This window comes from Anabaena sp. AL09 (assembly GCF_001672255.1).
GTDB lineage: Bacteria > Cyanobacteriota > Cyanobacteriia > Cyanobacteriales > Nostocaceae > Dolichospermum > Dolichospermum lemmermannii.
The window spans coordinates 27,019-84,689 of record NZ_LJOQ01000038.1 but is presented as its reverse complement, the minus strand read 5'-3'; the positions used below and the strand labels follow the sequence as shown (position 1 = coordinate 84,689).

Annotated in this window: 50 protein-coding genes and 1 pseudogene (1 of these 51 running past the window's edge); 30 read left to right on the top strand and 21 right to left on the bottom strand. The window is 37.8% G+C overall.

Annotated features, from left to right (window positions below; translation table 11 throughout):
- The 4 genes from AN490_RS06715 to AN490_RS06700 all read right to left on the bottom strand — a co-directional run.
- Positions 1-2,075 carry the 5' portion of a TIM-barrel domain-containing protein gene (locus tag AN490_RS06715; protein WP_300001109.1) on the bottom strand. Its footprint begins 934 nt before the window's first position, so the window shows 2,075 of its 3,009 coding nt (coding positions 1-2,075); it begins with the start codon at positions 2,073-2,075; the stop codon falls past the left edge of the window.
- 39 nt (positions 2,076-2,114) lie between these two features.
- Positions 2,115-2,846, bottom strand: a complete 732-nt coding sequence (locus AN490_RS06710) for a hypothetical protein (RefSeq protein ID WP_300001107.1) — start codon at positions 2,844-2,846, stop codon at positions 2,115-2,117.
- Positions 2,847-2,923: 77 nt separating this feature from the next.
- Entirely contained in the window at positions 2,924-3,376 is a 453-nt protein-coding gene (locus tag AN490_RS06705) for a nuclear transport factor 2 family protein (RefSeq protein WP_300001105.1), read from the bottom strand.
- 75 nt (positions 3,377-3,451) lie between these two features.
- Positions 3,452-4,768 carry a VCBS repeat-containing protein gene (locus AN490_RS06700; protein ID WP_300001103.1) on the bottom strand — a complete coding sequence of 439 codons (1,317 nt, stop codon included), beginning with the start codon at positions 4,766-4,768 and terminating at the stop codon, positions 3,452-3,454.
- 396 nt (positions 4,769-5,164) lie between these two features.
- Here AN490_RS06700 and AN490_RS06695 point away from each other — a divergent pair, with 396 nt between their 5' ends.
- The 3 genes from AN490_RS06695 (at position 5,165) to AN490_RS06685 (ending at position 7,755) form a co-directional block, all read left to right on the top strand.
- Positions 5,165-6,097, top strand: coding sequence for an NB-ARC domain-containing protein (locus tag AN490_RS06695; RefSeq protein ID WP_300001101.1), 933 nt, complete (start codon positions 5,165-5,167; stop codon positions 6,095-6,097).
- Entirely contained in the window at positions 6,091-6,432 is a 342-nt protein-coding gene (locus AN490_RS06690) for a hypothetical protein (RefSeq protein WP_300001099.1), read from the top strand. The genes AN490_RS06695 and AN490_RS06690 overlap by 7 nt, the downstream gene beginning before the upstream one ends.
- Before the next feature lie 171 nt (positions 6,433-6,603).
- Positions 6,604-7,755, top strand: coding sequence for an alanine--glyoxylate aminotransferase family protein (locus AN490_RS06685; protein WP_300001097.1), 1,152 nt, complete (start codon positions 6,604-6,606; stop codon positions 7,753-7,755).
- A 56-nt stretch (positions 7,756-7,811) separates the two neighbouring features.
- On the opposite strand, the gene AN490_RS06680 is transcribed toward AN490_RS06685, so the two are convergent.
- Entirely contained in the window at positions 7,812-8,714 is a 903-nt protein-coding gene (locus AN490_RS06680; protein WP_300001095.1) for a DUF4351 domain-containing protein, read from the bottom strand.
- 329 nt (positions 8,715-9,043) lie between these two features.
- On the opposite strand from AN490_RS06680, the gene AN490_RS06675 reads away from it, so the two are divergent.
- Positions 9,044-9,232 (top strand): hypothetical protein, encoded by a 189-nt coding sequence (locus AN490_RS06675; RefSeq protein ID WP_015078494.1) that lies wholly within the window; start codon positions 9,044-9,046, stop codon positions 9,230-9,232.
- Positions 9,233-9,574: 342 nt separating this feature from the next.
- Here the strand turns inward: AN490_RS06675 and AN490_RS06670 are convergent, their stop codons facing one another.
- Entirely contained in the window at positions 9,575-9,760 is a 186-nt protein-coding gene (locus tag AN490_RS06670) for a hypothetical protein (RefSeq protein ID WP_213712512.1), read from the bottom strand.
- Positions 9,761-9,849: 89 nt separating this feature from the next.
- On the opposite strand from AN490_RS06670, the gene AN490_RS06665 reads away from it, so the two are divergent.
- From AN490_RS06665 to AN490_RS06645, 5 genes are all read left to right on the top strand, one after another.
- Positions 9,850-11,469, top strand: coding sequence for an RluA family pseudouridine synthase (locus AN490_RS06665; RefSeq protein ID WP_300001092.1), 1,620 nt, complete (start codon positions 9,850-9,852; stop codon positions 11,467-11,469).
- A 119-nt stretch (positions 11,470-11,588) separates the two neighbouring features.
- Positions 11,589-12,182 carry a TetR/AcrR family transcriptional regulator gene (locus AN490_RS06660; RefSeq protein ID WP_300001090.1) on the top strand — a complete coding sequence of 198 codons (594 nt, stop codon included), beginning with the start codon at positions 11,589-11,591 and terminating at the stop codon, positions 12,180-12,182.
- 46 nt (positions 12,183-12,228) lie between these two features.
- Positions 12,229-13,518: an ABC exporter membrane fusion protein gene (locus AN490_RS06655; protein ID WP_300001088.1), complete on the top strand. Its 1,290-nt coding sequence runs from the start codon at positions 12,229-12,231 to the stop codon at positions 13,516-13,518.
- A 33-nt stretch (positions 13,519-13,551) separates the two neighbouring features.
- Complete coding sequence (gene devC, locus AN490_RS06650) at positions 13,552-14,733, top strand: ABC transporter permease DevC (RefSeq protein ID WP_300001086.1); 1,182 nt, start codon at positions 13,552-13,554, stop codon at positions 14,731-14,733.
- A gap of 38 nt (positions 14,734-14,771) precedes the next feature.
- Positions 14,772-15,521 (top strand): DevA family ABC transporter ATP-binding protein, encoded by a 750-nt coding sequence (locus AN490_RS06645; RefSeq protein WP_300001084.1) that lies wholly within the window; start codon positions 14,772-14,774, stop codon positions 15,519-15,521.
- Between the two features lie 81 nt (positions 15,522-15,602).
- On the opposite strand, the gene AN490_RS06640 is transcribed toward AN490_RS06645, so the two are convergent.
- Positions 15,603-16,154 carry a hypothetical protein gene (locus tag AN490_RS06640; protein WP_300001083.1) on the bottom strand — a complete coding sequence of 184 codons (552 nt, stop codon included), beginning with the start codon at positions 16,152-16,154 and terminating at the stop codon, positions 15,603-15,605.
- Positions 16,141-17,256 (bottom strand): AAA family ATPase, encoded by a 1,116-nt coding sequence (locus tag AN490_RS06635; protein ID WP_300001081.1) that lies wholly within the window; start codon positions 17,254-17,256, stop codon positions 16,141-16,143. Before AN490_RS06635 ends, AN490_RS06640 begins: the two co-directional genes overlap by 14 nt.
- Positions 17,257-17,516: 260 nt before the next feature.
- Between AN490_RS06635 and AN490_RS06630 the strand changes: the two genes are divergently transcribed.
- Positions 17,517-18,044: a single-stranded DNA-binding protein gene (locus tag AN490_RS06630; protein WP_300001079.1), complete on the top strand. Its 528-nt coding sequence runs from the start codon at positions 17,517-17,519 to the stop codon at positions 18,042-18,044.
- Between the two features lie 47 nt (positions 18,045-18,091).
- Here the strand turns inward: AN490_RS06630 and AN490_RS06625 are convergent, their stop codons facing one another.
- From AN490_RS06625 to AN490_RS06610, 4 genes are all read right to left on the bottom strand, one after another.
- Positions 18,092-18,970, bottom strand: a complete 879-nt coding sequence (locus AN490_RS06625) for an NAD(P)-dependent oxidoreductase (protein ID WP_213712491.1) — start codon at positions 18,968-18,970, stop codon at positions 18,092-18,094.
- Positions 18,971-19,368: 398 nt separating this feature from the next.
- On the bottom strand, positions 19,369-20,556 hold the full coding sequence (locus AN490_RS06620) for a class I SAM-dependent methyltransferase (RefSeq protein WP_300001075.1): 1,188 nt from the start codon (positions 20,554-20,556) through the stop codon (positions 19,369-19,371).
- A 61-nt stretch (positions 20,557-20,617) separates the two neighbouring features.
- On the bottom strand, positions 20,618-21,181 hold the full coding sequence (locus AN490_RS06615; RefSeq protein WP_300001073.1) for a Uma2 family endonuclease: 564 nt from the start codon (positions 21,179-21,181) through the stop codon (positions 20,618-20,620).
- Positions 21,182-21,460: 279 nt separating this feature from the next.
- Positions 21,461-21,760, bottom strand: coding sequence for a hypothetical protein (locus AN490_RS06610; protein ID WP_300001071.1), 300 nt, complete (start codon positions 21,758-21,760; stop codon positions 21,461-21,463).
- A gap of 213 nt (positions 21,761-21,973) precedes the next feature.
- Here AN490_RS06610 and topA point away from each other — a divergent pair, with 213 nt between their 5' ends.
- Entirely contained in the window at positions 21,974-24,160 is a 2,187-nt protein-coding gene (gene topA, locus AN490_RS06605; protein ID WP_300001069.1) for a type I DNA topoisomerase, read from the top strand.
- 27 nt (positions 24,161-24,187) lie between these two features.
- On the opposite strand, the gene AN490_RS06600 is transcribed toward topA, so the two are convergent.
- On the bottom strand, positions 24,188-24,751 hold the full coding sequence (locus AN490_RS06600; RefSeq protein ID WP_300001067.1) for a GAF domain-containing protein: 564 nt from the start codon (positions 24,749-24,751) through the stop codon (positions 24,188-24,190).
- Between the two features lie 163 nt (positions 24,752-24,914).
- On the bottom strand, positions 24,915-25,730 hold the full coding sequence (locus AN490_RS06595) for a type 1 glutamine amidotransferase (RefSeq protein ID WP_300001065.1): 816 nt from the start codon (positions 25,728-25,730) through the stop codon (positions 24,915-24,917).
- Between the two features lie 570 nt (positions 25,731-26,300).
- Between AN490_RS06595 and AN490_RS06590 the strand changes: the two genes are divergently transcribed.
- The 4 genes from AN490_RS06590 (at position 26,301) to AN490_RS06575 (ending at position 33,273) form a co-directional block, all read left to right on the top strand.
- Positions 26,301-27,065, top strand: a complete 765-nt coding sequence (locus AN490_RS06590; RefSeq protein ID WP_300001063.1) for a COP23 domain-containing protein — start codon at positions 26,301-26,303, stop codon at positions 27,063-27,065.
- Positions 27,066-27,784: 719 nt separating this feature from the next.
- The gene (locus tag AN490_RS06585; protein ID WP_300001061.1) at positions 27,785-28,489 is read left to right on the top strand and encodes a peptidylprolyl isomerase; all 705 of its coding nucleotides are present in this window, start codon (positions 27,785-27,787) and stop codon (positions 28,487-28,489) included.
- Positions 28,490-28,545: 56 nt separating this feature from the next.
- Positions 28,546-31,539: a peptidase domain-containing ABC transporter gene (locus tag AN490_RS06580; protein WP_300001059.1), complete on the top strand. Its 2,994-nt coding sequence runs from the start codon at positions 28,546-28,548 to the stop codon at positions 31,537-31,539.
- 138 nt (positions 31,540-31,677) lie between these two features.
- Entirely contained in the window at positions 31,678-33,273 is a 1,596-nt protein-coding gene (locus AN490_RS06575; protein ID WP_300001057.1) for an HlyD family efflux transporter periplasmic adaptor subunit, read from the top strand.
- Positions 33,274-33,384: 111 nt separating this feature from the next.
- Here the strand turns inward: AN490_RS06575 and AN490_RS06570 are convergent, their stop codons facing one another.
- The 5 genes from AN490_RS06570 to murC form a co-directional block, all read right to left on the bottom strand.
- Entirely contained in the window at positions 33,385-34,776 is a 1,392-nt protein-coding gene (locus AN490_RS06570; RefSeq protein WP_300001055.1) for an OB-fold nucleic acid binding domain-containing protein, read from the bottom strand.
- A gap of 35 nt (positions 34,777-34,811) precedes the next feature.
- Positions 34,812-34,976 carry a hypothetical protein gene (locus AN490_RS06565; RefSeq protein ID WP_213718581.1) on the bottom strand — a complete coding sequence of 55 codons (165 nt, stop codon included), beginning with the start codon at positions 34,974-34,976 and terminating at the stop codon, positions 34,812-34,814.
- A gap of 114 nt (positions 34,977-35,090) precedes the next feature.
- On the bottom strand, positions 35,091-35,438 hold the full coding sequence (locus AN490_RS06560; protein WP_015080378.1) for a YbaB/EbfC family nucleoid-associated protein: 348 nt from the start codon (positions 35,436-35,438) through the stop codon (positions 35,091-35,093).
- 142 nt (positions 35,439-35,580) lie between these two features.
- The gene (gene murB / locus AN490_RS06555; RefSeq protein ID WP_168632811.1) at positions 35,581-36,579 is read right to left on the bottom strand and encodes a UDP-N-acetylmuramate dehydrogenase; all 999 of its coding nucleotides are present in this window, start codon (positions 36,577-36,579) and stop codon (positions 35,581-35,583) included.
- Between the two features lie 101 nt (positions 36,580-36,680).
- Complete coding sequence (murC, locus tag AN490_RS06550) at positions 36,681-38,141, bottom strand: UDP-N-acetylmuramate--L-alanine ligase (RefSeq protein ID WP_213712456.1); 1,461 nt, start codon at positions 38,139-38,141, stop codon at positions 36,681-36,683.
- A gap of 621 nt (positions 38,142-38,762) precedes the next feature.
- Here murC and AN490_RS06545 point away from each other — a divergent pair.
- Positions 38,763-39,776 (top strand): type I glyceraldehyde-3-phosphate dehydrogenase, encoded by a 1,014-nt coding sequence (locus tag AN490_RS06545; RefSeq protein ID WP_015080375.1) that lies wholly within the window; start codon positions 38,763-38,765, stop codon positions 39,774-39,776.
- Here the strand turns inward: AN490_RS06545 and AN490_RS06540 are convergent.
- Positions 39,773-39,940 (bottom strand): hypothetical protein, encoded by a 168-nt coding sequence (locus AN490_RS06540; protein ID WP_300001046.1) that lies wholly within the window; start codon positions 39,938-39,940, stop codon positions 39,773-39,775. The two genes, AN490_RS06545 and AN490_RS06540, sit on opposite strands and share 4 nt — an antisense overlap.
- A 91-nt stretch (positions 39,941-40,031) precedes the next feature.
- Complete coding sequence (gene thiL / locus AN490_RS06535; RefSeq protein WP_300001044.1) at positions 40,032-41,075, bottom strand: thiamine-phosphate kinase; 1,044 nt, start codon at positions 41,073-41,075, stop codon at positions 40,032-40,034.
- A 319-nt stretch (positions 41,076-41,394) separates the two neighbouring features.
- Between thiL and AN490_RS06530 the strand changes: the two genes are divergently transcribed.
- The 14 genes and pseudogenes from AN490_RS06530 (at position 41,395) to AN490_RS06465 (ending at position 57,626) form a co-directional block, all read left to right on the top strand.
- A complete protein-coding gene (locus tag AN490_RS06530) occupies positions 41,395-42,201 on the top strand; it encodes an ABC transporter permease (RefSeq protein ID WP_168696711.1) in 807 nt (268 codons plus the stop codon).
- Between the two features lie 84 nt (positions 42,202-42,285).
- Entirely contained in the window at positions 42,286-43,011 is a 726-nt protein-coding gene (locus AN490_RS06525) for a Uma2 family endonuclease (protein ID WP_300001042.1), read from the top strand.
- 91 nt (positions 43,012-43,102) lie between these two features.
- Positions 43,103-43,834, top strand: coding sequence for an ABC transporter ATP-binding protein (locus AN490_RS06520; protein WP_300001040.1), 732 nt, complete (start codon positions 43,103-43,105; stop codon positions 43,832-43,834).
- A 26-nt stretch (positions 43,835-43,860) separates the two neighbouring features.
- Positions 43,861-45,240, top strand: a complete 1,380-nt coding sequence (locus tag AN490_RS06515; RefSeq protein ID WP_300001038.1) for a methyltransferase domain-containing protein — start codon at positions 43,861-43,863, stop codon at positions 45,238-45,240.
- Complete coding sequence (locus tag AN490_RS06510; RefSeq protein WP_300001036.1) at positions 45,233-46,258, top strand: glycosyltransferase family 4 protein; 1,026 nt, start codon at positions 45,233-45,235, stop codon at positions 46,256-46,258. The genes AN490_RS06515 and AN490_RS06510 overlap by 8 nt, the downstream gene beginning before the upstream one ends.
- Before the next feature lie 11 nt (positions 46,259-46,269).
- Entirely contained in the window at positions 46,270-49,272 is a 3,003-nt protein-coding gene (locus AN490_RS06505) for a glycosyltransferase (RefSeq protein WP_366925023.1), read from the top strand.
- A pseudogene (locus AN490_RS06500) lies at positions 49,263-49,400 on the top strand (IS4 family transposase); the annotation flags it as partial. The gene AN490_RS06505 and the pseudogene AN490_RS06500, both read left to right, overlap by 10 nt.
- Before the next feature lie 783 nt (positions 49,401-50,183).
- On the top strand, positions 50,184-53,597 hold the full coding sequence (locus AN490_RS06495; RefSeq protein ID WP_300001034.1) for a DUF4214 domain-containing protein: 3,414 nt from the start codon (positions 50,184-50,186) through the stop codon (positions 53,595-53,597).
- Positions 53,598-53,784: 187 nt separating this feature from the next.
- On the top strand, positions 53,785-54,945 hold the full coding sequence (locus AN490_RS06490) for a glycosyltransferase family 1 protein (RefSeq protein ID WP_300001032.1): 1,161 nt from the start codon (positions 53,785-53,787) through the stop codon (positions 54,943-54,945).
- A 5-nt stretch (positions 54,946-54,950) separates the two neighbouring features.
- Positions 54,951-56,030 carry a glycosyltransferase family 1 protein gene (locus tag AN490_RS06485; RefSeq protein WP_300001030.1) on the top strand — a complete coding sequence of 360 codons (1,080 nt, stop codon included), beginning with the start codon at positions 54,951-54,953 and terminating at the stop codon, positions 56,028-56,030.
- Positions 56,031-56,185: 155 nt separating this feature from the next.
- On the top strand, positions 56,186-56,587 hold the full coding sequence (locus AN490_RS06480; RefSeq protein ID WP_148765759.1) for a hypothetical protein: 402 nt from the start codon (positions 56,186-56,188) through the stop codon (positions 56,585-56,587).
- Entirely contained in the window at positions 56,584-57,051 is a 468-nt protein-coding gene (locus tag AN490_RS06475; RefSeq protein WP_300001028.1) for a type II toxin-antitoxin system VapC family toxin, read from the top strand. Before AN490_RS06480 ends, AN490_RS06475 begins: the two co-directional genes overlap by 4 nt.
- Positions 57,052-57,102: 51 nt before the next feature.
- The gene (locus AN490_RS06470; RefSeq protein ID WP_168632822.1) at positions 57,103-57,330 is read left to right on the top strand and encodes an AbrB/MazE/SpoVT family DNA-binding domain-containing protein; all 228 of its coding nucleotides are present in this window, start codon (positions 57,103-57,105) and stop codon (positions 57,328-57,330) included.
- Positions 57,330-57,626, top strand: coding sequence for a hypothetical protein (locus tag AN490_RS06465; protein WP_300001025.1), 297 nt, complete (start codon positions 57,330-57,332; stop codon positions 57,624-57,626). The genes AN490_RS06470 and AN490_RS06465 overlap by 1 nt, the downstream gene beginning before the upstream one ends.
- Positions 57,627-57,671 lie beyond the last annotated feature (45 nt).

The following is a 57,671-nucleotide window of genomic DNA, read 5'->3' as shown; positions in this document are numbered from 1 at the left end:
GGCAATACCATTGCATACAAATCTTGCGGTTGAGGTATAGGCAGTTTCCGTTCTGTGAAGTATTCCACATACATAAAAGGTTCTTGGAATTCTTTGCGCCCTTTTCGGACATAATGATTTCTGAACCAAGGTAAGAAAGCACCCGCCACTGTCCAACGAATTAAGAGTTCGGGACTTGCCCATTTCTCCTCATCTTTTCTTGATTCAAAACCACCTATATCTTGACCGCAGATAGCAAGTCCACACATTCCAAGGGAAAGAACCTGAGAAACATTCATCCGGAGAAAATCCCAATCCGAAGCATTATCTCCCGTCCATAATCCTGAAAAGCGATGAGAACCAGTAAAACTACCTCGCCCAATGATAAAGTTGCGTTTATTATCCCGTCCAGGTAGATAATTTAGTCCATGATAAGTCGCTTTATGGAGATTGTAAGCATAAAAGTTCCAGACTTTGATTGCAGGGGTTAATTGAGGCGTAACACCAGAAATAAGATCACTGGTCACATAGAGTCGAAAAGGAAACCCTTTCATGTCACCTCGGTTATCCCGAATAGCTGGGGTTGTCATATCTTGCCAGACCATTTCTAACCCCATATCAAAGAGATATTGATATTGCCTTCCCCACCAATCTCGCACTTCTCTTCGTCCCAAATCAGGATAATTACCAGGGGTTCCTAATGTACCCCCATAATAAACTTCTCCAATATAGGGTTTACCACTATTAAATCCTTCTATCTCATTGGGGTCATTGGGACGATATTCACCACGCCACGCGTCGTAACACTGGTATGAGCGACTAGCAAGATTATCGGGTTCATAACGTTTATCTATGACAAAATAACTCTCGTCTTCTCCTTCCTGATAAGTCTGATAATTCGGATCTCTGTTGCTGATAACAGGAGTTATATTTGTACTACACTTAACCCCTTTTTCTCGCAAATTACGAAACATTGATGAAGGGTCAGGAAACTTATTAGTATCAATCGTAAAGGTTTGGTAGTTATGTTGAATATCTACGTCAACATGAAGACCATCCAAGGGAATTTGATAATCCCGATATTTTCCGACAGCCCATTCTACACTACCTCGACTATCATAACCATAACATCCCTGATGATAGCCCAAAATATAGCGAGGTTTTAAACGGGGACGACCGACAATTGCCGTAAAATCGTCTAAGATATGACGGGGTTCACTATTTAAAAAGAAATAGTAATCTAAGTCACCAAAGCGAGTCCCAAACATATAGCGACCAGAATTCATGTAACCCACATCAACCAAGATTTGACCGGGGTTATCAATAAAAATGGCATTAACACTTTTTTGTTGGGGAACACCATTAAATTCAAAAAAGAAGGGATCTGAATGGTAAAGGGGTTCTCGGCTATCTAAAGGACCTTGATTATAAACCTGCCGATAGCGCATATTATCAAAGTTGAAATAATTCAACTGGGCTGTATTTTTGGTTAAACCCTGTCCTCCTTGTTCCCCAAATCCAATATATTTGGCAGTAGCTGGTTTATTTACCGCTTGGATAATGGCATAATCTTCTGACCCATTAGAAGTATAGTAGATTCCGGGATTAGCGGTTTGCCAAACTCTGAAATAGTCATTAGTTTCGGTAGAGAAGCCAAACACTTCAATCACAAAAGGATTAAACTTGACAACCATTTTTAAGCTAGGATGGTCATCTGTCCCTTGGGTTGTCAGTTCAATTTGTTCATTATTTTCCTGAATACTTACTTGGAAATTCTCACTAGCGTTGAGAACTGTTCTAAGTTCTTCAATGCTATCCATAACAACCGAGCGAGTATTTTCTGTAGGATATTGTTCACCAGATTCGTAACTGGGATTGAATCGCACACGAAAAGTATCTTTTTGGATAAATTGAATTAACAGACAGCAACTTTGCCCGTCGGCTTTGGTAAATTGAAGACTGAGACGCTCGCTATCTTGGTCAAAAGAATGAGAAGTGACTCTTTCTAATTTTTCCCATTCTTTATAACGAGAAAAATAGTCTTCTACTTTCAGGAATTTATAGGCATCATTAGCCGCAAAAATTTCATTTAACATGATTGACTCCAATTAAGTTACAAAGATTAAATTGAGTATTTAGCTGATGGGATGAAATTCATTCGCCATCCAAATACAGTCAGTATCGGCGTAATACTGATGCCAAGGATAGAAAAATCGTCCTTGTTCATCGACACATGCAAAGGGAATATGGGTATCCCCCGGACTCATTAATACATCTTCGTAAAGGGTATTAAAATCCTTAGCATGAAATTTTTGCATTCTCCCTGTGCCGTAAATCTGCGTATGAACTTCTAGAAATTCCCGAACTGCGTGTTTATTATGAATTGCGGCATTTGTAACAGCAGGTGAGAACCACAAATTGACTTTAACCTGATACTTTGTGAAATTATTTTGCGCTGGTTGCTCGGTTAAACCTGTGGCAAAATAAGGGTCGAATTCTACAATTCCTAAGTCATACTGAGGAGATTTCCACAAGGGAATATCTTTAGGAAAGTCAATAATTTCTCCTAATTGATGCCATCCCGCATCCAAGATAATACCACCAATGTTAGTGGGACCATATATTTCAATCAGTAGCAAAGAATCACCACTTTTTAAACTAACTTCCTTAAGAATAGTTGAAGCTCTTGGCAACAGGTACTTCTCAGGTAAAGCACCTATATAAGCTTTTTGCTCACCTAAGTTAACAACAATGGTTCGATTTTCGATGTAATAGTCCTTTGCATTCTTTAACCAAAATGTTTTGAGATATTTGCTAGAAAAATTTATTGGCTCTATAAGATTTGGCTCTGTGAGATTCGTTGACATACAAGACTACTCCTAAATTTTAAGAAACCACAAAATTACACTACTAACACTACTAATTTCCAAAAACAAAGTAGGGGTTAGAAACCTGTAGCCTCAAAGTTTTGCCGAATCAAAGCATGGAAAAATTCGCGGAATAATACAATTTTTCCTTCAACTACATGAGCTAAACCGCAGTAATGATTAGTATATTTGATGCCCAAATCCAGTTGCTCAATATCGCAGAAAAATTCAACATAAGCATATTCGTGATCTCTCATGGGGAAAAGCTTAATGTCTTTGCATTCAATATTTTTATCAACAGCTACTTTTTGAAATAGCTCATAAATTCGTTGTCTTCCTCGAAACTTAGGGTACTCTAAACCAGGTATTCCTTTATGGGAGAAAGGCAGTTCAAAGAGGCAATTTTCTGCCCAAATAGTTAATAAATTATCAACCTCCTTGGTTTCTAGAACAGATAGAAACTCAACGACTGCTTTACAAGCGGGATCTGTTGTTATTTTGGTTCTACCGTTCCCCTTATGATCAAACATCCTTTTAATTTTTGAAAATATTAAAACCTCAAATCCAATCGGTGTAGGGGTTTCAGGGATATTTTACCGAAAATATCATAAAGGGAGCGGTAGAGCCGTTATTTTTGCAAGTTCGGTAGCATTCATGTTAATCTCCTTATTGGTCAATTCACTAACGGGTGCAAATCGATTGTAGAAAATAGCGATAAGTGGATTGTCAGCAGTATAGTATCCTGCAACTGAATATCCAATTGTTGCAAAATCAAGTCTGCCATCTCCATCGAAGTCAGCAACAGCAATACGAGCCGCAGAATCAGAAGAAACACGCCATTTGACAAATGCTCCTTTTTCTAGATCAATAACTTTGTAATAATAGACTCCTTGCCAAGGTTCAGGACCTCTGAGAGCTACTAAAAACTCATCATCTCCATCTTGGTCGAAATCAGCACAAATGACAAAATGTCCTGGTCCTTCTCCTAAAGGATTAGGATTGTCATAGACATCCAAAACTAATCGTTGCCATGAATAGTCCCATCCGGGGGAAGGTTGAGATTTCTTGTCCTTATAGTAAACAGCTACGGTGTTACCATGAAAAGGCTCAACTGTTGGAATATAGGCAGACTTATCATCCCCAATTTTACCTAAATCAACGTTACCACTCCCTTTAAAACCTGTTTTAGAAGCCTGTGTCACTTCACCTGTTCCAATCAGTTTTCTGTGCCATTGTTTTTCTTGGGGATCATAATAAAGCCATGTAATTCCTTCTTCTGAAGCAATCAGCGCAGAATCCAGATTGATGTTTGGTTTAACACCAAACAATTGATGATATTTTTTGATTGATACATCATGAATAACATGATAATTGCCCTGATCAATGATTTTTTCATGCCACTGAGGCGCATTTTCAAGGTCGTCTGGTTGAGTAAATAGCTTAACGGGTACGATTGAATGAACATCGTTAGGTCGTCCCACAATAGGTAATGCTAAAACCTCAAGTTTCTCTTCTTGAGTAAAATACCCGACTTTAAGGCGGTGCATTGAAGTCGCTCTACCAATATAGTGACGTTTCCATTCACCATCAGGGTCACCTGGGTTTTTTAGCCAATCAATCTTGCCACCAGTGGGATCGGCATTCACCATTGTTTGACCATATTGATAACAGATAATAATGTCTAAATTACCATCTTGGTTAATATCGCCATGATGCATTCCCACCGGTCCTAAATACTTGGCGATGGTTCTTTTATACCAGCTAGGGTTTTGATACCAATTGACTTCGCCTACACCAAGTCCATAGCCTACTATGTCTATTTTCGAGTCTTTATCAATATCAAAGGCTTCAATCCAGTAGCCATCCTCTCTTTTATCTTCTACAAGCTGTCGCTCAAAATAAGGTTTTAGAAATTTGTTCATAGCTTTCTAAAGTGGGAGGGTGGCGGTAATTCTCATTTAAAATATACTTTCCAATCCCCCCCAAAGCAATGGAAGTTTGCCAACTTAAGCAAGGGAACTTAAAAATCCTGACAAACGATCGCTCTCACCCCTCTACCACAATCCTTTCAAGCGTTGAGATTGTAAGCAAATTAGACCGCAGAATTATTTCAAATTGTTAAAACTTCCCCTTTTTGCAAAATGTTATATTGATAAACACATCAAACAACCGCTATACTCTGTTCAATCTCTTAGCTGTATCTTCATACTCTTATCAGATTAATACCGTTTTCCCGGAAATCAGTTATTTTTCCGGCGATTAAAGCTAATCCTTTAGCCCAATTCGGCTTTGCTTAAAACAATTTATATTTATCACTTATGGATCTACCAAGAAAACGTAAACGTGGGTCAATCCTCACGATTCAAGGTTTAAATAAACTTGAGAACGCCATAAAAACAAAGGAATATGCTGAAAATAACGGCAAGCGATTTACCCTTGATAATCTCAGTATTCAGACTGAATTAGACTCTCATACCTTATGCAAAATTTTTAACTGCAATGTCAGAGTTGATAAAAAGTCTCTAGTCAAATGTTTCAAAGCATTTAATCTGGTGCTAGAGGCTGATGATTATCAATCACCTCTACAGCCTCCAATTCAGCCTTATGGGGATTATAGTTTAGCCCCCGATGTCTCCGTTTTCTATGGACGCACCGCAGAACTGGCAACATTGAACCAGTGGATTCAGGTCAATCGCTGTCAATTAATCATGGTCTTAGGTATGGGTGGTATGGGCAAAACCAGCCTCATAGCCAAGTTAATGGCAGGTTTTACCAACAGCACAGACTCGTCATCATCAGAATTTCAGTATGTCATTTGGCGATCTCTTCATCATACCCCAACAGTAGAAGAAACCTTAACTGATCTAATTCACATCCTCTCTGACCAGAAAGCCATTAATTTACCAAAATCTCCAGATCAATTAATATCAAAGTTAATGCAGTATCTCCATCAAACTCGTTGTTTGCTGGTTTTGGATAATCTAGAATCCATTCTGCAATGGGGAGAACGAGGGGGATCATATCGAGAAGGGTTTGAAGGTTATGGACAACTGATTAGCACAATTGGGGAGTCTACCCACAAAAGTTGTTTAATTATCATCAGTCGAGAACCAGCGATCGCATTTAGTCTACTAGAGAAAAAAGCCAATTCGATTAAATCACTGATCTTGAAAGGGCTGCTTCCTGAAGACGGACTCAAGCAGAATGGCAAATATTACATAATCACTATGGCGGAAACCCCCTCATGCTGAAAATTGTTGCCACTACTATTCATTTTCTATTTTCTAGCAAAATTGATCTTTTTTTAGCCCACGGTCTCACCGTCTTTGACCATATTTACGATTTATTAGATCAACAATTTCAACGCTTATCAGATTTAGAAAAAACCGTGATCTATTCCTTAGCAATTCACCGCAAACCCATATTAATGCCAGAATTAATAAACGAGATTATTCCCCCTGTCACTTCCCAGAAACTATTGGGAATACTAGAGAGTTTGAAATTGCTATCTTTGATTGAATTCAATGGAAACGGATTCACAATGCAAAACGATGTGATGGAATATGTTACCAATCAATTTGGATAACAGGGAACAAAACAAGATTATAGAGATTTCTATTTTTAACAAAACGTATAATTGAATAGCGCGAGAGAAAATATGGAACTTAATTAATTAGTCGCACTTCGGCATACTCATTGACCACATACCGCTATATGATGCGATTAATTACAATTTCATCTCACATAAATTAAGTTTATGACATCCACCATTTCCGTTAATGACAGTCAGCGTCTAGGACTTGAACCCCTCGAAGTCCCCCACCGTCTCCTATTGGGTCCAGGTCCCTCCAATGCCCATCCAGCGGTATTACAGGCGATGAATACCACACCAGTGGGACATTTAGATCCGGCTTTTTTAACCCTCATGGATGAAATTCAATCCCTGTTGCGTTACACATGGCAAACAGAAAACTCCCATACTATCGCCGTCAGTGGCACGGGTACAGCCGCAATGGAAGCCACTTTAGCTAATTCTGTCGAACCGGGTGAGGTGGTATTAATTTGTGTAGCTGGTTATTTCGGTAATCGCTTGGTAGATATGGCGGGCAGATATGGCGCAGATGTCAGAACTATTACTAAGCCCTGGGGACAAGTTTTCAATTTAGAGGAAATCAGCGCCGCAGTAGCCACCCATAAACCAGCAATTTTGGCTTTAGTTCATGCAGAAACTTCCACCGGCGCTCGTCAACCCTTAGACGGGGTGGGTGAGTTGTGTCGTCAACATGGAACTTTGTTGTTAGTGGATACCGTTACCAGTTTGGGTGGTGTTCCCATCTTTTTGGATGAGTGGGGCGTTGATTTGGCTTATAGCTGTAGTCAAAAGGGTTTGGGTTGTTCTCCAGGTGCGTCACCGTTTACAATGAGTGGGCGGGCAATGGAGAAGTTGCAGAAGCGTCAATCTAAAGTGGCAAATTGGTATTTAGATATGACATTGTTGGGGAAATATTGGGGGACTGAACGCACATATCACCACACTGCACCGATTAATTTATATTATGGTTTACGGGAAGCTTTGCGTTTAGTGGCTGAGGAAGGTTTAGCTAGTTGTTGGCAACGTCATCAAAAGAATGTCGAGTATCTGTGGGAAGGATTGGAAGATATGGGTTTAAAGATGCACGTTGAAAAGGAATACAGGCTACCAACTTTAACTACTGTTTGTATTCCTGAAGGGGTAAATGGTAAATCTGTGGCCAGGCAGTTGTTAGTTGAGCATAATATTGAGATTGGCGGCGGTTTGGGTGAACTTGCTGGCAAGGTTTGGCGTGTAGGTTTAATGGGTTTTAATAGTCGTCCTGAAAGCGTGGATAAGTTGATAGCTGCCCTGGGAACAATGATCTCTAATAATTAGTTAGTTTGTAGTTGGGCTAAAGCCTAAGATAATTTTAGAACTCAAGCCCAACTACATTATTCTTGATTTTGATTTAACCAACTTTCTAAATTATCAAGTTTGGTGAAATCTAATAATTCTTCTCCCAACATTTCTAATTTCTCAAGTGATAATTTTTGAATCTTGGCAATTAATTCTGAATTAATTTCTCCAATGCGACGATTTAATTGCCGGATAATTAACAAAGTTTCTCCCTCAATTTTCCCCTCAATTTTCCCTTCCTGAACCGCCAACTCTCTATCCTGTTGATACAATGGTGCTAATCTCATAATTATCTCCCTATCTTCGGTTTCTTGATTGACTCCCAGGTGTTTTTGCAGGTTGTACAATAATTCTAACGTGATTCTCCTAAATGGGTGGTTGGCTGTTAATTCTGCTAATTCCTCAATAGCTTGTTTTTGAACATTTCCTTTTCCTAACATTCTAATCCAGAGAGTTTCTTCCATCCGTGGTAGTTGATGAATAACTACTATGGCTGTACGTAACGCTGCCCCTAAATAGTATATTCCTGGTAAAGAGTCGGTTTTTAAGGTAGTGTTAAAGCTAGATAATATCTCTGGTGATGCTGTCGGAGTAAGTATCCACAGCTTTGGAGTTTCTGATTCTTGAAGATTAGTTTTATTGCGTTTCGCTTCTCTTTTTAAGACTCCCTTTACTTCTAATAATTTTAACAAACAATCACAAATCTCATCAGATGATGCCGGATTGCGATAAGGTTCAAAAATCGCGGGAGTAGATGCAAATTTACCTAATAAACCTAAAAGTTGTAAATTAGGATTTGCTTGGGGATAGGGAGAAAAGTAAACATCAATTTCTCTAACTTCTCCCGCTACACGACTCGGCGCTTGAACTTCTCCATAGTTTTTGAGAAGTTCTTCTAAATAGTCTTTAGCAAATTGATCATGAATGAATCTTGTCATGTAATAATTATATCAGTATATTGTGTTTTAAGTATCAAAGGGTATTTGTAAAGTATAAAATTCTATAAATCACGAAATCCCAGCTTAGTACAGCATCTCACAATTTTAGGTAAAATAGAGATTCTTAACTCACTCCAAAAAGTAGATTACAACTCTACTTCCTGCAAATGTAGAGAATCAAGAAGAAGTGGAAATTCTTCAACTGATGAGGTAGATAATAGAAGAGTCACAACTAATTGACGAGAATTTATACTTCTTGTATTGATTTTGAACTCAGGAAGTTTAAAAAATTCCCTCAGTTTCCAGTAGAAATTAAAGGGGTATCTGTCATGAAAGAATACATGAGTGCTTTAGAGGGGTTAGTCGAGCAATTAACACTAGCTGCAATTTTAGAGATGCTAGAACGGATATGTCATAAAAAAGCGGAAAATCTGAGAACTCACTGGAATGATGAAGAAACCGCAAAGCTTTGGGAGAAAGCAGCTAGACAGATAGAGAATATCAATGTTGATATTTAAATATTGCGAAAACAAATTACTCTTAGTTTATGGTTATTTTCAGTCAATGGAAATAACCAATTTTTAATTTTGTGGATAGCTAATTACCCCAAAAAACCAGCGAGTAATAGTGGTAATAGTATCAAAGCAGACCCGATTAAAACCAGGGTAGCCGGATCAATTTTAATGTGGTTCTTTTGTGGATCACGCATTTTGTAAATTCTGAAAAATAACTATTTTAACACAAGCTAAATTCAATATAACCATTTATTTTTTATTCTGAGTGTTGACAATTATCTATGGGAACAAATACTTTGTGATAACAACCTACAGATTGTCCAAATCAAAGCCTATCTAAACTTCCTACACAGGATTTTCCCAAAGATGTTCCCACAGGTTTCGGGAAAGTTTCATATCCTCATCTACAAAAAAATATATGAGAAAAAATGGTAAAAACAAAAATACCAAAATAATGATAAAATTGCCGACGGGATTATTGATAATTTCTGGTGTGAGAATAATCAAAGGTATTGTAAAATATACTAACATCCATACTAAAAAAAGCTTCCCAATCAAAACAAACAACTTAAACAAAAATTTGTTAACTATCAAATAATTTATCATACTATATACATTTTATGATTCTTCTACATCCGCTTTCAGACTTTATCGAATCCAATTTTATCATCTATTCCGCACAGCCTAACTATTACTATGAAGGAAAATGTCCTCAAACTGGTGAAATATTGAGATTACCCCGCACACCTTTAGCAGAAGCTATAGCTGATAGTCTCATGCAGCAACTTGAACAAGATCATCTTTATTCCCATGAGGGAAAAATGTATGGTATTTTGTTAGTTGAATTACCCAATGGTGAACAAAGAGTTATTAAAGCATTTTCCGGTTTATTAAATGGTAATAGTATGGTTACAGGTTGGGTGTTACCAATTCCTGGTAGAGAGGAAGTGGCTTTATTAGAAACTCAGATTTTAGCAAAGTTAGCAGCAATTAAACAAGAAATTATTACCCTTGAACAAATTCCCGAAAAAGCAGAATATAAAACTCTGTCCGTTGAATATACCCAACAGTTACAAACTATGAGCTTACATCATGATCATAGCAAACAGCAACGACACAAACAACGTCAAGAATTTTATCAAACTCTCACAGATGAATCTCTCACAACTGCTTTGGAAAAACTAGAAGCAGAAAGCCGTCAGCAGGGAATTGATCGCCGAAATCTTAAACGCCATCAAAATGAAATTTTACAGCCTTTACAGCAAATTATAACGTCCGCAGATAGGAAGATTACAGAACTAAAACAACAGCGGAAACAACTATCTCGGCAATTACAAACAGAAATGCACGCTGCTTATAGCTTAACTAATTTTCAAGGACAATCTCTATCTTTACAGCAATTATTACCAGAAGGAACACCAACCGGAACAGGAGAATGTTGCGCTCCTAAATTATTAAATTATGCAGCTACTCATCAATTAAAACCTTTAGCAATGGCTGAATTTTGGTGGGGTGATTCTGCGGTCGAGAATAAAGTTTCAGGAGAATTTTATGGTGCTTGTTTAGAAAGATGTCAGCCATTAATGGGATTTTTGCTATCAGGATTAAAGCCAAATCAAGTAGAAATAATTCATGAAGATGAATGGCTAATTGCTGTGAATAAATCATCAGGACTGTTATCTGTTCCCGGTCGTTATTTTCATAATCAAGATAGTGTAATTAGTCGTTTATGTCATCTATATAATCAAGAAATAATCGCGGTACATCGTTTAGATCAAGATACTTCCGGAATTCTCTTAATAGCTAAAGATCCAATTACTCATTCTCAATTAAGTCAACAATTTCAACAAAGACAAATTCATAAAGTTTATGAAGCTTTGCTTACAGGTTCTCTAGCTATTAATGAAGGTGAAATTAATTTACCTTTATGGGGAAATCCTGATCATCGTCCTTATCAAGAAGTGGATTTATCACGAGGTAAACCTAGTTTAACTCACTTCCGCGTTATGAACAGAGAAGGAGATTATACCCGTGTTGAATTTGTGCCTTTGACTGGACGGACTCATCAATTACGGGTTCATGCTGCTGATACAAGAGGACTGGGAATGGCAATTTTGGGGGATAAACTCTATGGTTATCATAGTGATACTGATAGATTATATCTGCACGCAAGAGAGTTGAGGTTTCAGCATCCTCATGTAGAAAAAATCTTCCACTTACAGGTAAAAACACCATTTTAATCAGGACATCTAATTTGTAAAGATATATTGACAAATACTTCATACTTATTTTATTATTTAATATAACAAGCGTTCGATATAAAAACAGATAGCCCCCATAGTGAGGAACAAGCCATGTTATGCCGAAAATTGTTAATCACGAACAATACCGGAAAGAATTACTCGGTAAATGTTTTAATTTGTTCGCTACAAAAGGCTATTCAGCTATTACTATGCGGCAGATTTCTGCGAGTTTAAAGGTTTCCACAGGTACGCTATATCATTATTTTCCCAACAAACAAGCTTTGTTTGAGCAATTGGTGGAAGAAATTAGTCAGCAGGATATCATTACAGCTTTAACAGAATTTGGAGGAAAAAATAACTTATTAGAATTGATGGCAGCTTTGGGTCAATACCTTGTTAAAAATGAGGATTATTTAATTAAATGGACTTATGTATGGGTTGATTTTTGTCAACATCAAGACTCAAAAATAATGCTAACTAATAGCACTGTTTTTAAGCGTGCAAATCAACGATGTCAGCAAGTAGCCTGTGATTTATTAGGTGTTAGAGATGTGGTATTAGCATCTTTTGTTTTAAGTTTCGTGAATGGTGTTGTTTTGGAGAAATTATGGGGTAATGAGAACATTGATTTCCCTGAACAGTGTAAGCTGTTAGGAGAAATGATTACAGCATATTTACAGCAAAAAGCTGAGGTTAAAATTAATAATTAACCACCAATAAATACCGATAAATTTATTTTGTAATGAGGTAGTGAAAATGAGTTACAAACTGTCGTTTAAATCCCCAAGTCCAGGTTTGATTGGTTTAATGCTTGCGGCTACTGCGATTCCATTAGGAATTGTTATTTATGGAGTTTCTCATTTCGGACAAATGGGTAAAACTTCTGTAAATGAATCAAAACCAATTGTTCCTATCGCTGAAATAGTTACTGCTTTAGGAAGATTAGAACCAGAAACAGAAGTAATTAAATTATCTGCACCTTTAGCATTAGATGGCGATCGCATTGTGGAAGTATTAGTTAAAGAAGGTGCTAATGTTAAAGTCGGTCAAGTAATTGCCATTTTACAATCTCGTGATCTTTTAAAAAATGCTGTTATTCAAAGCATGAAACAAGTCGAAGTTGCTAAAGCTAAACTTGCACAAATTAAAGCCGGGGCTAAATCAGGAGAAATTCAAGAACAGTCCGCAATTGTTGATAGAGTCAAGGCACAATATACAGGAGATAAACAAGCCCAGGCGGAAAATATTGCTCGCATATCAGCCCAATGGGAAGGGGATAGAATTGCCCAAACAGCAACTATTAATAAACTAACCGCAGAACTCAAAAATGCAGAATCAGAATATCAACGCTATCAACAGTTATTTTCTGAAGGGGCAATTTCTAATTCTGTAATTGATAGTAAACGTTTAAATGTAGAAACCGCAAAACAGACATTAAGTGAATCCCAAGCTATTCTCAACCGGATTAATACTACAGCCAATAAACAATTAGCAGAAGCTAAAATTGCCCTGAATCGTATTAATAATACTAGCAATAAACAAATTAGTGAAACTCAAGGTAAACTCAATAGTATTGCCGAAATTCGTCCCGTTGATGTGGCATTAGCGAGAACAGAAGTAGAAAGTGCGATCGCTAATTTAAATCGAGCAAAAACTGAACTAGAAGCAGCTTATATTCGCGCCCCTATGACGGGACAAATTATTAAAATTCATGCCCGTGTCGGTGAAAAAATTGATAACCCAGGGGTTGCTGACTTTGCCCAAACTAACACAATGATGGCAGTAGCAGAAGTTTATCAAACTGATATTAGTAAGATAAAATTAGGACAAAAAGCCATCATTACCAGTCAAGGATTTACAGGAGAATTAAAAGGTGTAGTCCAACAAATTGGGTTACAAGTCAAGCGTCAAAACGTCTTTGGTGATCAACCCGGAGAAAATTTAGACAGTCGCATTGTCGAAGTAAAAATTCGCCTAACTCCTGAAGATAGCAAAAAAGTTTCTGGCTTAACTAATTTACAAGTGCAAACAGCAATTAAATTGTAATTAATTTCTCATCAAGATGCATAAAAAAAACTCATGATTAATAAAATCTTTCGGAAAACGCCCCTAGCTTGGCGACAATTAATGAAGGAAAAAACGCGACTATTGGTTGCAGTTGCGGGAATTACTTTCGCGGATATGCTGATATTTATTCAGATGGGTTTTGAAAGTGCATTATTTGATGCTGCTATTCAACCTCACCGCAATTTACAAGCAGATTTAGTCTTAATAAATCCTCAATTTCAAACCCTACTTTCAGTCAAAAGCTTTTCTAGAGAAAGACTTTATCAAGCATTAAGTTACAACGGTGTAAAATCAGTCAGTTCTATTTACATTAGTACCGGACAATGGCGCAATCCTCAAACTGAAATAGATCGATCTATCTTAGTTTGGGGTGTAGATCCATCTGCACCTGGTTTAAAGTTTCCTGAACTGCAAGCAAAGAAAGATGATCTTAAACAATTGAATCAAGTTGTATTTGATGAAGCCAGTCGTCCAGAATATGGAGAGATTGGCAAGATATTTCGAGAAACTGGCAAGTTTAACGCCGAATTAAGCGGAAAGAATGTCAGTGTTAAGGGTTTATTTCAAAATGGTGCTTCCTTTGCTGCGGATGGAAATGTAGTAGTTAGTGATTCTACTTTTTTACAATTATTTCCTACTCGCAAAGCTGATCAAATTGAAGTTGGGTTAATTACTCTTCAACCCGATGCTGATCTTGAAAAAATCAAAGCACAACTACAAATAGGACTAAATCCAGATCCTAAAAATCCCTTTGTTGAAGTTGGTACTCCCGAAACATTTGCCCAAAAGGAAAAAACTTATTGGGCTAATGGGACAGGGATTGGTTTCATTTTTAGTTTGGGTGTAATAGTCGGTTTTATTGTTGGTATTGTTATTGTTTATCAAGTGCTTTATTCTGATGTTTCTGATCATTTACCAGAATATGCCACTCTCAAAGCAATGGGTTATACTGATAATTATCTATTGCGAGTTTTATTGCAAGAGGCATTATTCTTAGCTGCATTAGGTTATTTACCTGCATTTTTCCTATCTTTTGGGTTATATCAAGTTACATTTGCCGCAACTCTTTTACCAATATATATGAAGGTAGATCGGGCAATTAATGTTTTTTTCTTAACAGTAATTATGTGTACTGTTTCTGGCACAATAGCGATGCGAAAACTCCGTTCTGCTGATCCGGCGGATATTTTTTAACCTAACAATTTTTATATCTCACGCAAAGGTAAGGAACTATGTCATTGGAAGTTACAACTATTCCTTCTGAAGTTATTTCTAGTTCAGAAACAGTTATTTCTGTTAGTAATCTCAATCATTATTTTGGGAAAGGGACGCTGCAAAAACAAGTCTTATTTGATATTAATTTAGAGATTAAGACAGGAGAAATTGTCATTATGACCGGTCCTTCGGGTTCAGGTAAAACTACCCTATTATCATTAATGGGCGGTTTACGTTCTGCCCAAAATGGCAGTTTACAAATATTAGGACAGGAAATGTCTGGTGCAAAAAAAGGGCAATTAACTAAATTACGTTGCCAAATTGGTTATATTTTTCAAGCACATAATTTGATGAGTTTTCTAACAGCTAAAGAAAATGTGCGGATGTCTTTGGAGTTACATGAAAATCATCTCAATGGTGATATTAATGCTAAAGCTACAGCAATGTTAGAACACGTTGGTTTAGCACAACATATTAATTCCTATCCAGAGAATTTATCCGGTGGACAAAAACAACGGGTAGCTATAGCCCGCGCTTTAGTCAGTCATCCCAAAATAGTATTAGCAGATGAACCGACAGCTTCCTTAGATAAACAATCTGGACGCGATGTGGTGGAATTAATGCAAGTTCTAGCAAGGGAACAAAACTGTACTATCTTATTAGTCACCCATGATAACCGTATTCTCGATATAGCTGATCGGATTATTTACATGGAAGATGGACAATTGAAAAGTGATGGTGTAGAAATGGGAGTTAAAATAAATTGACACTTTTTTTATGATGAATAATAACACAGTTTTAATTTCAATATTGAAGCAATAAATTCGCAAGAAATGAGAATTGATAACTTATCCAATTAATGGCAAAATTCTTTGCAGTTCTCCACAAGCAGCTTTTAAAGAAGGTGGTGCATTCTCATCCAAATTACCTTGAGAACACTGGTTGACTAATTGCTCAACATAGGGTTTGCAAATAGACTCATTTTTGTCGAATTTTGGATATGGCTTTTCAGCTTGTTCATCAACATTTGTACCTTGTAAATAATGTATCCAAGTTTCAATATTTCTTTTCGGAACAAATATTGCGATTTTTTCATGAGGTTGACGCAGTTCTTGTGCATTTTTTATAAGTGCATCATCTAATTGCTTTAGTCTTTCTTCGACTGTTTTTTTATCTGCATCAATTAAAACAATGAGCATTCCTGAAAGATAATTTTTGCTACGATATGCTTTGACTTCTTTAGGATAATTATCTCTAACGAACTGCTCACCTGCTCCTTCTAGACAGATTTTAGGTTTAATATTTCCAGTAAATCCTCTTTTTTTTAGGAAATGACGAGCAAAAATCTCCTGTTGTTTATCCTCACATAATATAGTAATCTGTAATCTACGCTGGGTCATATAGCCATCCCCTTTCAATCAATTCTGAAATGGCTAATCCAGAGTTGTCAGCCTCTTTATTACTAATTTTTTTGACTCTTACAGGTGTATTACTTTGGCGCTCAAACCAATATCCTATAGGTGAAGCTAGTAAATAATTAATTAATACAGGATGATGTGAAATTAATAAAGTTTGTAGTTTTCCTTCATCACAAAAATCATACAGTTGAAGTAGCCAAGGTTGAATTTCTGGAAGTGCTAAAAAGTTTTCTGGTTCATCAATACATAATGTATAGTCTTCTGATTTCATGCCGTACATTAATGTATATAATATTATTAGTGCTTTTTGTCCATCTGATAATGCACCAAAATGATAATCAATAGTATTTTTATCTTCTGAATTTGATGTGAATTTTAATTTCAAACCAACATATTTTTCTCCTATTTGCTCAAACTTAAAACTAATAAAACCATCTAAAACTTCTTTTAAAACATTTATTAATTCAGCAACTTTCCCTTGATCTTGTGAAATGTATTTATACCAAGAAACGAAATTTTCAGCTTTAGAACCTAGATATTTTGTTTCTGCACCACCACTCTTTATTAAAATAGGAACAATTTGTACAATAATTATTTTCTCTATCCGTTTTGTAAACCAGAATAGTTTTTTGTTGTCATTTCTTGGTAATAAAGAGGATAATATAGATTGAGATGAAAGAAATGAATATTTTGATGCTTCTGAATAATCATCTCGAAAAAGTTGTACATCGCCATTTTCATATTTTAGTAAAGGATGTCCATTGAACCATAATCTTTCATACGAAACAGAGACTTGATCTCGATTAGCTTCAACTACAAGTTCATATTTATAGTTACCATCATTACCATCTATTTCTAACTCGAAACGTTGAATTGGTAAAGTTTGCCAGCAAGTAAAATCAAAATAATCAAAAATAGAATCTAATTTTGATTCACCTAATATAAAACTTTGAATTTTCCGCAAGGCTTCAAAAACAGTTGATTTACCTGCTCCGTTACCACCAAGAAATAAGTTAATTGAGTCAACATTAAGCTCAAAATTTACCAAGCAGCGAAAATTATCAATATAAATACGCTTTAACATAAAACTTTTTCCCCTAACCAAACACTATCATACAGCGCCAATTACTATAATCACATAAATCATATTAATCATATAAATCACAGTCCAGACCGTAATATAGTACAATTGCTCTATACAGACAAAACATAATGCTCGTTCTAGTCAAGTGTAATATAGAAAAACAATGATCCGTGTGATGATTGCCCTAACTAATTATGCTTGACTTTTCTCGTGAGGTGAAATTCACCGCGAGAAAAAGTATTAAAAATCAGGAGAAGACAATGAACAGTTGTATTTTGATGGCAGAAATTTACGATAATCCCCAACTGCGTCACACACCAGATGGGTTAGAAGTTACAGAAATGATCGTTCATGTCGCGGGAGCAAAACCAGAAGATCCAACGCATCCTTTAAAAGTTGTAGGGTGGGGAAATATGGCAAAAGAGATTCACCAAAGTTATCATCAGGGCGATCGCGTTATTATTGAAGGGCGCTTAGGCATGAATACAATTGATCGCCCCGAAGGATTTAAGGAAAAACGCGCAGAATTAACAGTCCAAAGGATTCACGCCATCGGACAAGGTACTTATACCAGTTCACCACCAGCAGCCACGAGAACCACACCAGCCTATGAAACCCCTGTAGCGCCACCAACCTACAGCCAGACTAATTATGAATCAAACTATCCGACATCAGCCCCAATGCCCCAGGTAGCGCCATCTCAGCCGACATACCAACCCGCCCCTGTGCAGTCTCCATCCCCTGTAGGAGTTACGCCAGAACCCGATCCAGATGACATCCCGTTTTAGTCATAATCCTTGTAGAGACGTTCCATGGAATGTCTCTACATTCTTTTTCAACCTCCACTGACTTCACCCCATTCCCGAATTGCTGGAAATACGGATGAATAATCATCTTCTGGATAGGACATTTTCATAGTTGCGTGTAAGATTTGCCTTACACCCTCAATGCTGTTGAGATTCAAACCCAAGGATTTTGCTTCCGAGATAAATAAATCTATTTCTTTGATCAGTTGTTTTGTCGGTAAGTTAGCGTTAGTATAATTGCCATCTAACATCCGCCGCAAATTTTGATCAAAAGTGGGAGCATAAAGTTTACTTTCGCGCAGAACCTGCATAAACAAATCAACATCAATGCCTTGCAACTGGATATATGCCAGACTCAGAGCAAAGCTAGTTGTGAGAGAAGCAATCAGTTGATTGAGCGCCAGGGTGAGGTTTGATGCCGAACCCACAGCGCCTATATATACAGGATTTTCGCCAAAATGTTGGAGTAACTTTAAATGACGCTGATATTGTTCTTCCTCTCCACCCACCATGACAATTAACTTGCCAGTTTGAGCTTCGGGAATACTACCGAGGACAGGTGCTTCTATATATTCGCCACCAGCCGCAACTACTGTATCTCTGATTTCTTGGCTTTCTAAGGGATTAATTGTCCCCATTTGAATGATGCTGCGTCCTGATAAAGTATGCCAAGAAGTATCTGTCAGAAGTACATGATAAATAGCTGCGGCGTTAGAAAGCATTAGCACTATACAGTCAGCAGCACGGATGGCTTCGCGGGGTTTTGTCACAATTTGCGCCCCTGCTTTCCGTAACGGTTCTAATTTTTCTGGGGTGCGATTATAGGCAATTAGTTCTATATCGGTAGCTAATAACCTTTGAGCCATCGGTAGTCCCATCAATCCAGTTCCCAGAAATGCCACCTTCATGTTTTACGTTCCTTTGTCAGTGGTCAGTTGTTAGTAGAAGAAGTCAGGAGTCAGGAGTCAGGAGTCAGGAGTCAGGAGAAAGAAAAGTGAAAGAATAAATAAAAAAAGTCCTTTCCGTTTCCTCCTCCTTTTTCTTTCTCTTTCCTCTTATGACTTTTATGACTTTTGACTTTTGACTTCCGCGAAGCGGTACTAGCCTCCAGCGGCAAAAGTCACCATAATGATGACGGAAAGTAAGAGTCCGGGGGACAGTAGAGTTACTAGCACTAACAGATCATGAGCATTCATAATTATTTCTCTTGGGTAGATTTTTGACTTAAATGTCATCTCTGTTATGCTAGTGCAATCAGGACTAATACAGGATTGTTAAAGAGATTTTTAACCTTTCTCTTTGATCTCTACTCTGGTACGATTAATCCCTGGAGTGGTTGTGATGCTTCTTGTTCAGTTAGTCCCTGGCTTTGGACTAAAACGCCAAAGTTGCCTAATCCCCCCGGGTTAATTAGTTGGTGTAATCCTTCTCGGCGTTGTAGCAACTGTGATATTGGTTGCTGTTGAGAGGAGAGTGCAGCTAACCTTTCACCTATTCCCAATGCCATCAAAAATAGCCCTTGCTGAGTCCAACCCATGTTTTTGAGTCCGCACCGTTCACCCCAAGATGATAAGGCTGTAAAGTCAACATGGGCAGTGATATCTTGTTGCCCAATATTGATATAAGGATTATCATGATGACGATGCTGGTAGTAGCACTGGAGAGTTCCCTGCGATCGCCTGGGGTTATAATAACGATGAGCGGGGTAGCCATAATCAATTGTTAACACATACCCGCGTTCCAAGCAGTCTGCCACTATACCCAACCAGTTCAAAGCTGCTAAATTAATTTCACTACGATAGCCATTTTCATAAGTATTTTGGCTTAAATCAATTTCCACTAACTTAAAATATTCTCCTAATTGTGGTGTTGATGGTTCTCCTATTATTTCCATAAATAGAGGTAAAGCAGAATTTTCTTCCTCCGATTGTTGCCCAATCGTGACATAAATTTCCCGCAATTCTCCTGCTGCTAAAGTAAATTGGTGGACTGGAAAAGCATCTACTAATTCATTGGAAAAAAAGCAGCCGTTAATAGATTTGGAGGGAATTTCTTCCAAGTTACACCAATCTACAGCAAAATCTTGTAACCGTTGTTGTTGTTCTTGTTTTAAACTTTGTGATTTCTCAACAATAATATATTTGACTGCTGCAAAAAAATCTGGGTATTGTTGCTGTATATAATTGAGTATATGGGATGCTAATATACCTTGTCCTGCTCCCATTTCTACCAAATCAAAATGGATAGGTTTATCTAGAATCTCCCACATTTGATAAAATTGCTTTGCTAGTAATTCCCCAAAGTCAGCGCCTAAACTGGCAGATGTGAAAAAATCACTACCGCGAAATCCGATTTTGATAGCATCACTAGAATAATAACCATATTCTGGGTGATATAACACCATATCCATGTATTCCGCAAAGGTAATTCTTTTTTGAGGACTGGTGATAATCCGATGGGCTATTATTTGACATAACGGGGAATGAGAATCCATAAAATTTGTAGTTGATTGTTAACTAATACTTCTAACTCAAATAAAAGAATATGTCGAATATTTATTCATTTAGCCAACCGAAAAGTTGACCTACTGTAAGATTAAAGGACTCCGCAAAAGATGGAGCAGGTAAGCTATCTGTTTCTAGTTCAAATAATAGAATACGTTGATCAGCAAAATACACAAAAACTAATTTTTCTGCGGGGTCAATTAGCCAACCCATTTGAGTACCATGACTAAGACAATGGAGGATATTCCGCACAACTTTAGTTTGACTTTGTTCAGGAGAAAGTATTTCAATTGTCCAGTCAGGAGGGATAGCAAAAGTATTAGCAACTTCACCATTTTCATCGCGGGGAATGCGTTCCCAAGTGAAGACGGCAATATCAGGTACAATGGATCTACCGCCAAAGGTACAGCGTAATTCAGAGTATGCACGGGCTATACGCTGGGGTTTGAGAACCGTATTAGCCGCAGAAATAAAATCGCTTTGAACTGTGCTATGTTTTCCTTGAGGCATGGGTTTTTGAATGATTTCACCGTTAATAAATTCCCTTGCCGGTTTTGTTTCTGGCAATTTGAGAAATTCATCAAGGGTTAAGGTTTTGATAGGGTTTTGAACCATTACCGTTTTGGGTTTGTGGATTATTAATATTGTACCATTTTTTAATTGTTTGAATCAGGATATCCAGGATTTAAGGATTTACGAGGATTTACAGGATTTTGATTTTATTTGTGGTGTACTAATATTTTAATTTGTCAGAATCAGGATGTCCAGGATTATAGGATTTTCAGGATATTTTTTGATGATGGTGTGTGGGTATTTTGGGATTTTCAGGATATTTTTTAATAATTGTCTTTAAGTGATTATAAACAATCTAAAAATTACCATCCTGTACATCCTTTAAGCCTGGTTATCCTGATATGGTAAATTATCCTCCTCAAAAAAGTCTATAATTCTGACAATATTCGGATGATGATTTTGAGATATTTTGGCTAATGTTCTTCCTTCCTTGCGAAAACCTTCCACAAATCTAGGATAATTAGCATCTCTACACAACCGACTATTAGGAGTTTTAATAACAACGGGAAAATTCAAATCTTGATGTTTAGCTTTATAAGTAACACCAAACCCTCCTTCTCCAATTTCTGTTTCTACGACATATTGGGGACGTTGTTTTAATGGCTTTCCTGGTTTCAGCATAGACAGATAGATGATTGAGTATATCCGTAATTATAACATTTCCTAGTTTAATCAAGTACAAAATTAGTATTTCTCATCTGTGTTCATCTGCGTTTATCTGCGTTCAATTAATTATCCTGAACATCCTCAAATCCTGAAAATCCTGATTCAGACAACTTGTAAAAATATTACCATTTATTTTATCCTAGATAAAGCATCTAAAAAACAAGTTCCATGCCCAAACGCCTCCTAGTTGTTGAATCTCCCGGAAAAGTCAAAAAACTGAGTCAAATTCTCGGTGCAGATTGGATTGTCCGCGCTAGTTGTGGACATATCCGCGAACTCAGTAACGAGGGTGATGATTCGCTAGGATTTACAATGGATGGTAATACTGTTCGCTGCAATTATATCCCCCGTGACCAACGCGCAAAAGAAACAATTCAGCAATTAAAAGCCGCTGTTAGACAGGTTGATGAAGTTGTTTTAGCTACAGACCCAGACAGAGAAGGAGAAACCATTGCTTGGCATCTTAAAGAAACGTTAGGATTAAGAGACCCCAAACGAGTAGTTTATACTGAGATTACACCATCAGCGGTGCGGAATGCGATCGCACACCCCCGAAAACTTGACACTAATTTAATCGGTGCCGGATTATGTCGAGATTGTCTTGATAAACTGGTAGGTTACAAAGGTAGTCCCCTGGTTTGGGCATTAAATAACGGGGCAAAAAGTGTAGGTAGAGTTCAAAGCGCCACATTACACCTCATTTGTCAGCGCGAAAGAGAAATTCTGGCTTTTGTCCCCCAAGATTACTGGAGTGTGTGGGTAGATTATCAAGAAGGATTTCGGGCTTTTTATAAAGGTACGGACAATACTGAGAAAGAAACATCAGAACCAGAAACAGAAACTCATGATGATGCAGCTAGTAACAACCCAGAAAAACCCGAATCTCAGCGCGTTCTCTCAGAAGCAGAAGCCACAAGATTAGTTGAGGAAGCAAAACGTCATCCACATCAAATTATTCACTTAGAAGGAAAACTGGTTTATCGTCAACCCCCTCCACCATTTACCACCTCCACCCTCCAACAAGCTGCCGGTTCAAAGTTGAAATTTTCCCCTGACAAAACCATGCAGGTGGCACAAAAACTATATGAAGCAGGATTAATTACATATATGCGAACCGATTCAGTGATGTTGAGTCCTGAATTTTGTGCTAGTGCGCGTCAATGGTTGGAACAAAATGATCCTGAGAATGTGCCTCAGCAAGTAGCCAAGCAGCGTAGTAGTAAAACGGCTCAGGAGGCACATGAAGCCATTCGTCCCACAGATGTCTTTCGTCCTTCAGTGCAATTACGGGCAGAATTACCTGAAGATGAGTTTAACCTATATGTGATGATTTGGAAAAGAGCGATCGCTTCCCAATGTCGTCCCGCTCAACTTCGTAAAACTTTGGTAATTACGAAATCAGGTAATATCTTATGGCAAGCTAGAGGGCAGGTAATTGAATTTTACGGTTATGCAAAATATTGGCTGAATCTTAGCAAAGATGCCGTTTTACCCTTATTGCAACAGGGACAAAAACTGAATTTAGCCAAAGCTGGACATGATCAAAAACAAACCCAACCACCACCAAGATATAGCGAACCCAAACTTGTCCAATTAATGGAACGTAAAGGCATTGGTCGTCCTAGCACTTATGCTCCCACAATTGCTACTTTAAAGAAACGCAATTATGTGGAGTTGAAAAAAGATAATCTTCAACCCACAGCTTTGGGTTTAGAAGTAGATGAATTTTTACAAAAGGCTTTACCAGATTTATTAGAAGCAGAATTTACTGCTAAAATGGAAGATGCCCTAGATGCAATTTCTGAAGGAAAAAACTCTTGGCAACATTACTTAACTACTTGGAATCAAAGTTATTTTGTTCCTGCACTTTCCAAAGCTAAAACTGTGGTTGTTAATTCATCAACTACAGGTAAAAATAATAATTTTGTTGAGCGTAAATATGAAACTTCAAAAACTCGTTGTCCTAATTGTAAGAACTGTTTAGCTAAAATTCCCAGCAGTAAAGTTAAAAAGAAATACTTTCTTAAATGTGTGAGTGGCTGTGAAAACATTGTGCTATTTTGGAGTGATTTTAACAAAAAGTGGGAAGCACCGAAAACTAAAACATCTGCAGATGAAAATGCTCCCAAACCTTCAGCAAAAATCACTGCATATCCCTGTCCTGTATGCAAGAAACCTTTGGAGGAATACAGTTACCTCAAAGATGGGCAAAATAAAACTATGCTGCGGTGTTCTGGTCAGGATTCATGGAAGGATACGAAACATAAGGATGTGGCTTATTTTCATACTGCTAAAGGATGGTGGAGTCCTAAATTTGGGAATTTAAATGATTTGAACGCAGATGAACGCAGATAAACGCGGATGAATTAATGGATTTGATTTTTAACTCTTTAAAATGTTAGAGTCTGTGGCTAAAGTTCGCGCTGCTGTTTGCATTAGTTCAATATCTGTTAATGTCCAATCACGGGAACTTTGACAATGATGTGCTACTAATAGTCCCCATAATCCTCTTGGTATCAAAATTGGTACTACCAAATTAGCGCGAACTTGCATACTGCGAAGGAAATCACGGTGACAATCCTGAATTGGTTCTAATTCTATATCAGCGATCGCTCTAACCCGTCCTTCTAAGTACAAAGCAGCATATTCATGGTTAAAACAACCGCTTGGTCCGGTAAAACCAAGAATCGAATATTCATCAGCACTCAATGATTCAAATGTTACCTGTCCTTGCCATTGTTCATAGAAATAATACAATACTACACGATTAGCCTGGAGTGATTCTCGCAGTTGATTTGTCGTTTGTCTGATCAATTCATCCCGTTGCATTTTGATGACAAGACGATTGAGTAATTTTCGCAAACCCTGATTGGGGTGGTAACTTGAGCGATTTTCAAATTCTGGGAAAGAAGGTTTACCTTGAGCGGAGTCGAAAGGAAGTTGCACAGATTTAAAATAATGACTAACTAAACAATTTCGGATTTCTATAGTAACTTATCAGACATTTTACCGAAAATCGTTCTTATTTTATAAAAAAATAATGTAGTTTATTAGGCTGGTAATTGGTGATTGGTAATGGATGATTGGTAATTACCCATTACCCATGTTTCTAACTAACTCCAGCTACACTGGGTGAATTCACTTTTAAGCGTTTAAACATTGCTTCCCGTCCCTGTATTGCCAAGGTATCATCTAACGGGGAAAGTTTGATTTCTTGCTGATATTTTAACCTTAACGCGGTTTGAATTAACCAATCAGCAACGAAAGGATTTTTGGGTAATAATGGCCCGTGGGAATAGGTAGCGATCGCATTTTGATAAAACGCTCCTTCTGTGCCATCTTCTCCATTATTCCCCAAACCATACACCACACGCCCCAAAGCTTCCACCTGCCCTAATGTCGTCCGGCCACCGTGATTTTCAAACCCGATTAAATAAGGTTTTGTCCCTGTCATTGCTTCTATTTCCTGTGCCAATCGTGAAGCTGTAACTTCTATCACTAAATTACCAATACACCTTTTCGTATTTTCACCAGGATGAATAGAAACTAAATCTAAAATTCCCAAACCTTCGATTCTTTTTCCAAAGGCTGGTTCATAATAATTTCCTAGCAATTGGGGAGAACCACAGGTAAAAACTCCCGGCGTTCCATGTTCGATTTTATCACGCATTGCCTCCGCTTTTGCCCCTTGTAAATCCCGCATGACAATTTCTTGCTGACGATCCTGTGCGCCCCCACCAACAATCACATCTACTGATTTTATATCCTCAGCGGTAGAGTCTTGATCCAAGGGTAATACGATCACATTATACCCCCGCCATTGAGCGCGGCGTTGAATAGTGATCACATTTCCGCGATCGCCGTAGGTACTCATCAACTTAGGATATAGCCAACCAATAATAATTTCCATCGGTGCAGAACTCATAAAACCTCTAATATAGCAGGAGTCACCAAAGTAGGAGCGCAGGGCGTGCGCCCAGTCAGAATTGTTGCAATATATTAATGAATTTCAAGTTTAGTAAACAGATAACATAAATCAAAAAACTCGTGCTAGATTAAGGGCATGGTACAAAAAGGTTAAAAGTCAAACCTTAAATCCAAACTTTTTCATTAGAGTTTGTGCCTCCTGCTCTAGTGTCCCGGCAATCAATTTTTTCTTGTAGCTTCCTATCAAAGTTTTTTCGCCTAAATCTCACCAAATTGTTATTGGAGGTGTGGAACTCGCAGCCAAAATTGCCTAACCATTGAAAATAAGGGAAGCGTGATTTAAATCGAATTTAATTGATTGCTTGTCCAGTCCACTTCTATATTTTTGTATTGAACTACAACCTAATCAAGAAACCGCTGTAAGCTGCTGATAATCCTTCGTAGCTTGTAGCGGTTTCTGCTATGTATGCTAAAAATAAAAAAACAGGCTTTTCAATGAATCAAAAAAATATATTCTCCGTCAATAGAGATATCAGCTATTTACCTGTTTCTAACAGAGGTTATATTTATGTCATTACAATCACTTCGGTTTTTATTGTTGAGTAGTCTTGGTTGTTCTGTCTTTTTTGGTAATACTGTAGCTTTTGCTCAAGTTGTTGTGCCTACAGTTCCATCAGGTTCTACTACAGTTCCATCAGGCTCATCAACCACCATACCAACTTCCACCACAGTTGACAGTAGTAAAAGGTTTAGTTGTCAATATAATAATGGACAACCTACGGTCATGTATCAGCCCCAAAGTCAACCTGGACAATATTTTGCTTGGGCTGCACCTCAAACTTTAGGCGGGAATTGGGATGCTCAAAGACGTTGTGAAACGATCGCCAGCCGTTTAGAATTATATCGCCCCGATGGATTACAAGAATTACAAATAGCTGTAGAAAATAGCGAAAATATTATCTGTGTAACCACTGAATCTCAGCCCAATTGTCGAATTGTCTTGACAGTACCCCGTGGTAAAGATCCCTATACTATTCGCAATAGTGTATTCCAAAACCTAACTACCGCTGATAGTGGACAACAGACTATTGCCGTTAATACCTACACCAATCGTAACAGAGGTAATGGAGATAGCTTATATAGCCTGGGACAAACGCTTTTAGGTGGTAAAAATCAGGTGAGTTCTGCTAAACAGGGCATTAATTTGAAACCTTATCTTGATCCTAAAGACGGTGGTACAGGCGGAAAACTGAGAAATGGAGTAGAAATTAGACGTAATACCAATACCACACGCCAAGCTCCCAGCCGTCTAAATCCTAGCAAATTTCGTTAACTAAGTTTGTCTCCGATTTCGGGCAACCACAATTCCGGGCAACCACGGGGGGTTTGCCCTTACAGTATTTTTGTGATTATATTTACCTTTTTAGAGAAATTAAATTTACCCTTTATATAATTTTGTCCTGTATTAACTTATTAGGTGTTGTAATTATTTCTCAGGCTGGATTGATTTTTGAAGATTAGTTAGTAAGTGAAGAGTCCGCAATAACCGAGGTGACTGGTTATCTAATTTAGGTTGCTAATTTAAGCTGTTACGCAGCTAAATCTGATATTTCGTAGCCTAGAGTCCTTGCCGTAAGGCTTTCGGGCAAAAAAAGTAAATGCGTAACAGCTTATGACAAATTTATCAATTTATGGTAAGTTGGTATGATAATATCCAAATATCAACACTGTGACTAAGTAGGTGAACGGAAAAAAACCGTAGACCCGGAGAGGCTTCTCGAAGAGTAATATATAACAAAAAGTAAAGTTACCCAAAACCTCTTCCCTGTTCCCTTGTCATAACGACAATTTTTAACGCCAACCTACTTAAACTCAAAAAATCAACCTTTGGTGATTGGCAAATAATTAGTATTTAAATACTACACTGAAACCAATCCAGAGTAAAGTTGCAATAAATTGTATAATTTAACCAAAATATAACTTAGGGACAATCTAGTTATATTATCTTTTCAAAAGAAATTAACAATGACGACAAACCTGATCACAAGCAATATGAATAAAGTTCTACAATTAGGCGATCGCATCTTCCAGCCCACAGAGGTTTTATCATTATTATCGGAATATCAGCTATTACCGCTATTAATCAAAGAAATATTCATTGATCAAGCGATCGCAGAAATTGTCTGTACCCCAGAAGAAGAACAACTAGCCTGCGAACAATTAGCCCAACAATATCAGGGACTAGAACCACAGAGCGAAAGTTTCCAAAAGTTGAGAATTATGGCGGTACGACAATTAAAACTAGAAAAGTTTAAAGAGGAAACCTGGGGAGGGGATTTAAACTCCTACTTTTTCCAACGTAAAAGCCAGTTAGATAGGGTGATTTATTCCCTAATTACCACCTCAGAAATTGGGATCGCTCAGGAAATTTACTTTCGTATTCAAGAGGGTGAACAATCCTTTGCCCAATTAGCGCGGGAATATGCTCAAGGTCCCGAATCGCAAACAGATGGCTTAGTCGGACCAATAGATTTACAATCTCTCCATCCTACATTGGTAAATATCCTTGCCAAAAGTCAACCACAACAACTATCACCACCGACTCAAATTAATAATGTGATAGTAATTGTCCGATTAGAAAAAATACTCCCAGCCCAATTAGATCGTTCCACAAGACAACGGTTACTAAATGAACGATTTAATCAGTGGTTACAAACACAAATGACAGAACAAAAATTTCAAATTCAGACCGTATAAATCGCCAAATATCAACCTTTTAGCCAATACAAAGCGAAATAACTAACTCAATCAATATGACTTATATTCAGAGTACCTTTGAAGAATTCATTGCTAGTATTGAAGGATTTGATCAATTATCAAAAGGGGAAATTAACAACCTCTTATCATCACAAATTCTCCAGCCTTTACGTTATCGCGTAGGACAAAAAATTATTGGTAAAGAACAACTACCAGAAAGGATCGCCATTCTTCATCAAGGTAACGTCAGACTATTGGGATATAATCCCCAAAACCAATTACCAATTACATTAAAATTACTGCAACCAGGGGCAACAATTGGCGAAATTTCTTGGTTACGTGAGCTTCCTTGTGAAACTGCCATAGCTTCCACAGAAGTAATCTGTTTAACCTGGAAAGCCACAGATTATTTGCAATTTATCAACCGCAATCCAGCCTTTGCAAAAGCTCGTCAAAATCAAAGTCACCTAATTGAAATCTTTGATATTTTGAGTTCCCAGGTAGCACAAAAGGCTTTAGTAAATCACAACCTCAAAGACGTTACCCAACAGGCTCAATTAGATTCAAAAATTCATTATTTATCACCAGGAAAAACAGCCTTACAAGAATTAGGCAGCGATCGCATTTGGTTTGTGAGTGGTCGTAGTTCCCTGCCCAATTTCCCACCTGGTTCTCGTCTAGAAACCGACGTAATTGAAGTTAAAGGCAACATTCCTGTTCGTTTATTGGGCATTAATCCTCAAGATCTATCACTACTTGATGGTATTTCCATCGAATCAGAAACATTAGAAACTATATCAGATAGCAGCGTAGATTCGGAAATTCCCTACGCCCAAGAACCAGAATTTGTTCCCCCCACCACATCAAACCAGCCATTAAAAAATCAAAACTATCCATTTTTCCGGGGACAAGGAGAATTAGATTCTAGTCTGGCTTGTTTTCAAATGCTATCCAAGCATTTAGAAATGCCCTTTCGGAAAGAAGTAGTGCGGCGGATTTTAACCGACCAAATTAAGCGGCAAGGGAGTATATCTTTTCAAGTTTGCGCTTATTTATCTGAACTAATTGGACTTAAATCCCAGCTAGTTGATGTTCCTGCTGTTTCCATTAATCGGATTCCTACCCCAGCATTAATTCGCTATCGTGACAGTTTTGCTGTTCTCTATGCAGTAGATGGAAAAACAGTAGTTTTGGGTTTGCCATCTCAAGGTATTATCAACTGCCAAATTAGTCAATTGGTAGAAGAATTAGAAACCGATGACGCTAACTTACAACCACAAGTTAGAGTTTTATTACTGAGTGCGACCAAAGAAACACCGAAAGAACGCTTTGGTTTATCTTGGTTTGTTCCCTATTTATCGCGTTACCGTCGGGTGCTGATAGAAGTATTTATTGCTTCCTTCTTCGTCCAACTAGCAGCCCTCGCTAATCCTCTAGTTATTCAGCTAATTATTGATAAAGTCATCGTTCAAAACAGTATTAGTACCCTGAATATTTTAGGAGTATTACTATTAGCAGTGGGCGTGTTTGAAGCGGTGTTAACGACATTGCGGACTTACCTATTTGTAGATACCACGAACCGCATTGATATGAGTTTGGGGTCACAAATTATTGACCACTTGCTGCGTTTACCATTGCGCTATTTTGATAAAAGGCCAGTTGGTGAACTATCCACCAGGATTAATGAATTAGAAAATATCCGTCAGTTTCTCACCGGTACGGCTTTAACAGTGGTGTTAGATGCCCTATTTTCCGTCGTTTATATAGTTGTCATGCTGTTCTACAGTTGGCAACTAACTCTCGTCGGATTAGGGACAATTCCTCTATTTGTGGTAGTGACATTAATCGCTGCTCCCACAGTGAGTAGACAATTAAGAACTAAAGCTGAACGTAATGCCGAAACTCAATCTTATTTGGTTGAGGTTATGTCAGGTATTCAAACAGTTAAAGCCCAAAATATTGAATTACGCTCCCGGTTTTCTTGGCAAAAGAAATATGCCAAGTTTGTCGCTGCCGGTTTTAAAACTGTTCTCACTTCCACATTAGCGAATTCAACCAGTCAGTTTCTGAGTAAACTTAGTAGCTTATTAGTTTTATGGGTGGGAGCTTATTTAGTTTTAAAACAAGAACTAACTTTAGGAGAATTAATTGCCTTTCGGATTATTTCTAGTTACGTTACTACCCCGATTTTACGCTTGGCACAAATCTGGCAAAACTTCCAAGAAACTGGTTTATCTTTAGAAAGATTAAGTGATATTGTGGATACACCACAAGAAGCAGAACTAGATCGGAATAATATTTCTCTTCCTACCGTTAACGGTGCAGTGAAATATGAAAACGTTTCCTTCCGATTTGCTGCCAGCGGACCACTACAACTCAGCAATGTCACCGTCGAATTTGCCCCAGGTAAATTTGTGGGCATTGTCGGGCAAAGTGGTTCAGGAAAAAGTACAATGATGAAATTACTGCTCAGACTTTATGACACAGAATCTGGGAGAATTTTAGTTGATGGTTACGACATTTCCAAAGTCGAACTTTATTCGCTGCGGCGACAAATTGGCGTAGTTCCCCAAGATACGCTCTTATTTGATGGCACAGTTCAAGAAAATATTGCTTTAACTAATCCTGATGCCACAACTGAGGAAATTATTGAAGCGGCTCAAATTGCTGTTGCTCATGAATTTATTATGACCTTGCCCAATGGTTATAATACAAGAGTTGGGGAACGAGGATCAGCCCTTTCTGGTGGACAAAGACAGAGAATTGCGATCGCTCGTTCTGTCTTACAAAGACCTAAAATATTAGTTTTAGATGAAGCCACCAGCGCCCTAGATTATCCTACAGAAAGACAAATTTGTCTGAACTTAGCTCGCGCTTTTAAAGGTAATACAGTCTTCTTCATTACCCACCGTTTGAATACTGTTAGTAATGCTGATACTATCGTCGTCATGGATAATAGTAGAATGATTGAACAAGGCAATCATCAAGAACTTATGGCAGCTAAAGGTCATTATTTCTACCTTTATCAACAACAGGAAGTAAACTTGTAATTTGTCAGTTGTCAGTTGTAGGGGTTTAGCAGTGCTAAACCCTGTCAGTTGTTTCTATAAGATTCAACTGATAACTGATTAAAGATAAAATTACGCACCACTAAATATTCAATCTAAAATCCAAAATCTAAACTTATTATGACTCAAATTAATGGTAATTACACCAACGGAAATGGCAATGGAAAGGGTAACGGAAATGGGAGAGCATCCCATAGAGATGCACAAGTATTAACATCGCCCAAACCCACTCCCAAACAGCCAAAACCTGACTTCAATTTTGATAACTTCGAGCAATCTGTAGTTCTCCGTCAATCCCCAATTTGGTCACGAACCATCATGATTACTCTCATGGGATTGGCTTGTTTTGGAATTATTTGGGCTTGTTTAGCGAAAATTGAACAAGTAGTTCCCGCCACAGGACAATTAAAACCAGAAGGAACAGTTAAAGATGTGCAAGCTCCTATTAATGGAGTTGTGAAGTCACTGTATGTAAAAGATGGACAACAGGTAAAACCAGGAGATTTATTATTAACCTTTGATTCTATTGCAACCCTAGCCGAATTAAATTCATTGAATAAAATTCGGGTAGCTTTAATTCAAGAAAACAATATATATCGGCGGTTAATGGGAGCAACTACGGGAATAGATGCTGAAATAGCATTTTTACGCAGTAAACTACCAGGAGAATCAGCTTTTCTGCTCAAAAGTCGCGCCTCCTTAGTAGCAGAAAATGAATTATTACGTTCTCAATTAAGAAACTTACCAGGAGCAGCAGGTACAGGAATTGATGAACAACAACTATTAGCAGTTGCAAAAACAGAATTAAAATCCCGTTCCAAAGCTGCAAATTTGGAAGTTGAAAAAACCAGAAAGCAACTTTCTCAAACAGAATTTAAACTCCAAGATACTAAAAATGGTTTAGCAATTCAAAGTCAGATTTTAGTTAGTCTTAAAACCTTAGCTGAAGAAGGTGGTATTTCTAAACTTCAATATCTTAACCAACAACAACAGGTACAAACTCTCAAAGCGGAAATATCACAATTACAAGAAGAAGCAAAACGTCTAAAATTCGATATTGATAAAGGAAAAGAGCAATCAACCAATACAGTTGCTAGTTCTGATAAGACTATTTTGGAGAAAATAGGTAGTAACAAACAACGGATTGCGGAAATTGATAGTCAATTCATGAAGATTATTTTAGACAATGAACAGCGTTTAGCAGATGTCAATAGCAAAATATCGCAAACACAATTAAATGTTAAATATCAAGAACTTCGCGCTCCAGTGGGAGGTGTAGTTTTTGATTTACAAGCTAAAAATCCCGGTTTTGTTGCTAATTCTACCCAAAAGTTACTGCAAATTGTCCCTAAAGATAGTCTAATAGCGGAAGTTTTCATCACCAATAAAGATATTGGTTTTGTCAGGAAAGGAATGAATGTAGATGTGAGAATTGACTCCTTTCCCTTTAGTGAATTTGGTGATATTAAGGGTAAAGTAATTGATATCGGTTCAGATGCTTTACCTCCAGATCAAAACCATCAATTTTATAGATTCCCAGCCAAAATCAAGTTAGATAAACAACAATTAAGTCTCACCAATCAAGAGAGAAAGATATCCTTACAGTCGGGGATGTCTATTACTGCTAATATTAAAGTCCGGGAAGAACGGACAGTGATGAGTTTGTTTACAGAGATGTTTACAAAGCAAATCGAGAGTTTGAATGAGGTTCGTTAGGGATTGTTAAAATTAATTATTCAGCAAGCCCTAATTAGATGTTAGTTTTTTAGGAATTAAACAAAATAGAACACAAGTAGCGGTAATTCATAAATTATCGCTACGCAAGCTTTAACCGCTGGTTAGTTGTTTGATATCAGCGCGGAATTTACCGTTTTGTAATGCTTGCACTGCTGTTCCTGAATCTTGTACCCAAAACTGTCTCCCAAAGCGGACAATTTCCCGGTGATTTCCGGCTTGAACAATACCAATTACAGGTATTCTTGATTTATCCTTATCCCCAGCTTGTGATTTGAGAATTGTATTTAGACGATGTTGTTCTTCAATTGTCCCGGCTTGTTGTGGACTCAGTTCCACTAAAATCATTTTTACTGTTTCGACAGTTTCTGCGTCTTCTAGGATAAATTGAACTTGATCATCACGGCGATCTATTTTACCCCAAATAATTAATCTGGCATCAACTTCTAAAACGGAACTAATGCGCTCATAGGTTTTAGGAAAAACCACAGCTTCCGAAGATCCAGATAAATCTTCAACTTGCAAAATTGCCATAGAGTCACCTTTTTTGGTGACAACCTTTTTCACATTATTCAACATTACTGCTGCACAAAGAATAGCATCATCTTTTTGTTCTCCCAATTGTGCCAGGTTAATAGGTGCAAGGACTGAGGATGATTGTCTGATAGATTTAAGAGGATGATCTGAGAGATAAAATCCTAATAATTCTTTTTCCATTCGTAATTTTTCTTGAGGTGGTAAATCATTAACAGGAGGAGCTTTAGGTGCAGATTCATAAGCATTCTTTTGGGGTTGATTATTATTACCTGCAAATCCACCTCCTAATAAATCAAATATATTTCCCTGTCCACTAGCTTTGTCTCTAGCACGGGATTGCGCCCACTCATAAACTAATTCTAAATCATGAATTAATTGGTTGCGATTAGCTTGAATTTTGTCAAAAGCTCCGCAGTTAATTAATGATTCTAAAGTGCGCCGATTCATAGCCCGTAAATCCACGCGATCGCAAAAATCCGCCAAAGATTTAAATGGGACTAATTCCCCTGATTCTTCCCTGGCTTCTAAAATTGAGGCGATCGCATTTTGTCCCACATTCCGCACTGCTGAAAATCCAAATAAAATCTTTCCATCTATCGGAGTAAAATCTAAACCAGAGCGATTCACATCTGGTGCATCAATACTAATACCTATGTCAGAGCAGTTATCAACATACTTACCCATTATTGAGCAGTTATCAAGATACCTCCTCACTTTGTCCGTATCCCCACTGTTAGCAGTTAACAGCGCGGCCATATATTCCAATGGGTAATTTGCTTTTAAATATGCTGTTTGATAAGTTACATAGGCGTAAGCTGTCGAGTGGGATTTATTAAAACAATTAGAAGCGATAAAACCATTTTTAATCACAAAATTATGGTCATTTTCCACACCAATATCATAAACATTGGCTTGACCTACATAAGTACGGGAAACTATTTTAACCATATTACTTGGCTTGGCAAAATTTGTTTATTTACACCTTAATAATCATTATCAGCCACACAAATACCTTTACATTTAATCCCATTCGTAGCAGTCCGCTGACAATGAGAACATAAAACCTCTTCCTTTTCTGTTTCTTGATTTATCTCCATATTATTGCTTGTCTGGAGCTGATCTTTTTCGGTCTGGAGTTTGTCATTCATAGGAATAGATTTAATGAATTTCCATCTGCTGAAGTTTCTCTATTAAATTTGATTTAATTTTTGTGTCAGTCGCCAGTTGTTTTATACTACTGACCACTGACTATTAACTAATGACTACATTCCAGGTAATTCCAGTCCACTGGTTAGATCTTCCATCCGTTCCCGCATGGTTTCGGTAGACTTTTGATAGGCATCTTTCATGGCCGCAGCTACCAAATCAGAAAGCACTTCTGCACCTTCTTCTAAAGCAGATGGAGCAATTTCCACCCGTTTGGGTTCTTGGTTACCACTGACAATAACTTTAACAAGTCCACCACCAGATTCTCCCAGAATCTCCATTTTCTCTAATTCTTCTTGAAGACGCTTTGCACCTTCTTGAACCTGTTGGGCTTTTTTAAACGCTTCCGCTAATTCTTTCATTTTGCCTAAGCCAAAGCCAAATCCCTGTCCTTTTTCTGCCATAACTGGTTATCCGCCGTACGATTACTTACAAATCAAATTCAATTATAGATGCGATGAGTAATTGGTGATCGGTAATTGGTAATTGGTAATTGGGAATAGCGAAAATCCCTGCCTCTTGCCTTTTGCCTTTTGCCTCTTGCCTTTAAGCAACTGCTTGAAACTCACCCAACATTTTCACTTCTGGTTCTAGCCAAATTGACCAGCGTTCTTGTACCTCATGTTGAATATGACGAATGAGGCAGAAAATATCACTGGCTTTAGCTCCTCCCCGATTGACAATAAAATTAGCATGGAGTTGGGCAACTTGCGCTCCCCCTAATTGATAACCTTTGAGTCCGGTTTGTTCAATTAACCAACCAGCAGTATAAGGTTTAGGATTTCTAAACACACTGCCACAACTAGGATAGCTGTAAGGTTGGGTGCTGAGGCGGTGTTTTTTATGTTCCTTAGTTCTAGCTGTCACTTGCACCGGATCTGCTCCTGGTTGCAGTTGGAAGGTGGCTTGAGTCACAACCCGCTTACCACCTTGTAGTAGTGAACTTCGGTATCTGTAGCCTAATTCTTCTGGAGTGAGAGTTACCAAAGTTCCATCTGGAGAAAGAACTTGAGCGCTAACTAACATATCTGCGATACAGCTATCATGCGCTCCAGCATTCATCACCACCGCACCGCCCAAAGTTCCAGGAATACCCACAGCCCATTCTAATCCTTCCCATCCCAAAGCCGCTGCGTCCCACGCTAAACTAGGGATAGGTTCTCCCGCGGATACAGTTAATTGACCTGTAGCTGGATCAAAGTTTTTAGACCGGAGATGACGAGTAGCGATGACTAAACCGGGGATACCGCGATCGCTCACCAACAAGTTAGAACCAGCACCTAGTATTGTGACTGCTAAATCATTCTCTTTGGCGTACTCAATACTTGCTTGCAACGCTCCTAAATCGCGGGGAGAAACATAGCATTCAGCCTCTCCTCCCACCCGATAAGAAGTAAATGCCGACAAGGAAGTATGGGTTTTGAGAGGACAATCAGTTCCTGGTAAGTAAATTAATTTGCTATTATCCACATCATCTTTAGTTTGTAGTTGTGGAGTCAAATCAGAAAATTTGCAGATTTTGCTAAATCCCTGGGAAGTTATCATCTTTACTTCAATTGGTAATTTTTGACTTATGTTCTTTATTTACCAGAAAAATCCGGTACTTGAGTTAACTAATCAAACCCTGCCAGAGTGCAGTTCTGATCCTAAGATGTGGCAATTGCCGGTTCACTCATAGTGGTAATAAGTTCAGGAATAGCCTGATTCAAATTACCCGCACCTAAAAATAATGCCAAATCTCCCGGACGGAGGGTTTGCAGTAAAAATTCACTAACTAAAGGTAAAGTGTGCTGATAAACCACTTCAGGGTTGTATTTACTAATTGCAGTGGCTAAATCCTGTCCACTAACTTGTCCTAAATCAGGCTCACCCGCACTATAAATATCAGTTAGCACAACTAAATCAGCATGGGTAAAAGACTCAGCGAACTCTTTTAAAAACGTTAATGTCCGAGTATAACGATGGGGCTGGAAGATAGCAACTACCCTTTGTCCAGGTCTAGTTTGAAGACGAGCTGCGGCTAGAGTAACACGAATTTCACTAGGATGATGGGCATAGTCATCAATAAAAGTCACCCCAGCAGCTTCACCTCGAAACTCGAACCGTCGTCTTGCACCTTCAAAGGTAGTAATCCCTTTGGCAATTTCTCCAAATTCTAATCCCAAAACTCTACCCACAGCTACTGCTGCTAAAGAATTGCTGAGGTTATGATGACTTAATAGCTGTAAATTTAGTACCCCCAAGGCTTGACCTTTTTCCCATACTAAAGCTGTTGTCCCATCAGCCCGATAATCTATATTAGTAACGGTGTAGTCAGCACCTTTATCTGGGTAAAGACTATAGCTAATGGTTGGTTTCAGGCGCTCGCGCACTGTTTCACAATCAATACTACCTACCAAAGTTTTGCAACCTTGAGCAAAGGTTTGGAACGTATTAACTACCTCTTCTAAACTTTCGTAGTGGTCAGGATGATCTAATTCAATATTAGTAATAATACCAATCTCTGGAGCGTGCTTCACCAAAGAACCATCAGACTCATCTGCTTCCGCTACTAAATAACGGCTAGACCCCATTCTGGCATTACCTTCCCAAGCCTTAACTTCACCACCGACCAAAATCGTCGGATCAAGTCCAGCTTGCAAAAGCATATAACCAATCAGACTACTAGTAGTAGTTTTCCCATGGGTTCCGGCCACAGCAATACTGTAATAATCAGCAATCAAAGCCGCAAGAACATCAGAACGATGCCAAATTGGGCAACCCAATGCCAGCGCCGCTTTATATTCCAAATTATTAGCATTAATAGCTGTGGAACAAATCACTTGAGGCCAGGTTGTTTTTGCCGCAGACAACTTTTCTGGTGAAGTTAACAATAAATCATCAGCCGATGCTTCAGGGACAAAGAACTCCAGATTGTTTGCTTCTTGCTTACTAAAAATGTGAGCGCCTAGAGATTCTAACTTGTGCGTAATATGGTTAGGACGCAAGTCTGAACCAGATACTGGTAATTGACGTTTGGTTAGAACATAAGCCAAAGCAGACATTCCAATCCCACCAATTCCGATGAAATGAAATGGTCTACCACTAAAATCTATAGAATTACTCATTTTATTTACCTCTTACACCACACCACACCAGAATCACATCAGACACGCGTATCATACCAGGATTTTGATTTTTACAGATCCTAACTATCCCATCCAAAATATTCATCCCTGCTGAATGAGTAAATTTCGACTTTTGTTTTGCCCCTTGAGCCAGATTACCCCCCGAAAATTATTTCTAATCTGCTCATAAGATTATTCTGAAAATATCTGCTACATCGGGAAAGAAAATTGTGTAAATTTAAATACATTTCGTCATGGCTGTTTTAGCACTAAGTAGGATGGCTTTAGATATAGCAATTTGCATCACTTACCAAAAGCCTTTGTCGGAATTGTCTACAATAGTACATTGGTAGTGAAATTATTGTTTAAATAGAAATCATTATTGGGAACAGGGAACAGGGAACAGGGAACAGGGAACAGGGGAAGAATTTTCTTCTTCTTCTTCTTCCTTCCTTCTTTCTAACTCCTGACTCCTGACTCCTGACTCCTGACTCCTTCTTATAAAATTCTGTATTTTTTTGTTGATCTCAGACTTTATCGTTATAAATAGCCGCCCCCTTTGCGATATGATTGGGGTCAACGATATCAACTTATAGGCATAAATACAGAGGGCAAGATACTGTGATTAGAGTTGCAATTAACGGTTTTGGGCGCATTGGACGTAACTTTGCCCGCTGCTGGGTGGGTAGAGAAAATAGCAATATTCAACTGGTCGGGATTAATGACACATCCGACCCTAGAACTAATGCTCACTTGCTTAGATATGACTCAATGTTAGGCAAGCTGCAAGGTGTAGATATTAGTGCTGATGATAACTCTATAACCCTTAATGGTAATACAGTTAAGTGCGTATCTGATCGCAACCCAGATAACTTGCCCTGGAAAGAGTGGGGAATTGACCTGATTATCGAATCAACAGGCGTTTTTACCAGCAAAGAAGGGGCAATGAGGCACGTAAATGCCGGAGCTAAAAAGGTTCTGATTACCGCTCCTGGCAAAAATGAAGATGGTACTTTTGTAATTGGTGTCAATCATCATGATTATGACCACAACATCCATAACATTATCAGTAATGCCAGTTGTACAACTAACTGTTTAGCTCCCATTGCCAAGGTATTAGATGAAAAATTTGGGATCATCAAAGGCATAATGACCACTACCCACAGCTACACAGGTGATCAGCGTTTACTAGACGCTTCTCATCGTGATTTGCGTCGGGCAAGAGCAGCAGCTATCAACATTGTTCCCACTTCTACTGGTGCAGCAAAAGCAGTAGCGTTGGTACTTCCTCAGTTGAAGGGTAAGCTAAATGGTGTGGCTTTGCGTGTACCAACCCCTAATGTTTCCATGGTGGATTTTGTAGTACAAACTGAAAAGCGCACTATTGCCGAAGAGGTTAACCAAGCTCTGAAAGAAGCTGCTGAAGGTCCCCTGAAAGGCATTTTAGGTTACAGCGAATTGGAACTTGTATCTTCTGACTATCAAGGTACAGATGAATCTTCTATTGTTGATGCCAACTTGACTCTAGTTATGGGCAATGACATGGTGAAAGTTATGGCATGGTATGACAATGAATGGGGTTATAGCCAACGTGTTCTTGATTTGGCGGAATTAGTGGCTGAAAAATGGGTTTAATTGTCAGTTGTCCTTTGTCCTTTGTCAGTTGTCCTTTGTCCGTTGTTTTTCTCTACCACTGACCACTGACCACTGACCACTGACCACTGACCACTGACTACTGACCACTGTACGGGCGAAGCATTTGGAGAACTATTTTTGGCAATGACCGATAATTTGACCACTGTACGGGCGAAGCATTTGGAGAACTATTTTTGGCAATGACCGATAATTTATCTTCCAAATGCTTCGCCCCTACTGACTACTGACTACTGACTACTGACCAAAATGTTGGAATCCCCGGCTGAGGCTGAGAACTTGGTTGGGGATTTCTGCTTTTTCGCGGTGTAAAATCACTTTTGAGCCTGGGGTAATTGTGCCAATTATAGCTGCACCTGTGCCTAATTTTTGCACTAATGCTAATGCAGGTTCTGGTGGTAAACACAGGACTAATTCAAAATCTTCGCCACCATAGAGGGCATATTTTAATGATTTTTCTGGTGTGAGCCACCCTTCAAAGGCTGATGGTAAGGGTATTTTACTAGATTCTATAACCGCACCGACGTTACTGGCTCGGCAAATTTGTAATATTGCGTCTGCTAAACCGTCGCTGCTATCCATACCGGACATAGGCAGGGGGCAGGGGGCAGGGGGCAGGGAGCAGGGGGATATGAGAATTTCTTTGAGGATAGAGATTACATCTAAACGGGGTTTGGGGCGTTGGTGGGCGGTGATTAAGGCTGCCTTGGCTTCAGTTTTGAGGTTTTGAGCTATTTCGGGATGTAAGAGTAATTCTAAGCCTGCACGAGACGCTCCATGTATACCTGTGATGACAATAGCATTTCCTGCTTGAGCGGTGGCACGACGGATGATGAAATTGGGGTTAGCTTGACCTAAGGCGGTAATTGCTAAAGTGGTAATGGGCGATCGCACTATATCACCACCAACTATGGGAACATGATACTTTGATAAGCATTCTGTCATGCCCTGATATAGTCGCTCAACCCAATTTACAGTTACATCTCCCGGTAAACCTAATCCCACAGTTATGCCCACGGGAGTCGCCCCCATTGCTGCTAAATCGGATAAATTAGCCGCCGCAGCCCGCCAACCAGCATCCTCTGGAGAGGTGGTAACATCACTAAAATGCACACCGTCAACGAGCATATCTGTAGTAACTATCAAAGATTGATTTGGTAAGGTTTCTAAAACTGCGGCATCATCACCAATTATATCGGGTGGACAAAAGCGTTGTAATCTTTCTAAAAGACCTTGTTCGCCAATATCTCGAACTCGTAAGCCAGATAAATCACTATTCATAATTAAATGTACTCATTACTTTATGGGAATAGATCCTGATATTTCAATACCTTCGCCAAATTGAAAAAAGCCTTGATTCGGAGGTTGGGTTGTGGAACGTTAGCGTTGGCAAGCAATAGCATGAAACCCAACGTATTTGTTGAGTTGCGCTGTCGCTTAACCCAACAAAGCAAAAAATGGCGAAAGTATTGATAGTTTGTAAGTAATACCTAAAGATAGATGAAATTTTACTAATCTTAAAATTAATCGTAAACAATCGGACTTATATAGTATATAATGCCGAAATGAGTTTTTTCTGGTGTGTAATGGTGCTATAAAAATGACACTTTCCCTGAAAGATAATTTAAATTGGTTACAAGTGCAGCGTTATTCTGAACTCCTGCACGTCTTAGTAGGAAGGACTCTGAAAGTTCGCTACCGGGGTTCTTTTCTGGGGGTTTATTGGTCACTATTGAACCCTTTAATCATGACAGGGCTATATACTGCCATTTTTGGTGCTACCTTTGCATCTTATTATGGTAACTCCATCATTAACTATATGCTGGCAGCACTGACGGGACTGTTAGTAATCAATTTTTTCTCGGCTTGCACATCCCAAGCTTTATCCAGCGTGGTCGGAAATGGTGCATTATTAAATAAAATTCGCTTGCCAGTCAGTGTTTTCCCGGTATCAATGATTGCGGCGAATGTATTTCAGTTTTCAGTGGGAGCGTTTCCGTTACTAGCGATTATGACTTTGATTAATTCCCAAAGTCTAGTCAATGTCCTAGCATTAGTATTTCCCTTTCTTGCACTAATTTTAGTTTCTACAGGAGTTGGGTTTTTAGTCAGTGCTTTGTACGTATTTTTTAGAGATTTACCTTACTTTTATGAATTAGTAGTATTTGTAATTTGGATTAGTAGTCCCATATTTTATCCAGCAGCTATTGTTCCCAAGCAGGTAAAACAATTTTTAGGTTTAAATCCCTTATCCCCAATTATTGAAAGTCTGCGTCAGATTACCTTATCAGGTTCTCCACCAGATTTAGGTTTGATTTGGGGGGCTTTACTGAGTGGCATCATTATTTTAACCTTGGGATGGACTTGTTTCCATCTGTGGCGACATCAATTTATGGATTTGCTTTAAGATGACTATCACTTGATAATTGCACGGACTAAATCCTGATAGTTTATAATTAACAAAAGATAGTAAATTATCCCCATAAAATCTATGGCTTTAACCGCACAAGAAATAGAAGCATTAATGCCAGATTGCACTGAACTACTCAGCGACGAACCAGAAATGGAAAGCTCCTTACACTATACACAACTATTAATATTAGTAACTTGTTTAGAATGGTTATGGCGTGATAGAGAAGATTTTTTTATTGGTGCAAATCTTAGTGTTTACTATAGTCGTCAACAGTTAAAAAATCGAGATTTTAGGGGACCAGACTTTTTTCTAGTCAAAGATACGGAAAAACGTCCACGTCTGTCTTGGGTAATATGGGAAGAAGATGGTAAATATCCCAATGTGATAATTGAATTACTTTCTGATTCTACTGCCAAAGTAGATAAGGGATTGAAAAAACAGTTGTATCAGAATCAATTCCGCACTCCTGAGTATTTCTGGTTTTCCCCAAATACCTTAGAATTGGTGGGATGGCGATTGACAGATAGTGAATACAAAAGTATTCCAGCATCGGAAAATGGCTGGTATTGGAGTCAGGAGTTAGGTTTATACTTAGGGGTTTGGGAAGATAAGTTAAGATATTTTACTGTTGAAGGAAGATTAGTTCCTACACCAGAAGAAGCTAATTTAGAAGAAATTAGAAAAGCTGAATCCGAACATCAAAGGGCTGAATCTGAACGTCAGCGTGCTGACGAAGCAGAAAATAAAGCAGCTATTTTAGCTCAAAAATTGAGAGAACTGGGTGTTGATCCTGATAGTTTGTAAATAGAGGTGCTTTACTGAGTGGCACAATTATTTTAGGTTGGGGATGGACTTTTTTCATCTGTGGCGGCCTCAATTTATGGATTTGCTGTAAATGGAAGTAATACGTTTGGATAATGTTTCGCTGTGGAGAAGGACTCAAGAGGAATTTTCCTATGACTTGAAAAAAACGCTCCTATCTGTGGTAGAGGGCAAATATCGTCAACCTGCTAAAAAATTAGTATTAAATAATATTGACTTGGTGGTTGAAAAAGGCGAAAAAATAGGTATAATCGGTGCGAACGGTTCTGGTAAGTCCACTCTGTTAAAGATAATTTCTGGGATTCTTCAGCCTACAACTGGTACTGTGAGGGTTCGGGGTCAAGTTGCACCTTTAATCGAACTAGGAGCAGGTTTTGACCCAGAAATTTCTGTGATAGACAATATACTTCTCTATGGAGTATTGTTGGGTTTTTCTAGGGCTGAGATGAAAGCAAGAGCGCGTTCTATTTTGGAGTTTGCCGAGTTGGAGGATTATGCTTTAGTTCCGGTTAAGGGTTTATCTTCGGGTATGGTGGCTCGGTTGGGTTTCGCTATTGCGACTGATGTACAGCCCGATATTTTGATTTTGGATGAGGTGTTGTCTGTGGGAGATGAGGGTTTTAAGAATAAGTGCAAGCAGAGGATGGATCAGTTTTGGGATGATCATTCTACTGTTTTGGTTGTGTCCCATGATTTAGATTTTGTGAAGCAGTCTTGTCAACGGGGAATATTATTAAAGAAAGGTAAAATCATATTTATTGGAGATGCAGATGAAGCTGTAAAATACTATTTTAACCAGATTTAGTTGGGTATTTTAAGTGATTTTAAACAATGATTGAAAAAAACAATTCTGAAATTAATGTCGATGAGTTAATGGAGAAGATCCGTCAAGAGATTCTTAATCGTCAAGGTCTCTCTCAGCCTGCGTTGACCAATAGTGCAGATACGGCGGATTTGATGTCAAATATTAGCTTAAGCATGGGCTATATTGAATCTTTACTTAAAAATGCCGAGTCTAGAGCTTATATTCGGACGAAATGGCCTGACAAACTTAATCGTTTTCCGTTTAATTTAATATCAAAATTACAAAAATTTATCCTCAAAGCCATCAACTTTCTATTTAAAGACCAACGAGAAGTTAACTTTAATTTAATCCTTTCTTTAAAAGAATCCCTAACGATTAATCACCAACTGATAGCAGAAATCAAAACTCTAAAGACACAAATAGATGATTGCTTAATTACTGTGAATGCTCGCTTTCAAGCAGCAAATGAGCATTTGAATATTGTAGATAATAGTATTCAAGAACTTGATAAGCAAATAGTTGCTGTAGATAATAGCATTCAAGAACTTGATAAGCAAATAGTTGCTGTAGATACTCAATTTCAAGGGATGAATGAGCGTCATTTTAGAAATGATAGTTACCTCAAAAATGATTTAATGCAGCAGAAGCGATTGATATCCTTATTTCTAGAAGAAGCGCGGCAGCGATTACCAGAACCTTTTAATCAAGAACAACTACAAACCTTTGCCAGTGAAGAAGAACACCTACTAAATTCATTCTACGTTGCTTTTGAAGATCATTTCCGAGGTACTCGTGAGGATATTTCAGATAGATTAAAAGTATATTTGCCCTTGATTGAAAAAGCAAATGTTGGTACACCAGACGCGCCTATTTTAGATGTAGGCTGTGGACGGGGTGAGTGGTTAGAATTGCTAAAGGAATCTGGATATATATCTAGGGGTTTAGACATCAACAGATTTATGGTAGAGCAATGCCAGGCTAGAGGTTTGGAGACAATAGAAGCAGATGTCATTAACTATTTGCAATCTTTACCAGAAAATAGTTTGGGCGCTATAACCGGATTTCATATTATTGAGCATCTGCCATTTAAAACATTAATGAGGTTATTTTCTGAAACAGTCAGGGTACTCAAACCCCAGGGATTAGTTATTTTTGAAACTCCAAATCCAGATAATGTGTTAGTTGGAAGCAATACATTTTATTTAGATCCAACTCATATTCATCCATTACCTAGCCCCACAGTCAAGTTTATGGCGGAAATGTTTGGTTTATACGATACTCAAGTGATCACACTGCATCCCTATCCAGAAAATGCCAAAGTTGATGGTCAAGGTATAGCTGAACGCTTTAATGATCATTTCTATGGTCCACAAGATTATGCTTTCCTGGGGTATAAACATGAGTAGCTATAAGATTGCAGTTGTAGTACCACGCATGATGACTGGGGAGATTGGAGGAGCAGAAAGATTTTTTATAGGTCTGATAAATTCTCTCAATACTGCAAGCACATCCGCAACTCTTGTTGAAGTCTTGATTGATGAATCAAGTTTTGAGACTATACAAGAGTCATATTTACGTTGCTATGATTTAGACCTTTCTGATTATGATGCAGTAATTTCTACCAAAGCTCCTACTTTTTTAGTTCGTCATCCCAATCATATATGTTATCTGGTTCATACTATCCGAGTATTTTATGATATGTTTGAACAGGAATTTGGTCGTGGTAATCAAGTTCTCAAAACTCAAAGGGATACTATTCAAAAACTAGATACAGGCGCATTAAGTTCACCAAGAACTAAAAAAGTTTTTACAATTGGCAACGAAGTAAGTCAAAGACTACTGAAATATAACGGCATCAAAAGTGAAGTGTTGCATCCAGCGCTAGTATTGGATAATTTCCATGAAGGCAACTATGAATATATATTTATGCCGGGGAGGTTACATCGTTGGAAGCGAGTAGATTTAGTAATTAAAGCAATGCGTCATCTTCAGCATCCTATTCGTCTGAAGATTGTCGGTACAGGTGAACAGGAGCAGGAATTACGCGAACTTAGCGGTACAGATGAGCGGATACAATTTTTGGGTCGAGTTTCAGATGAGGAACTTTTAGACTTGTATGCAAATGCTTTAGTCATACCATTTGTACCGATACGAGAAGATTATGGCTACGTTACTTTAGAGGCTTTTGCTCATACAAAACCAGTAATTAGTTGTCAAGATTCTGGAGAATGCTTACAGTTCGTTAAAAATGGTATTAATGGTTTTGTGGTTGCTCCTCAACCAAAAGAAATCGCTAAAGCCATAGAATATTTTATCAATGACCCCGAACAAGCAAAAGTCATGGGGAAAAGCGGACAGCTTGACATAAGTCACATTAATTGGTCAAATATCTCTCAGAGATTATTGGGTGTTTTGCGAGAGTGAAGTTAATAAATATGACTGAAAAACAAATCTTTCAAGTTACTGTCTTAGATATGCAGCCTATTGATCCACCCATTGGCGGAGGGAGACTGAGGTTACTAGGCTTATATCATGGCATGGGTGAGGATCTGCCCACTACATATATAGGATCATATGATTGGCCGGGAGAAAATTATCGGCATCATCGGTTGAGCAAAACTTTAGAAGAAATTGATATTCCGCTGAGTGAAAAACACTTTTCTGAGTGTGCTGAATGGCAGTCACGGGTAGGTGGTAAAACTATTATAGATTCTTGCTTTAATTTGCTAGGGCATCATTCAAATAAATTTCTAGAGACAGCTAGAAAACAAATAGCTTTATCAGATATTGTCATTTTTTCTCATCCTTGGGTATACCCACTAGTCAAAGATCTACTGCGTTCTCGTCCCCAACTTGTTGTTTATGATTCTCATAACGTCGAAGGTTTATTAAGAACTAGTTTATTAGATGATGGTGATTTTGGCACGGAAATTGCTAAAAACGTAGTGAGTATAGAATACGAACTTTGCAACAATTGTGATTTAATTCTTGCTTGTTCCCATGAAGATAGAGAACTATTTCATAAACTATATAATATTCCTTTCAGGAAAATATCCATTGTTCCCAATGGTGTATTTACCGATAAAATTCAAAATTCAAGTGACAGCAAGCGGAGAATAGCCAGAAAAAAATTAAATATAAATATAGGGAATAGTCCACTTGTGATTTTTATGGGTAGTTCTTATGTACCCAACACTGAAGCAGCAAGATTTATTATTGATAAATTAGCGCGAGAAATGCCTGATGTTAAGTTTGCAATTTGTGGTGGTGTAGGCGATAAATTTAGTCAAGATGAACTGAGTGAAAAAAATATTAATAATGTTATTTTGACCGGTTTTTTGAAAGAAAGTGAAAAACTTAACTATTTAGCTGCATCTGATCTAGCTATCAACCCAATGTTTTCCGGGTCAGGGACAAATATCAAGATGTTTGATTTTATGGCTGCTGGCTTACCAGTAATATCAACACCAATTGGAGCTAGAGGTATCTTTCAAGGATCGGAAACAGCCATCCATATCTGCACAGCAGAAGAGTTTACCAGTAGTATCCAACGAGTTATTAATGATCAAGACTATAGCCAGGTTCTTGGTGAATCAGCTAGAAGTTTAGTAGAAAGAAAGTATGCTTGGCAAAAAATATCCAGCAATTTAGGACTTTTGCTGCATAGAAATAGACTCAAACTAGGCGATAATATCCCATTTTTTAGTGTGATTATTCCTACCTATGAAAGACATGACAAATTAGAAACTTTGCTAGATTGTTTACAAAATCAAATTTCCCAAGACTTTGAAATTATTATAGTTGATCAAAGTAAAACATTATGGAAACAAAGAGAAAAGTATTCTGATTCAGATATTATCTATATTCATAGTGATATTAAAGGAGCAGTCATAGCTAGAAATACAGCATCTTATTACGCGAGAGGAAAAGTTTTAGCCTTTACAGATGATGATTGTCAACCAAAGCCTGATTGGTTAAATAATGGCAAACAATACTTTGAAAATAAGGATATAGTTGGCGTAGAAGGACTAGTTATTTCCGACAACCTGAAAGATGATAATTACCGTTCTGTAACCAACTTAGGGTTTGAAGGAATCGGTTTTATGACAGCGAATTTGCTGGTTAGACGGGAAGTATTTATGGCTGTTGATGGATTTGATGAATCTTTTGACAATCCACATTTTCGTGAAGATACTGATTTAGGTTGGAGAATTTGTCAATATGGACAAGTCCCTTTCGCGGAAGATGTTTGTGTTTTTCACCCTCCTCATCTTCGCACTGATAAAGGTGAAAGTTTGGCAGAAAGAAACCAGTTTTTTGAAAAAGATGTTTTGTTGATGCAAAAACATCCAGAACGTTACCGAGAACTATTTTTTATGGAGTCTCACTACAAAAATACTCCGGGATTTCGGGAAAACTTTCTCAGAGGAGTCAGGAAGTATAATGTAGAAGTTGACAAGTTTTATTTAGATATTTTAGAAGTTGATGATGCAATGATGAAATTTGAACCCCAGTTTAGCGAGACTATACCTGACTTATTTTCTGGTAATAGAAAAAATTTAAATTCATTAAGAATCAACAACATTGAGGAAGAGAATGAAGAAATTTTTCAAGATCAGGATATTGCTTTGGTAGAACAAATTCTTTTACATTCTCAAATTAGTTCCTTATTATCAACAAATATCCCACAAACCATTCAGGAACATTTGAAATCTGCCGAAATTTTGTTAAATCAAGTCAAAGATATAGTTGGTAGCCAGAGTCATGGCGACTATTTTAAAGCGTCAGTTCCTAGATACTTGCATTACTTGGCGGCTGCAATGACACTAAAAGACAAGTCAAGAATTTTAGATGTTGGTTCTGCTCCTGGACATATTGGTATTGGCTTGCACTTACTCGGTATGAAGGTTGTTGGTGTCAATTTAAATGAAGCCTGGCGTGACACATATCCTTCCCTTGATTGGGTAGAAAAGTTAGGTGTCATAGAACATAATTTTGAGCAAGAAATTCTTCCTTATGATGATAATGTTTTCGATGCAGTATACTTCACCGAAGTTTTAGAACATATAGCAATAAAAAATCCGTTAGAAATATTATCGGATTTAAGAAGAGTATTAAAGACAGATGGTCTATTGATTTTATCAACACCAAATATATGCAATATTTCTAATATATATGCACTGCTGAATGAATTTAATATTTTTTGGCAGCCTGAAATATTTTATGGTAGTTTAGATAGGCATAATCGTGAATATACCCCGAAAGAAGTTTACAATCTTGTAGAGAAATCTGGTTTTAAAGATATCCAAATCTACGGGATTAACAGTTATTGTAACTGGCGTTCTGGTACAGATGATTATCCTTATAAAATAATTAATGCACTTGGGGATAATCATCCGTTATTAAGAAATACAATTATTGTTTTAGCCAAAAAATGAAAAAAATGGATATAGAGACTTAGGCTGGACGTATTCAAAAACACCAGGACAAGTACCCACGCCAGAGTGATTTTAGCTTTTCTCTCTACGGACAATTATGGATTTATGGCATGGAATTATGGGCTGATTTGCAGTAGATTTCGCTGTTATAAGGTACAAGGTTGAATAATAAGTAGTGAGACAGAATTAATTACACAATGTCATTGCGTAAGCGTTGCGTGGCGTTAGCCATATGGAACGAAGTGAAATGAAGCAATCGCCAGGGTTGTGATTGCTTCCCTTCGCTCGCAATGACTGTAAATATTTTTGTCCAATTACTTAAAACTCTTGTGGTGTAGGCCTCTTAGAGACTTCCAATTAAAAAAATATCCCAAAATTTCTTGTGGTGCGGGCATACTATGGCTAACGCCACGCTACGCTATCGACAAGCTCAGTACAAGTCTTGCCCGCTAATAATACAAGGTCGGGTTAAGCGACAGCGCAACCCAACGCATTTGTTGGGTTTCATGCTAATTGCTCCGCGAACGTTCACGTTCCACAACCCAACCTACAGAAAATGGACAAGGTATTGCTATTGAGAATAGGTTTTGATGCAATTTTTGGCGATTCATGGTTGCTCAAATCTCTTTTTTGGTTTCAGATGTCTGTTTTTATCCTTGTTTCCCTTTTTTGCCTCGATAATTTCCCCCTGTGAACTTTACATACCGTTACATACCTTTAAATTTTCCTGTTGACCTACTTAGCTAAAAAATTAAGATGTATTGGGTTTTTAAGCGCAAGCACTACCAATCACATAAAAATGCCCGAAACCCATGTCTCATATTTGGATAATTAAAATATGGTGTTATATTTGACAAAATTGTGCTATTCAGTTAAATTAGTTGAAATCTACCCGAAGTGAACGTGAAATTATGACAGTAGCAAGCATCAATTCAGTCCAGGGTCTTTTTATTACCCTCCTGAAAAGTCCAGCAGATACCAAAAATTTGGCTGATTTGACTTCCCAACTGAACAAAGGTGTCACTATCACCAAAATTGCCACAGACCTAATTGATTCACCAGCAGGGAAACAACTATTTGGCACGTTAAGTAATGCTGATTTGATAGACTACATTTACAGTAATGCTTTCGGTCGAGTTTCTGAAAGTGCTGGTAAGACCTATTGGACTGGAAAGTTAGGAACAACACCAGACTCAGCAAAAAAAGCTTCAGTGGTTGCTGATATAATTCAATTTGCTGGTTCTGCTGATAAACAGGTTTTCAACAGCAGGGTTGATACCGCTAAAAACACCACTCATCAGTTGTCCGTCCAAGAGCTTTATATTACATTTTTGGGGCGGGCGGCAGAAACAAGTGGTCGGGACTATTGGGTAGGACGTTTGAATAATGGTGCATCCATCGCCGATGTCACCAAAGATATTATCGCTTCAAAAGAGGCGCAGGATAAATATACCGGTTTAGTAAACATAAACAGTCAATTTATTGAGCTAGTTTATAGTAATGCCTTCGGTCGGTCAACAGACAAAGAAGGTTTAGATTACTGGGTCGGGAAACTAAATAGTTCAACAAGAGCAGCAGTGGCACTGGAGATACTGAGTGCTGCTGGTAATGCAGATAGACAAACTTTGAACAATAAGGTGGATGTTGCTCAGGGTATTACTGACAATTTCCAAACACCGTTTACTCTGACCAAGGAAACTGACAACCTTACAGGTACAAATGGCAAGGATTTGTTCATAGGCGACAATGGTAACGACTTCTTTGCCACTGTCCAAGCTGGGGATAGAATTGACGGGGGTGCTGGTATTGATACCTTTAAATACTACTACAGCAAGGGAATATTGCCTACTCTCCTCAATGTTGAAAAGGTAGAGTTGATTAATTTACGGAATAATATTGACTTCAGCCCCGCTGCTGGTTCGGGTCTGGAGGAAGTCACCCTCAAATTTAACCCACAACTCAATGCCACCGTCGCTGGACTACGAGATATTAAGCTTGGTATTGACAACGTTACCAACAACAGTATCACTGGTAATTTTGGTAATGGAACAACTGCAAGTGTTTCCCTGACAGATTCTACACTGAATACACTCACCATTCAAGGTGATAAAGTCGCTACCATTAACCTTGATCTGGAAAGTGAGTTTACAGATGGGGTTAATAGAATTACGACCCTAAATATTCCAATTCTATCTTCTACTGCTACCGGAAGAACACTGAATATTACTGGAGATGCCGGACTAGCTGGCACAAACATTAATGATCCCAACAGTTCTACAAGGGTAGCTTTAAACTTAAATACTTCAAATCCTGATGCAGTAACAACTGTAAATGCGAAAGAAAACACTGGTGGTGTGAAATTGTCCTTTACGGATCAAGGTAAGGTTAATTTCACAGGCGGTAAGGGTAATGATAGTGTTGGGTTTGCATTCGAACAATTTGACGATAAAAGTATAGTTGACGGTGGTGATGGCAAGGATACGTTGCGACTAACTGATTTTGCTAACCTTACTGACATTGATGCTACTACAGCCGCAGCAGTTACTGCTATCAACAGTGTTAAAAACGTTGAAGTCTTAGGCTTTGAAACTCCCACCATAGTCACAGTGGATGCAACTAAGATTACTGCTGTTAAAGAGTATGATTTCCTAGCCAATACTGTCAATCTCAGCGGCGCTACAGGTAACAAACTCACCTTGAATAAGACTGCAGATAACGATGTTGATTTAAGATTGACAGGAAAGGGTCAAAGTGCCGATTTAACATTGAAAGGAAAAGTTCAAACCCTGAATCTAATATCTAACAAGGGTAGTGACACTGGGACTGAGAAAAATGAGATCACCAACCTGACCACAGATTTTGCTGGATTGGCCGGTCTTCCTAATGGTGTTCCTAATGTTGCTGCATTAACAGTTAATGTCACAGGTAACAAAGAACTGAAAATCGCCTCCCCCATCCTCCCAAGCAACGCAGTCCAAGGTGTTACTATTGATGCAAATAATCCAAACAACGCATTTGCGGCAAAACTAGAGGCTACTGGTACTGATCAAGACGACATCTTCAGAGGTGGTACTGTTGATAACATCTTTAATGGACGTAGTGGTAATAACACCTTCACTGCTGGTGCCGGCAAGAATAACTTTACAGGTGGTAAGGATAAGGACACCTTTATCTTTGCCTTTGCCAATTTTGACGCTGATGATAAAGTTGATGGCGGTGACGGCATAGATACGGTGAGATTTACTGGTGCTGACATTGACATTAGTGTAGCCGCCGCAGTTACTAACATCAATGCTTTTAAAGGCGTTGAGGTCTTAGGCTTTGGACAACCAGGCAATGCAGTAAATCCAGTCAATGCAGTAGTAAATAATGTCACAGTAGATGCAACTAAGATTACTGCTGTTAAAGAGTATGATTTCCTAGCCAATACTGTCACTCTCAGTGGTGCAACGGAAAGTAATAAGTTCACTGTATTGACCAACGGTAGTACTCTGAATCTTAGGGGGGTAGCACAGAAAGTTGATTTGACATTAAAGGGTGCAGCAGTTACAAACCTAACTTTACAATCCAGTAAAGGAATTGCTGATCCTGTTCTAGCCAATACAGTAACTCAACTCAAAGCGGATGGTAACCTGACTTTAACAATTCAGAATGCCGGTAATAACCAAGATAGAGATCTCGTACTGGCTGCCCCGACCATCACGGAAGGTTCAGTCTTTAATCTTAATGCAACTGCCTTTACTGCCAAGTTAACTGCTACTGGCGGTGCTGGTAATGACAGCTTAACAGGTGGTGATGGTAGTGACAGCTTAACAGGTGGTGCTGGTAATGACAGCTTAACAGGTGGTGCTGGTAGTGACAGCTTAACAGGTGGTGCTGGTAATGACAGCTTAACAGGTGGTGGTGGTAATGACAGCTTAACAGGTGGTGATGGTAGTGACATCTTCAGCTATGCCGCATTGACCGATTCTAATGCAGCTATTTTGACAGGTGCAATAACCTTCGATACTATCACTGACTTCAACAAAGGACAGGATAAAATCAGCGTTGTTGGACTAGGATTTAATGCTGCTATTGATTTATTTAATGCACAAGCAGCAGTTAACGCAACAAATGCAACAGAAATTAACAATGCGGTTTTAAACGCTGCTGCTGGTGTAATTGGTGTGAATAGATTAGGTACTTTTGTTTTAGGAGGTAACACATATATCCTTGGTAATGACAATAATGCTCTAATTACTGGAGGAAATGACCTACTGGTTAAACTTACTGGTGATTTCAGTGGTACCTCAATTCTGGCTACTACAGACTTCATATATGCCTAATTGCAGGCTATAGAGTGGTTGAATTGAATACAATGACCACTATCATGCAAAGGATATCTTTTTCATAATTTTCTGTAGGGGCATAATAATTTTATGCCCTTTTTTGTTTTGATACAGCTTTTGCTGAATTATTAATAGAAATTTTGGTAAAATTACCCTTAAGTAAAAATGATTTATAATTTGTTGAATGTTTAAAGTTATTATTGATGTTACTCCAATTGATTCTCAGCCCAGTGGTGTGGGTTTATATGTTTTTAATTTAGTAGAAGCTTTGTCTAAATTAGAATATACAGAATCTTTTGAATTAGGACTAGCTTATCAACCTGGATTAAAAAATTGGTTAAAAGGAAAATTAGATTTCCCAGATAATCTTCAGCTTTATCCAAATATTTATCAAATTCCTATACCTGTTCGTCTTTCTAATCTTTTCTTAGATTATTTACCTCAAATTTTTCCTCATTATCTTCAACCAATTTTAGGAAAACCTAATGTTTTTCATGGAACTAATTATACCGTTTATCCTTATAAAAATATTCAGAAAGTTATTACTATTTATGATTTAAGTTTTATTCGATATCCAGAATATACTAATTCTGTGGTACAACAATATACAAAAAGATTAATTAAATGCCTTGAATGGACAGATTTAATTATTACTATTTCCGAAAGTTCTAAAGAAGATATTATTAATTATTTGAAAGTTCCAGCAGAGAAAATTTTTGTTACGCCCCTTGCTAGTCAATATAATGCTAACTTTTTATCTAGTTTGGATTTAGATAAGGAAGTTGATAATATAAATTATGATTTCTCTAAACCTTATCTTTTATTTGTTAGTACCATAGAACCCAGAAAAAATATTAATGCTATAGTATCAGCATTTAATTTTTTAAAACAGAAATATAAAGTAGAACATCAATTAGTATTAATTGGTAAAAAAGGCTGGAATTATGAACCAATATTTACAGCTATTCAAAACTCTCCCTGCAAAGATGAAATACATCATCTTGACTACTTATCTAATGAATTAGTAGCATTATTTTATTCAAAAGCCGACGTTTTCCTGTATCCTTCCCACTATGAAGGATTTGGTTTACCTGTATTAGAAGCCATGAAGTTAGGTACTCCTGTCATTACCTCTAATACTTCTTCCATTCCCGAAGTTACAGGAAATGCAGCTATACTAATTGATCCTAATGATTATATGCAATTAGCTGAAGCTATTCTGCAAGTAATTAGCGATTCTCAGCTACGACAAAACTTGATTAATAAAGGAAAAATAAGAGCAGATTTATTTTCCTGGGAAAGAACAGCAAAAGAAACTTTAAAAGCTTATAAAAGTATTATTTAATAAATATGGTAGATTCTAATCAATTAATCATTAACTTATCCATTCTCTTCTCTCAACCAACAGGGATAAGCAACTATGCTAAAAATCTTTTCCCTTATTTAAAATCTCTCAATCCTACACTCTTAACAGCGCAGAATTATCCTGATTTTAACTGCTATCCAGTTCCAAATAATCTTACTCCTGCGGACGGTACAAAAGGACATTTACGCCGTTTATTGTGGACACAATTCCAACTACCAAAAATATATCAAAACCTCAAATCGCAACTTTTATTTTCCCCCATTCCCGAAGCACCTTTATATACTAACTGTCGTTTTATTGTCACAGCCTTTGATATGATACCCTTGCGGTTTCCTAACCGCTTCTCACCATTAACCACATACCATAAATACTATACTCCTGAAGTTTTTAAACAAGCAGAACATATTATTTGTATATCAGAATCAACAGCCAATGATATTATCCAATTTTACCAGATTCCTAGTCATAAAATAACACCAATTCTCTTAGCAGGAGATAGCTCACATTTCCAATTCCTCAACCTCCCCACCCGCAATTACTTCCTATATGTTGGTCGTCAAGACCCTTACAAAAACCTGCAAAGATTAATTACCGCTTTTTCCGCATTACCTCACAGAAATGACTATGAACTATGGTTAGCGGGACCCTATGATCAACGTTACTCCCCATTATTAGAAATACAAACTCAAGAATTAGGAATAAGTCATCTAGTTAAATTCCTTAACTATGTCTCCTATGACGAATTACCAATAATTATTAATCAAGCAATTGCATTAGTTTTCCCCAGTTTGTGGGAAGGATTTGGTTTACCAGTTTTAGAAGCAATGGCTTGTGGTACTCCCGTTATTACCTCTAATATTTCCTCCCTTCCAGAAGTTGCAGGAGATGCTGCTATTTTAATTAATCCCTATAATCCAGGGGAAATCACCGCAGCAATGACAACAATTATTAATGATTCAGAAACCAGAAAACAACTTTCAGAAAAAGGTCTAAAAAGAGCAAATCAATTTAGTTGGGAAAAAACTGGACTTGCTACAGTTGAAGTTTTAAAACAATATCTTTGAGTATAACTACAATTGGTGTACATCCTGATTCTATTGCAAGAGATAAAATCCCCGACTTCTTATAGTAGTCAGATATATTGTTGTTCATAACCAATTTAAGATTGCTATATGATAGAATAGAAGAAATATTGACTAGTGTAACAAAGGAGAAACCCATGAACACCTCCATAGAACTTCCCAGCGGTAAAATCCTCAACATCACCCGATTTATTGCCCTAATTCCCAATAACAATAATATTGATAGTGATTATCAACTAATTTTAGAAGGATATCCTCATCCCATCAACTTAGAATCATCAGATGCTCAAAATCTGAAAATAATTTTGCAATCAAAACTAGATCAAAATACCCCAATTAGCACCCATAAATCAACATGGAATCAACAAGAACAACTCCAAAAAAATCAAAAGGCAATGGCAATTTTAGCACAACAAATCCAGGAATATCAGAATATTTCTGATGAAGAATCTAGGGAAAGACAAGAAATCTTTGAAAACCTCAAAAAAAGAATGGATGCTGAAAGACCACAAGGACAAAAATTATATTCAGAAGTATGATAGTATTTATTGACTCTAGTGTATTGGGAATTATTGCCAATCCTAATAAAATCGGTGAACCAAGTAAATGTAGAGAATGGCTTTACAAATTGCTTTCACAAGGTGTGTATATCTGCTCCTCTGAAATTTGTGATTTTGAGATTAGAAGAAATCTAATTCTAGAATATCAGAAAAAACCTCACTTAAATAGTATTCAGAATTTAGATAAACTCCAAGAAATAATCTCGTTTTTACCTATAGACTGGGAATTATTAAAAGAAGCATCTACACTTTGGGCTTCTGCTCGTAGTCAAGGAATACCAACAGCAGATAATAAAAGTTTGGATATTGATATTATTATCTGTAGTCATTGGCAAAAGCTTAAAGAAGAGTTTCCTGGTCGCTATATTGTGATAGCAACTACAAATGTCAAACATTTAAGTCGCTTTGCTGAGGCAAAAAACTGGATGGATATTCAATTTTAAAACTATTATACAATACTAAAATCAAGAAAATTCTTACTTGAGATCAAAAAAATGAGAATTACATCAAAAGGACAAGTAACTATTCCCGTAGAAATACGTGAACAATTAGGACTTACACCCAACACAGAAGTAGAATTTGAAGTTATCGGAGATGCAGTTTACGTAAAAAAAACCAAAGCGAAATCCACCTCTGGTAAAACTCTCATAGAAATGATGCGAGGTAAAGCTACAGTCAAAATGACCACCGATGAAATAATGGCATTAACGAGACAAGACTAATGAAAGAAATACTCGTTGATAGCAATATAATCTTGGATATTGTCACAGAAGATCCAAATTGGTTTGATTGGTCAGCTAATAAGTTAACTGAATATGCTGAAAAGACAAAACTTAACATTAATCCCATTATCTATGCCGAAGTCTCAATTGGTTTTCAAAAGATAGAAGAACTAGAAGCCATATTACCTATCAAATTTTTTCACCGTTTAGATTTACCTTGGGAAGCAGCATTTTTAGCGGGAAAATGCTTTTTGACACTCTCAGGTCTAAAGACACTGAGATTCTTTAATCAATGAGCCAACTTACAATTGCTGGATTACTCCAACAAAAACAGAGGTCGA

What these genes read in the sequence shown, in the direction of transcription:
- AN490_RS06560 (WP_015080378.1), bottom strand. Translation starts at nt 35,438, where the DNA reads ATGGCAGAAAAAGGACAGGGATTTGGCTTTGGCTTAGGCAAAATGAAA.
- AN490_RS06565 (WP_213718581.1), bottom strand. Translation starts at nt 34,976, where the DNA reads ATGAATGACAAACTCCAGACCGAAAAAGATCAGCTCCAGACAAGCAAT.
- AN490_RS06710 (WP_300001107.1), bottom strand. Translation starts at nt 2,846, where the DNA reads ATGTCAACGAATCTCACAGAGCCAAATCTTATAGAGCCAATAAATTTT.
- AN490_RS06485 (WP_300001030.1), top strand. Translation starts at nt 54,951, where the DNA reads ATGGTAGATTCTAATCAATTAATCATTAACTTATCCATTCTCTTCTCT.
- AN490_RS06615 (WP_300001073.1), bottom strand. Translation starts at nt 21,181, where the DNA reads ATGGTTCAAAACCCTATCAAAACCTTAACCCTTGATGAATTTCTCAAA.
- AN490_RS06525 (WP_300001042.1), top strand. Translation starts at nt 42,286, where the DNA reads ATGGCTTTAACCGCACAAGAAATAGAAGCATTAATGCCAGATTGCACT.
- AN490_RS06510 (WP_300001036.1), top strand. Translation starts at nt 45,233, where the DNA reads ATGAGTAGCTATAAGATTGCAGTTGTAGTACCACGCATGATGACTGGG.
- AN490_RS06515 (WP_300001038.1), top strand. Translation starts at nt 43,861, where the DNA reads ATGATTGAAAAAAACAATTCTGAAATTAATGTCGATGAGTTAATGGAG.
- AN490_RS06585 (WP_300001061.1), top strand. Translation starts at nt 27,785, where the DNA reads ATGAATAAAGTTCTACAATTAGGCGATCGCATCTTCCAGCCCACAGAG.
- murB (WP_168632811.1), bottom strand. Translation starts at nt 36,579, where the DNA reads ATGATAACTTCCCAGGGATTTAGCAAAATCTGCAAATTTTCTGATTTG.
- AN490_RS06645 (WP_300001084.1), top strand. Translation starts at nt 14,772, where the DNA reads ATGTCATTGGAAGTTACAACTATTCCTTCTGAAGTTATTTCTAGTTCA.
- AN490_RS06690 (WP_300001099.1), top strand. Translation starts at nt 6,091, where the DNA reads ATGCTGAAAATTGTTGCCACTACTATTCATTTTCTATTTTCTAGCAAA.
- AN490_RS06475 (WP_300001028.1), top strand. Translation starts at nt 56,584, where the DNA reads ATGATAGTATTTATTGACTCTAGTGTATTGGGAATTATTGCCAATCCT.
- AN490_RS06520 (WP_300001040.1), top strand. Translation starts at nt 43,103, where the DNA reads ATGGAAGTAATACGTTTGGATAATGTTTCGCTGTGGAGAAGGACTCAA.
- AN490_RS06630 (WP_300001079.1), top strand. Translation starts at nt 17,517, where the DNA reads ATGAACAGTTGTATTTTGATGGCAGAAATTTACGATAATCCCCAACTG.
- AN490_RS06505 (WP_366925023.1), top strand. Translation starts at nt 46,270, where the DNA reads ATGACTGAAAAACAAATCTTTCAAGTTACTGTCTTAGATATGCAGCCT.
- AN490_RS06670 (WP_213712512.1), bottom strand. Translation starts at nt 9,760, where the DNA reads ATGTTAGTATATTTTACAATACCTTTGATTATTCTCACACCAGAAATT.
- topA (WP_300001069.1), top strand. Translation starts at nt 21,974, where the DNA reads ATGCCCAAACGCCTCCTAGTTGTTGAATCTCCCGGAAAAGTCAAAAAA.
- AN490_RS06640 (WP_300001083.1), bottom strand. Translation starts at nt 16,154, where the DNA reads ATGACCCAGCGTAGATTACAGATTACTATATTATGTGAGGATAAACAA.
- AN490_RS06660 (WP_300001090.1), top strand. Translation starts at nt 11,589, where the DNA reads ATGCCGAAAATTGTTAATCACGAACAATACCGGAAAGAATTACTCGGT.
- AN490_RS06620 (WP_300001075.1), bottom strand. Translation starts at nt 20,556, where the DNA reads ATGGATTCTCATTCCCCGTTATGTCAAATAATAGCCCATCGGATTATC.
- devC (WP_300001086.1), top strand. Translation starts at nt 13,552, where the DNA reads ATGATTAATAAAATCTTTCGGAAAACGCCCCTAGCTTGGCGACAATTA.
- AN490_RS06685 (WP_300001097.1), top strand. Translation starts at nt 6,604, where the DNA reads ATGACATCCACCATTTCCGTTAATGACAGTCAGCGTCTAGGACTTGAA.
- AN490_RS06465 (WP_300001025.1), top strand. Translation starts at nt 57,330, where the DNA reads ATGAAAGAAATACTCGTTGATAGCAATATAATCTTGGATATTGTCACA.
- AN490_RS06680 (WP_300001095.1), bottom strand. Translation starts at nt 8,714, where the DNA reads ATGACAAGATTCATTCATGATCAATTTGCTAAAGACTATTTAGAAGAA.
- AN490_RS06480 (WP_148765759.1), top strand. Translation starts at nt 56,186, where the DNA reads ATGAACACCTCCATAGAACTTCCCAGCGGTAAAATCCTCAACATCACC.
- AN490_RS06700 (WP_300001103.1), bottom strand. Translation starts at nt 4,768, where the DNA reads ATGAACAAATTTCTAAAACCTTATTTTGAGCGACAGCTTGTAGAAGAT.
- murC (WP_213712456.1), bottom strand. Translation starts at nt 38,141, where the DNA reads ATGAGTAATTCTATAGATTTTAGTGGTAGACCATTTCATTTCATCGGA.
- AN490_RS06655 (WP_300001088.1), top strand. Translation starts at nt 12,229, where the DNA reads ATGAGTTACAAACTGTCGTTTAAATCCCCAAGTCCAGGTTTGATTGGT.
- AN490_RS06705 (WP_300001105.1), bottom strand. Translation starts at nt 3,376, where the DNA reads ATGTTTGATCATAAGGGGAACGGTAGAACCAAAATAACAACAGATCCC.
- AN490_RS06580 (WP_300001059.1), top strand. Translation starts at nt 28,546, where the DNA reads ATGACTTATATTCAGAGTACCTTTGAAGAATTCATTGCTAGTATTGAA.
- AN490_RS06675 (WP_015078494.1), top strand. Translation starts at nt 9,044, where the DNA reads ATGAAAGAATACATGAGTGCTTTAGAGGGGTTAGTCGAGCAATTAACA.
- AN490_RS06570 (WP_300001055.1), bottom strand. Translation starts at nt 34,776, where the DNA reads ATGGTTAAAATAGTTTCCCGTACTTATGTAGGTCAAGCCAATGTTTAT.
- AN490_RS06610 (WP_300001071.1), bottom strand. Translation starts at nt 21,760, where the DNA reads ATGCTGAAACCAGGAAAGCCATTAAAACAACGTCCCCAATATGTCGTA.
- thiL (WP_300001044.1), bottom strand. Translation starts at nt 41,075, where the DNA reads ATGAATAGTGATTTATCTGGCTTACGAGTTCGAGATATTGGCGAACAA.
- AN490_RS06595 (WP_300001065.1), bottom strand. Translation starts at nt 25,730, where the DNA reads ATGAGTTCTGCACCGATGGAAATTATTATTGGTTGGCTATATCCTAAG.
- AN490_RS06490 (WP_300001032.1), top strand. Translation starts at nt 53,785, where the DNA reads ATGTTTAAAGTTATTATTGATGTTACTCCAATTGATTCTCAGCCCAGT.
- AN490_RS06695 (WP_300001101.1), top strand. Translation starts at nt 5,165, where the DNA reads ATGGATCTACCAAGAAAACGTAAACGTGGGTCAATCCTCACGATTCAA.
- AN490_RS06470 (WP_168632822.1), top strand. Translation starts at nt 57,103, where the DNA reads ATGAGAATTACATCAAAAGGACAAGTAACTATTCCCGTAGAAATACGT.
- AN490_RS06590 (WP_300001063.1), top strand. Translation starts at nt 26,301, where the DNA reads ATGTCATTACAATCACTTCGGTTTTTATTGTTGAGTAGTCTTGGTTGT.
- AN490_RS06665 (WP_300001092.1), top strand. Translation starts at nt 9,850, where the DNA reads ATGATTCTTCTACATCCGCTTTCAGACTTTATCGAATCCAATTTTATC.
- AN490_RS06625 (WP_213712491.1), bottom strand. Translation starts at nt 18,970, where the DNA reads ATGAAGGTGGCATTTCTGGGAACTGGATTGATGGGACTACCGATGGCT.
- AN490_RS06495 (WP_300001034.1), top strand. Translation starts at nt 50,184, where the DNA reads ATGACAGTAGCAAGCATCAATTCAGTCCAGGGTCTTTTTATTACCCTC.
- AN490_RS06575 (WP_300001057.1), top strand. Translation starts at nt 31,678, where the DNA reads ATGACTCAAATTAATGGTAATTACACCAACGGAAATGGCAATGGAAAG.
- AN490_RS06530 (WP_168696711.1), top strand. Translation starts at nt 41,395, where the DNA reads ATGACACTTTCCCTGAAAGATAATTTAAATTGGTTACAAGTGCAGCGT.
- AN490_RS06635 (WP_300001081.1), bottom strand. Translation starts at nt 17,256, where the DNA reads ATGTTAAAGCGTATTTATATTGATAATTTTCGCTGCTTGGTAAATTTT.